The 57,671-nt window shown below is 63.6% G+C and carries 29 protein-coding genes (2 of these 29 cut by a window edge); 21 read left to right on the plus strand and 8 right to left on the minus strand.

Translation table 11 applies throughout. The features are described 5' to 3' along the window. From LB571_RS24605 to glcF, 3 genes are all read left to right on the plus strand, one after another. Positions 1–539: the final stretch of an FAD-linked oxidase C-terminal domain-containing protein gene (locus tag LB571_RS24605; protein ID WP_224598720.1), read on the plus strand. 958 nt of this gene lie to the left of the window's left edge; 539 of the gene's 1,497 nt are visible here — the last part of the coding sequence; the start codon falls outside the window, past its left edge; it ends in the stop codon at positions 537–539. Between the two features lie 238 nt (positions 540–777). Further along, complete coding sequence (locus LB571_RS24610; RefSeq protein WP_224598723.1) at positions 778–1,983, plus strand: FAD-binding protein; 1,206 nt, start codon at positions 778–780, stop codon at positions 1,981–1,983. Positions 1,984–1,993: 10 nt separating this feature from the next. Continuing rightward, the gene (gene glcF / locus LB571_RS24615; RefSeq protein WP_140821115.1) at positions 1,994–3,319 is read left to right on the plus strand and encodes a glycolate oxidase subunit GlcF; all 1,326 of its coding nucleotides are present in this window, start codon (positions 1,994–1,996) and stop codon (positions 3,317–3,319) included. An 8-nt stretch (positions 3,320–3,327) separates the two neighbouring features. Here glcF and LB571_RS24620 read toward each other — a convergent pair whose 3' ends face one another. Further along, on the minus strand, positions 3,328–4,248 hold the full coding sequence (locus LB571_RS24620) for a bifunctional 5,10-methylenetetrahydrofolate dehydrogenase/5,10-methenyltetrahydrofolate cyclohydrolase (RefSeq protein WP_224598727.1): 921 nt from the start codon (positions 4,246–4,248) through the stop codon (positions 3,328–3,330). 289 nt (positions 4,249–4,537) lie between these two features. Continuing rightward, the gene (locus LB571_RS24625) at positions 4,538–5,284 is read right to left on the minus strand and encodes a L,D-transpeptidase (protein ID WP_140660870.1); all 747 of its coding nucleotides are present in this window, start codon (positions 5,282–5,284) and stop codon (positions 4,538–4,540) included. Between the two features lie 212 nt (positions 5,285–5,496). On the opposite strand from LB571_RS24625, the gene LB571_RS24630 reads away from it, so the two are divergent. Further along, positions 5,497–6,135 carry a DNA-3-methyladenine glycosylase I gene (locus LB571_RS24630; protein WP_140725614.1) on the plus strand — a complete coding sequence of 213 codons (639 nt, stop codon included), beginning with the start codon at positions 5,497–5,499 and terminating at the stop codon, positions 6,133–6,135. 11 nt (positions 6,136–6,146) lie between these two features. Here the strand turns inward: LB571_RS24630 and LB571_RS24635 are convergent, their stop codons facing one another. Further along, positions 6,147–6,398, minus strand: coding sequence for a hypothetical protein (locus tag LB571_RS24635; RefSeq protein ID WP_015316507.1), 252 nt, complete (start codon positions 6,396–6,398; stop codon positions 6,147–6,149). Positions 6,399–6,647: 249 nt separating this feature from the next. Between LB571_RS24635 and hisS the strand changes: the two genes are divergently transcribed. The 4 genes from hisS (at position 6,648) to LB571_RS24655 (ending at position 12,010) form a co-directional block, all read left to right on the plus strand. Next, positions 6,648–8,153: a histidine--tRNA ligase gene (hisS, locus tag LB571_RS24640; RefSeq protein ID WP_140660873.1), complete on the plus strand. Its 1,506-nt coding sequence runs from the start codon at positions 6,648–6,650 to the stop codon at positions 8,151–8,153. A gap of 178 nt (positions 8,154–8,331) precedes the next feature. Further along, complete coding sequence (locus LB571_RS24645; RefSeq protein WP_224598729.1) at positions 8,332–9,450, plus strand: ATP phosphoribosyltransferase regulatory subunit; 1,119 nt, start codon at positions 8,332–8,334, stop codon at positions 9,448–9,450. Then, the gene (gene hisG / locus LB571_RS24650) at positions 9,447–10,145 is read left to right on the plus strand and encodes an ATP phosphoribosyltransferase (protein ID WP_015316510.1); all 699 of its coding nucleotides are present in this window, start codon (positions 9,447–9,449) and stop codon (positions 10,143–10,145) included. The genes LB571_RS24645 and hisG overlap by 4 nt, the downstream gene beginning before the upstream one ends. A 92-nt stretch (positions 10,146–10,237) precedes the next feature. Then, a complete protein-coding gene (locus tag LB571_RS24655; protein ID WP_140876658.1) occupies positions 10,238–12,010 on the plus strand; it encodes an AMP-binding protein in 1,773 nt (590 codons plus the stop codon). Between the two features lie 7 nt (positions 12,011–12,017). On the opposite strand, the gene LB571_RS24660 is transcribed toward LB571_RS24655, so the two are convergent. Next, on the minus strand, positions 12,018–13,562 hold the full coding sequence (locus tag LB571_RS24660) for an alpha/beta hydrolase (RefSeq protein WP_224598732.1): 1,545 nt from the start codon (positions 13,560–13,562) through the stop codon (positions 12,018–12,020). A 174-nt stretch (positions 13,563–13,736) separates the two neighbouring features. Here LB571_RS24660 and LB571_RS24665 point away from each other — a divergent pair, with 174 nt between their 5' ends. Then, entirely contained in the window at positions 13,737–14,378 is a 642-nt protein-coding gene (locus tag LB571_RS24665; RefSeq protein ID WP_224598734.1) for a class I SAM-dependent methyltransferase, read from the plus strand. Between the two features lie 16 nt (positions 14,379–14,394). Here the strand turns inward: LB571_RS24665 and LB571_RS24670 are convergent, their stop codons facing one another. Both LB571_RS24670 and LB571_RS24675 read right to left on the minus strand, forming a co-directional pair. Further along, on the minus strand, positions 14,395–15,069 hold the full coding sequence (locus LB571_RS24670) for a TetR/AcrR family transcriptional regulator (RefSeq protein ID WP_224598737.1): 675 nt from the start codon (positions 15,067–15,069) through the stop codon (positions 14,395–14,397). 103 nt (positions 15,070–15,172) lie between these two features. Beyond that, positions 15,173–16,117 (minus strand): nucleoside hydrolase, encoded by a 945-nt coding sequence (locus tag LB571_RS24675; RefSeq protein ID WP_015316515.1) that lies wholly within the window; start codon positions 16,115–16,117, stop codon positions 15,173–15,175. Between the two features lie 102 nt (positions 16,118–16,219). Here LB571_RS24675 and LB571_RS24680 point away from each other — a divergent pair, with 102 nt between their 5' ends. From LB571_RS24680 to LB571_RS24695, 4 genes are all read left to right on the plus strand, one after another. Next, the gene (locus LB571_RS24680) at positions 16,220–17,233 is read left to right on the plus strand and encodes an isopenicillin N synthase family dioxygenase (protein ID WP_015316516.1); all 1,014 of its coding nucleotides are present in this window, start codon (positions 16,220–16,222) and stop codon (positions 17,231–17,233) included. Between the two features lie 80 nt (positions 17,234–17,313). Then, positions 17,314–18,171 carry an ABC transporter substrate-binding protein gene (locus LB571_RS24685; RefSeq protein WP_140660879.1) on the plus strand — a complete coding sequence of 286 codons (858 nt, stop codon included), beginning with the start codon at positions 17,314–17,316 and terminating at the stop codon, positions 18,169–18,171. A 56-nt stretch (positions 18,172–18,227) separates the two neighbouring features. Continuing rightward, positions 18,228–19,169: an amino acid ABC transporter permease gene (locus tag LB571_RS24690; protein WP_224598740.1), complete on the plus strand. Its 942-nt coding sequence runs from the start codon at positions 18,228–18,230 to the stop codon at positions 19,167–19,169. Between the two features lie 50 nt (positions 19,170–19,219). Continuing rightward, entirely contained in the window at positions 19,220–19,972 is a 753-nt protein-coding gene (locus LB571_RS24695) for an amino acid ABC transporter ATP-binding protein (protein WP_224598798.1), read from the plus strand. Positions 19,973–19,991: 19 nt separating this feature from the next. Here LB571_RS24695 and LB571_RS24700 read toward each other — a convergent pair whose 3' ends face one another. Next, on the minus strand, positions 19,992–20,900 hold the full coding sequence (locus LB571_RS24700; protein ID WP_015316520.1) for a hydrogen peroxide-inducible genes activator: 909 nt from the start codon (positions 20,898–20,900) through the stop codon (positions 19,992–19,994). 177 nt (positions 20,901–21,077) lie between these two features. Here LB571_RS24700 and katG point away from each other — a divergent pair, with 177 nt between their 5' ends. Then, positions 21,078–23,288: a catalase/peroxidase HPI gene (katG, locus tag LB571_RS24705; protein WP_224598743.1), complete on the plus strand. Its 2,211-nt coding sequence runs from the start codon at positions 21,078–21,080 to the stop codon at positions 23,286–23,288. A 69-nt stretch (positions 23,289–23,357) separates the two neighbouring features. Here the strand turns inward: katG and LB571_RS24710 are convergent, their stop codons facing one another. Further along, complete coding sequence (locus LB571_RS24710; protein ID WP_224598746.1) at positions 23,358–24,035, minus strand: MIP family channel protein; 678 nt, start codon at positions 24,033–24,035, stop codon at positions 23,358–23,360. Positions 24,036–24,351: 316 nt separating this feature from the next. Between LB571_RS24710 and LB571_RS24715 the strand changes: the two genes are divergently transcribed. The 7 genes from LB571_RS24715 to LB571_RS24745 form a co-directional block, all read left to right on the plus strand. Then, on the plus strand, positions 24,352–25,641 hold the full coding sequence (locus LB571_RS24715) for an RsmB/NOP family class I SAM-dependent RNA methyltransferase (RefSeq protein ID WP_224598749.1): 1,290 nt from the start codon (positions 24,352–24,354) through the stop codon (positions 25,639–25,641). Positions 25,642–25,713: 72 nt separating this feature from the next. Continuing rightward, positions 25,714–26,166 carry a TspO/MBR family protein gene (locus LB571_RS24720; protein ID WP_224598752.1) on the plus strand — a complete coding sequence of 151 codons (453 nt, stop codon included), beginning with the start codon at positions 25,714–25,716 and terminating at the stop codon, positions 26,164–26,166. A 98-nt stretch (positions 26,167–26,264) separates the two neighbouring features. After that, the gene (locus LB571_RS24725; protein ID WP_023771340.1) at positions 26,265–26,723 is read left to right on the plus strand and encodes a PaaI family thioesterase; all 459 of its coding nucleotides are present in this window, start codon (positions 26,265–26,267) and stop codon (positions 26,721–26,723) included. A 105-nt stretch (positions 26,724–26,828) separates the two neighbouring features. After that, positions 26,829–27,497, plus strand: a complete 669-nt coding sequence (locus tag LB571_RS24730) for a 5'-methylthioadenosine/S-adenosylhomocysteine nucleosidase (RefSeq protein ID WP_224598775.1) — start codon at positions 26,829–26,831, stop codon at positions 27,495–27,497. Positions 27,498–27,552: 55 nt separating this feature from the next. After that, the gene (guaA, locus tag LB571_RS24735) at positions 27,553–29,115 is read left to right on the plus strand and encodes a glutamine-hydrolyzing GMP synthase (protein WP_224598776.1); all 1,563 of its coding nucleotides are present in this window, start codon (positions 27,553–27,555) and stop codon (positions 29,113–29,115) included. Positions 29,116–30,107: 992 nt separating this feature from the next. Next, positions 30,108–55,931, plus strand: a complete 25,824-nt coding sequence (locus LB571_RS24740) for an LEPR-XLL domain-containing protein (RefSeq protein WP_224598778.1) — start codon at positions 30,108–30,110, stop codon at positions 55,929–55,931. Positions 55,932–55,996: 65 nt separating this feature from the next. Next, positions 55,997–57,671, plus strand: partial view of an HlyD family efflux transporter periplasmic adaptor subunit gene (locus tag LB571_RS24745; protein WP_224598780.1) — the 5' portion only. It continues 197 nt past the right edge of the window; 1,675 of the gene's 1,872 nt are visible here — the first part of the coding sequence; its start codon is at positions 55,997–55,999; its stop codon lies beyond the right edge, outside the window.

Raw genomic sequence — 57,671 nt, forward strand, 5'->3', positions numbered from 1 at the left:
GCCGCATCTCGCAATCCGAGCAGGAGCGGCTGAGTTTTTGGGCCGGCCGCAAGGCGGCCTTCCCCGCCGTTGGCCGCATCTCGCCCGATTACTACTGCATGGACGGCACGATCCCACGCAAGGAGCTGCCTGGCGTGCTGGCCGGCATGCGCGAGCTCTCCCAAAAATACGGTCTCGGAGTCGCCAATGTCTTTCACGCCGGCGACGGCAATCTGCATCCCCTGATCCTTTATGACGCCAACGTGCCTGGTGAACTCGACAAGGCCGAAAGCTTTGGCGCTGACATTCTGAGGCTTTGCGTCAAGGTCGGTGGCGTGCTCACCGGCGAACATGGCGTCGGGGTCGAGAAGCGCGACCTGATGCCGGAGATGTTCAACCAGGTCGACCTCGACCAGCAAATGCGCGTCAAGTGCGCCTTCGATCCCAACCATCTGCTCAATCCCGGAAAGGTGTTCCCGCAACTGCGCCGCTGCGCCGAACTGGGGCGCATGCATGTGCATCGCGGGCAGGTGGCGTTTCCCGATATTCCGAGGTTTTGAGGGACATGTTGGCGCTTGAACACCCCCCTCTGTCCTGCCGGACATCTCCCCCGCAAGGGGGGAGATTAGCAGTTCCGGCGTCTCGCCGTTCAACAGACATTGGATGTTGGCGAAATCCGATGCGGCATCTGATCTCCCCCCTTGCGGGGGAGATGTCCGGCAGGACAGAGGGGGGTGTGAAGAAACGCGACCTATCACTTCTCGCCCGCTTTGCGGGGCAGAGGAAGGGCACGCGTGCATGACCGCCTTCACCCCCACCACTTCAGCCGAAGTCCTCTCCACGGTTGCCTGGGCGACGGCAGAAGAAGCATCGCTCGAAATTCTCGGCCATGGCTCCAAGCGCGGCATCGGCCGTCCGTTGCAGACCGAGCATACGCTCGACCTGTCGAAACTCTCAGGCGTGACCCTCTATGAACCCGCAGAACTGGTGCTGTCGGCCAAGTCAGGCACGCCGCTGGCCGAGATCGACAGGCTGCTGGCTGAAAACGGCCAGCAACTCGCCTTCGAGCCGATGGACTACGGCCCGCTGCACGGCGGCGAGCCGGGCAAAGGCACCATCGGCGGCGTGCTTGGCGCCAACCTGTCCGGTCCGCGCCGGCTGAAGGCGGGTGCCGCGCGCGATCATATCCTGGGCATCAACGTCGTCTCCGGCCGGGGGGAAGCTTTCAAGTCGGGCGGCCGCGTGGTCAAGAACGTCACCGGCTACGATATGTCGAAGCTGATGGCCAACAGCTGGGGCACGCTGGCCGTCTTTACCGACGTCACCTTCAAGGTGCTGCCTGCGGCCGAGACCGAAGTCACGCTCGCTGTGCGTGGCCTGCTCGATGATGCAGCCTGCGCCGCCATGGCCTTGGCCCTTGGTTCCAGCGCGGAAGTATCGAGCGCTGCCCATCTGCCGGAGCGCATCGCTGCCCGCGTGGCCGGCGGGACGCTCGGCAGTGAAGCCGCCACGCTGCTGCGCGTCGAGGGCTTTGGCCCGTCGGTTGCCTATCGCATCACCGCGCTGAACACCCTGCTCGGCAAGGCCGGGCCGCTGGAGGAGATTTCCGGTGAGACCTCCAAGGCAATCTGGCGCGACGTGCGCGATATCAGGCCCTTCGTTGACGGCAGCGAAAAGCCTGTCTGGCGGGTCTCGATGACGCCCGCACAGGGGCACCAGATGGTTCTGACCCTACGCATGCAGGCCGCCGTCAGTGCCTTCTACGACTGGCAGGGCGGGCTGGTGTGGCTGCGCATGGAGGAGGGCGATCCCGAAGCCACCCTGCTTCGTGGGCTGTTGCGGAAACATGGCGGCGGCCACGCGACGCTGGTGCGCGCTGCCCCCGCCCATCGTGTCGCGCTGCCAGTGTTCGAGCCGCAGGCGCCGGCATTGGCGGCGCTCAGCCAGCGCCTGAAACAGGAATTCGACCCGAAGAACATCCTCAATCCCGGCCGCATGGCCTAGGACATCAGAGATGCAGACCAATTTTTCGCCCGCCCAGCTTGCCGACCCTGATGTCGCCGAGTCCGAAAAGATCCTGCGCAAATGCGTGCATTGCGGTTTCTGCACCGCCACCTGCCCGACTTATGTAACGCTTGGCAACGAGCTCGATTCGCCGCGCGGGCGCATCTACCTGATCAAGGACATGCTGGAAAACGGCCGTCCCGCCGACAAGGAAATCGTCACCCATATCGACCGCTGCCTCTCCTGCCTGGCCTGCATGACCACCTGTCCGTCGGGCGTCAATTACATGCATCTGGTCGACCATGCTCGTGCTCATATCGAGGAAACCTACAAGCGGCCGCTGCTCGACCGACTGACTCGTGCCATGCTGGCTTTCGTGCTGCCCTATCCCCAACGCTTCCGCACCGCGCTCAAGCTTGCGAGGCTGGGCAAGCCTTTCATTGGCCTGTTCGAGAAGATTCCTGCACTGAAGCCGCTCGCCGCGATGCTCAAGCTCGCGCCTGCATCGATCCCGGCGGCCTCGCCGATGGCTTTACCGGGTATCCATGCCGGGCAGGGGGCGAAAAAGGGCCGTGTCGCCATCCTGACCGGCTGCGCGCAATCGGTGCTTGACCCCGCCATCAACGACACCACCATCTCGCTGCTGACGCGGCTCGGTGTCGAGGTCGTGGTGCCACCGGGCGAGGGCTGCTGCGGCGCCCTGGTTCATCACATGGGGCGGGAAGAAGCCGCCCTTGCCTCGGCCAGGCAAAATGTCGATGCCTGGACACGCTCCATCGAGCAGGGCGGGCTCGACGCCATTGTCATCACCGCATCGGGTTGCGGCACGACGATCAAGGATTACGGTTTCATGCTGCGGCTCGATCCGGCCTATGCCGACAAGGCCGCGCGCGTGTCGGCGCTGGCCAAGGACATCACCGAATATCTGGCAAGTCTCGAGCTCCCTGAACCGGTGCGCAAGCCGGGCACGGTCGTTGCGTATCACTCGGCCTGCTCGATGCAGCACGGCCAGAAGATCACCCGGCAGCCGACGGAGCTGCTCGCCAAGGCCGGTTTCATTGTGCGCGAGCCGCGCGAGGGCCATCTCTGCTGCGGCTCGGCCGGCACCTACAACATCCTGCAGCCCGAGATTTCGGCCAGGCTGCGCGATCGTAAGGTGAAAAACATCGAGGCGACGGGCGCCTCGATCGTCGCCACCGGCAATATCGGTTGCATCACGCAGATCGCATCCGCCGCCAGCATGCCGGTGGTGCACACGATCAAACTGCTCGACTGGGCCTATGGCGGGCCGAGGCCGGATGGCATCCTGGATGAGAGCCTCGTCGCGGCGGAGTAGGCCGGGCGCTATTCCGCCGCAAGCCTGTCGGCCGTGCCGTAGGTCGCCTCGTAGAGCGCGCGCTGGCGGCTGAGCGCGACCATGGTATTGCGCAGCAGGATCGCCACCGTCAGCGGACCGACGCCTCCCGGCACCGGCGTGATCCACGAGGCCACTTCCTTGACGCTGTCGGTGTCGACGTCGCCGACGATGCGGCTCGTGCCGTCCGGTCCGACCTCCGAATTGATGCCGATGTCGATGACGGCGGCACCCGGCTTGACCATGTCGGCCTTGATCAGCCGCGGCTTGCCAACAGCGACGAACAGCGCATCGGCGCGCCGCGCATGGGCAGCGACCGACCGTGTCATATGATGGCAGACCGTCACCGTCGCGCCTTCGCTCATCAGCAAGAAGGCGATCGGCTTGCCGACGATTTCCGAATGGCCGACGATGACCACTTCCAGCCCCTTGAGGTCGAGGTCGGTTTCCTTGAGCAGTTCGACCGAGGCGGCCGCCGTGCAAGGTGCGAGATCGAGCTGGTTGTACACGATGTTGCCGATCGAGGCCGGATGCATGCCCTCGACGTCCTTCAGCGGATGCACGGCCGCCTGCAGCATCTTGATCGGGATATGCGCCGGCACCGGCCGCTGGATGATGATGCCGGTGACACGCGGATCGGCATTCAGCCCATGGATGGCTGCTTCGAGTTCACCTGAGGTGATCGTCGCGGGAAAGCGCCGTTCCTCGAAATCGATGCCGGCGAGTTGAGCCTTGGCACGCTGGTTGCGCACATAGACGTCGACGGCCTCGGTATCGCCGACGGTGATCGAGATCAGCTTGGGCGGAAAGCCCTCGGCCTTGGCAATGGTCGCGTCCTCGCGCACGGCGGCGATGATGCGCTGGGCAACCGGGCCACCCCTGAGATAGCGGCTGTCGTCGGACAGGGACATGGTTCGAACCTTTGGTGGGGAAATTGTGCACTGCAATAGCAGAGCATGGCCCGGAAATCAGCCCTGAAAACGAAACACCGTGCCTCCGGGGCGACCTGTCGCACCGTGAAACGAAAAGGGCAGCCCGGTTACCCGTGCTGCCCTCTCGTGACTGGCCGTATCCCCACACGGCCCGTCCCCCGTTAACTCGTTGCCAGTCTAAGCACGTCTTCCAAAAGCGCGCTATGGCTTAAGGGCAACAGCGCGCCAAAACCTGCTCAGCACTGCTTAACCGGCTGATTCGCTGCCACTATATCACCTCGACGGTGGTTCCGACATTGACCCGCTCATAAAGGTCGACCACGTCCTCGTTGCGCATCCGGATGCAGCCCGATGATACCGCGCCGCCGATCGTCCAGGGCTGGTTGGTGCCATGGATGCGGTACTCGGTCGTGCCGAGATAGAGAGCGCGCGCGCCGAGCGGGTTTTCCATGCCGCCGGCCAGATAGGTCGGCAGGTATCGGCCCTTGGCCGCTTCGCGCTTGATCATCTCGGCCGGTGGACGCCAGTCCGGCCAGACGCGCTTGTTGGTGATCTTGTGGGTGCCCGACCATTCGAAGCCGGGTTTGCCGGTGCCGACGCCGTAGCGCCGCGCCTTGCCGTTCTTCTCGACCAGATAGAGGAAATTCTGCGTGGTATCGATGACGATGGTGCCCGGCTTCTGGGCGCCGTCATAGGCGACTTCCTGCGGCAGGTAGACGGGGTTGATCTGCCGGCGCATGACCATGCGTTTTGCAGGCGCCTGCACGGCGGCCGTCTGTACGCTGTCGGGCTGTGCCGGCTGCGCGGTGCGCTGGCGCGGCTGCTGCTGCACGGCCTGTCGGTTCTGCCGCACGATTCCGGGCGCATGGCCGAGCTGCAGCACCCAGGGCGCGGAAAGGTCGGGGCTCACCATCACCGGCGGCCTGTCGGCATAGCGGTCGTTGGCGGTTGAGGGTGTGACGCCGGCGGCAAACACAGCCACGGCGCCGAGCAAGGGAAACAGAACTCTTTTCATCGGGAACGCACCTTGATCGTCTAATACGCCGGGCAAGAACGCTCCCGGCTTGCGCGATCATTGGCGGCGAGCAGCAACCGAAAGATGAATCGGAATGCGTAAAATGCGGTTCTGTCAGTAAACTCTTTGGTGTGGTTACCGCCCGGTTCAGGAATCTGGTAAAGCCACGGTAAAGACAGCGCGCAAGCGCGTTAACGGATGGATTTCTTGGGATGAGCAATGAAAACACCGGCCTGCTTGCCGGTCCTGACGGTGTCGTGCGCTGCTTCTGGCACGGCAATCTGCCCGATTATCTGGATTACCATGACCATGAATGGGGCCGGCCGGTGGCCGATGACCGCAGGCTGTTCGAGAAGATCTGCTTGGAAGGGTTTCAGTCGGGCCTGTCCTGGCTGACCATTTTGCGCAAGCGGGAGAATTTTCGCGAGGCCTTCGCTGGCTTCGACTTCGATAAGGTCGCCGCCTTCAACGAACGGGATGTCGAGCGCCTGCTCGGCAACGCCGGCATCATCCGCCATCGCGGCAAGATAGTCTCGACCATCAACAACGCCAAACGCGCCCGCGCGATGGTGGATGAGTTCGGCTCGCTGGCCGCCTGGTTCTGGAAGTTCGAACCCGGCAAGGAGGAGCGGCCGGAGATCGTCGACCTCGCCCATCTGCGCGCCAACCCGACCAGCGCGGTTTCCGTTCGGATTTCGAAGGACCTGAAAAAGCGCGGCTGGACTTTCGTCGGCCCGACCACCGTGTACGCCTTCATGCAGGCCATGGGCCTGGTCAACGACCATCTCGAAGGCTGCGTGTGCCGTAAGGAGGTCGAGAAGCAGCGGAAGGCTTTCCAGCGGCCGAAATAGCCGCGGGCAGCTCAGGTGCCGTTGGCGCTGGCCAGGAACAGCCCGGCGACGATTGCGGCCACCGTGGCGACCGTCGGATAGATCACCAGCAGACCGGTCACCAACGCGTCGCGCAGGGAAGGATCCTTGCTGGTGCCTGCCGGCACATCGAACGGCCCGGCAGCCTGACCAACCATTTGCGGTGCATGGGTGCCCGCCGGGCGCAGGCGCGTCGGCACTTCGCCGGCCTCGCTGTTGGCCTCAAATTCCGTTGCGCTGGTCATGTCCCGAACCCCTTCGTTTCGGTGCGCTATATCGGCCGCGATTGTGTCGGCACGATGCCGCGCCCGTGGCGGCATTGTTTCATTTCTGGTGTGTTTTTGTTTCAGGGGGTTTCGATTCTTCCTGATCTTGTCGGGTGCGCTCCGGGGCGCCAACCCTTGCCGCTCCCGGCTTCATCGGTTAGGAAACGCGCGCTGTGAACGCGCTAGATTTGCCGCGTCACGAAGTCATGAACATCGGGTGCCCAGATTATGGCCGACAAATCGGAAAAGACGAAAGCGCGGCTGCCGCGCGGGTTTGCCGACCGCGGCGCCGAGGATATCCGCGCCGTCGAGAAGATGATGGCGACGATCCGCTCGGTTTATGAGCTCTATGGCTTCGAACCGGCCGACCAGCCGCTGATCGAATATACCGATGCGTTGGGCAAATTCCTGCCCGACCAGGACCGGCCGAACGAGGGCGTGTTCTCTTTCCAGGACGACGACGACCAGTGGCTGTCGCTGCGCTACGACCTGACCGCGCCGACCGCGCGCTTCGTCGCCGAGAATTTCGAACGCCTGCCAAAACCCTACCGCAGCTACCGTTCCGGCTGGGTGTTCCGCAACGAAAAGCCCGGGCCCGGCCGCTTCCGCCAGTTTATGCAGTTCGACGCCGACACGATCGGCACGCCGGGCGTCGCGGCGGACGCCGAGATGGCGATGATGATGGCCGACGTCATGGAAGCGCTCGGTATCAAGCGCGGCGACTACGTCATCCGCGTCAACAACCGCAAGGTGCTGGACGGTGTGCTGGAAGCGATCGGCCTTGGCGGCGAGGAAAATGCCGGCCGCCGGCTGACGGTGCTGCGCGCCATCGACAAGCTCGACAAGCTCGGTCCGGACGGTGTCCGGCTTCTGCTTGGCCCGGGGCGCTGGGACGGCGGCAAGGAAGGCGAGGGTGACTTCGCCAAGGGCGCCGGGCTGAATGAAACGCAAGCCGAGGCTGTTCTTATGGCGACAGCGCGAAATGTGCAGGCGGGTTTGGATGCCAGCGTCAGCGGGAACGCGGTCTACCAGGAGGGCGTTGGCGAACTTGCGACCATCGAATCGTTGGTCCGGGCTGCCGGATATGCCGAGGACCGTATCGCCATGGATCGTTCCGTCGTGCGCGGCCTCGAATACTACACCGGCCCCGTCTTCGAGGCCGAACTCCTGGCCGAAATCCCCAATGAAGACGGCCAGATCGTGCGCTTCGGCTCGGTCGGCGGCGGCGGCCGCTATGACGGTCTGGTCTCGCGCTTTCGCGGCGAGCCGGTGCCGGCGACCGGCTTTTCCATCGGCGTCTCGCGACTGATGACGGCGCTGAAGAACCTCGGCAAGCTGGACGTATCGGAAGTGATCGCGCCGGTCGTCGTGCTGGTCATGGACAAGGACACTGAAAGCCTCGGCCGCTATCAGAAGATGGTCTCGGAATTGCGCGCCGCCGGCATTCGCTCCGAAATGTATCTCGGCGGCGCCGGCATGAAGGCGCAGCTCAAATATGCCGACCGGCGCGGTTGCCCCATTGCCGTCATCCAGGGCGGCGACGAGCGGGCCAAGGGCGAATTGCAGATCAAGGACCTGATCGAAGGCGCGCGTATGTCGGCGGAGATCACCGACAACGCCGAATGGCGTGCGGCGCGGCCGGCCCAGGTGACCGTGGCGGAAAGCGAACTGGTCGCCGAGGTGAAGAAGATTTTGGCGGCGCAGGCCGCTGATCGCGCCAAGGGTGGCGCTTGAGCACCCCCCTCTGGCCTGCCGGCCATCTCCCCCGAAAAGGGGGAGATGGGATGTCGCGTAGGTTTTCGCCAATCTCCGATGTTGGGAAAAACGCGCCGAGCCCGAAGTTGCCGATCTCCCCCCTTGCGGGGGAGATGGCCGGCAGGCCGGAGGGGGGTGCCTCGCGCCCAACCTGTCTATGACCTCCCGCCCCGCGATCGCCACCGACATCACCACCCTCTTCGCCGCGCGCAACACACATGCCGTCGAAGTCGCGGTGCTGCAGCCGGCCGATCCCTTCCTCGACATGGCCGGCGAGGATCTGCGCCGCCGCATTTTCCTGACCGAAAGCGAAACCGGGCAGACGCTCTGTCTGCGGCCCGAATTCACCATTCCCGTCTGCCTCGACCACATAGCCAGCCAGGCCGGCACGCCACGCCGCTATTCCTATCTGGGCGAAGTGTTTCGCCAGCGCCGCGAGGGCGGCAATGAGTTCTTCCAGGCCGGCATCGAGGATCTCGGCGACCGCGACACGGCCGAAGCCGATGCCCGCTCGGTCGCCGACGCGCATGCGCTGCTGTCGCTGGTGCTGCCCGGCCAGCCGCTGGCGGTCACGCTTGGCGACCAGGCGATTTTCGAGGCGGTGCTGGCGGCGCTCGGCTTGCCGCGCGGCTGGCGCATGCGGCTGGCCCGCGCCTTCGGCTCGGCGCCTATGCTGGAGACAGCACTCGCCGATCTCGCCAACCCGCCGCGCAACAGCCAGCTCTCCGGGCCGGTCGCGGCGCTTGTCCTCGATGGCGATCTGGACCGTCTTTCCCAGCATATTGCCGGCGGCATGGAGGAAGCCGGCTTGTCGGCATCGGCCGGGCGCGCGCCGTCGGATATCGCGCGACGGCTGATCGAGAAAGCCGAGTTGCGCAGCGTGCGGCTGTCGAACGAGGCTTTCGCGGCGCTGAAAGATTTTCTGGCGATCGACGTGCCGCTCGATGGCGCGGCCCAGGCATTGGAAACCTTCGCGGCCGGCGCCGGACTTTCGCTGGGTGCGGCGCTGGAAAAATTCTCGGCCCGCGCCAAGGCGATCGAGGCGCATGGCTTGCCCTCCGAAAAAATCCGCTACGACGCCGCTTTCGGCCGTCCGCTCGACTACTACACCGGTGTCGTCTTCGAAATCGCGGCCGCCGACGGCGAGCGCGCCTTGGCCGGTGGCGGGCGCTACGACCGGTTGCTGACGCTGCTCGGTGCCAAGACCGCGATCCCCGGCGTCGGCTTTTCGGTGTGGCTCGACCGCATCGAGGCGCTGCGGGGGGCGGCATCATGATCACGCTCGCCGTTCCCTCGAAGGGTAGGCTCAAGGAGCAGGCGCTGGAGGTGTTGGCCAAGGCCGGCCTCGCCGTCAGCCTGCCCGGCGACGAGCGTAAGTATCATGCCCGCGTCGAGGGCCTGGACAATGTCGAAGTGCTCTTCCTGTCGGCTTCCGAAATATCGGGCGAAATAGGCCAAGGCGCGGTCGATCTCGGCATCACCGGCGAGGACCTGGTGCGGGAAAATCTCGCTGACTGGGAAGCGCGGGCCGAGATCGTCGCCCGCCTCGGCTTCGGCCATGCCGATGTGGTGGTCGCGGTGCCCGAGATCTGGCTCGATGTCGACACCATGGCCGATCTCGACGATGTCGCCGCCGATTTCCGCCAGCGCCATGGCCGCAGGCTGCGGATTGCCACCAAATATTGGCGGCTGACGCAGCAGTTCTTCTCCCAAAAGCACGGCATTCAGGTCTATCGCATCGTCGAGAGCCTCGGCGCCACCGAGGGCGCGCCGGCGGCCGGCCTCGCCGACGTCATCGTCGACATCACCAGCACGGGCTCGACGCTGCGCGCCAACCATCTCAAGGTGCTGGCCGACGGCGTCGTGCTGAAGTCGCAGGCCTGTCTGGTCGCGTCGAGGAAGACACGTGCAGCGGCCGACGACGCCGTTTTGCGCGACATCGTCGCGAAAATGGCGGCAGCGGTCGCATAGCGACCTCCAGGGAAGGGGCTCCAGTACCATCGACGGGATTTCCAGCGTCCCGGCAGGCTGATAGGTTCGGCCAGTCTTGGGAGGAGACAGCGATGCCGGTCAATCTCGACGAGCTGAAGAATGCCACCAATCTGCGCGGACGCGGCGCGCGCGCCGGCAGCGTCTTTATTGCACCGGTCGATGGCAGGGCGCATGTCTCGGGCGACCGCAAAGTGCCGCTGCTCGACAAGACCATTCCCGCGCTGTTCTCCGACACCGTCGGCAAATACGGCACGCTCGATGCCGCCGTGTTCGTCGGCCAGGACAAGCGCTTCACGTGGAGCGAACTGTCGGACACGGTGGATGCACTGGCCGCCGGCTTTCTGGCGCTCGGCCTCCGGAAGGGCGACCGGGTCGGCATCTGGTCGCCCAACCGCTGGGAATGGCTGGTGACGCAATTCGCCACCGCCCGCATCGGCCTGATCCTAGTCAACATCAATCCGGCCTACCGGCTGACCGAGCTGGAATATGCCCTGAACAAGGTTGGCTGCAAGGCACTGGTGACGGCGGCGAGCTTCAAGACATCGGACTATCTCGGCATGATCGAGACTCTCGCGCCGGAGATCGCGACGGCGACACCCGGCAAGCTGAAGGCTGCGAAATTGCCGGCGCTCAGGATCGTCATCCGTATGGGCGAGGAGAACTCGCCAGGCATGTTCAATTTCGGCGACGTGCTGGCCATGGCCGGTCGCGACGAGCATGATAGCCTCGACCGCATCTCGGAAGGGCTGAAGCCTGGCGATGCGATCAACATCCAGTTCACCTCAGGCACGACGGGCGCACCCAAGGGCGCGACGCTCACCCATCTCAACATCGTCAACAACGGCAATTTCGTCACCTCGGCTATCAAGCTCACCGTCGACGATCGGCTCTGCATCCCGGTGCCGCTCTATCACTGCTTCGGCATGTCGATGGGCACCATGGGTTGTGTGTCGAAGGGCGCGACCATGGTTTTCCCGTGCGAGGGGTTCGATCCGGGCCTGACGCTGAAGGCGATCGCGCGGGAGCGCTGCACCGGCCTCTACGGCGTGCCGACCATGTTCGTCGGCATGCTCGATCATCCGGATTTCCCGACCTTCGATCTCTCCAGCCTGCGCACCGGCATCATGGCCGGTTCGCCCTGCCCGATCGAGGTGATGAAGAAGGTGGTCTCGCTCATGCACATGGCTGAAGTGACCATCGCCTACGGCATGACCGAGACCAGTCCGGTCTCGTTCCAGAGCAGCACCGACGATCCGTTGGAAAAGCGTGTCTCGACTGTCGGGCGCATCCACCCGCATGTCGAGGTCAAGGCGATCGCCGTCGACGGCGCCACCGTTGCGGTCGGCGCGCCGGGCGAGCTTTGTACGCGCGGCTATTCGGTGATGAAGGGCTATTGGGACGACGACGAAAAGACTCGCGAGGCGATCGATAGCGATGGCTGGATGCACACCGGCGACCTCGCCACCATCGACGCGGAGGGCTATTGCAACATTGTCGGCCGCGTCAAGGACATGGTCATTCGCGGCGGTGAGAACGTCTATCCCAGAGAGGTCGAGGAATTCCTCTACCGCCATCCCAAGGTGCGGGAAGTGCAGGTCTTCGGCATCCCGGACGCCAAATATGGCGAGGAGCTGTGCGCCTGGATCGTGCTCAAACCCGGCCAGGTCGCCACCGAGCAGGAGATCAAGGCGTTCTGCGCGGGCCAGATCGCCCACTACAAGGTGCCGCGCCATATTCGCTTCCGCACGGAATTGCCGATGACGGTGACCGGCAAACCGCAGAAATTCCTGATGCGTCAGGCGATGGCCGAGGAACTCGGGCTGGTGGCGCAGAAGACGGCGTGAGTCCGGATCAGCCGTGTCGCACAAGCGCGCCGATACCGTCGAGCAGCGCCTGCTGGTCGCCGACCCAGAACCAGTGGTCGTCGCCATCGACCTCGATGAACCGCGCGCCTGGAATCTTGGTCGCTAGGAACCGCCCCGCCTCGATGCGCACGGCGCGGTCGCCGGAACGGTGTAGGATCATCGTCGGGGCGGAGACGTTTGCCAGGAGGTGACGGACATCGGTGTCCCGCAACGCGTCGAGCAGCCCGGCGACCGCACCCGGGCTGGAGGCTGCCCTGAGCAATCCGGCCCACCAGGTTCTCGCCTGGCGGTCGCCAGCGAGGCTCGGTGCGAAGGTGTCGATTTCCGCCGGCCCACCCCAGCCCGCCAGCAGCCGTTGCTTCCACAGATCATACTGCGCGACGGTCAAGGCGTGGGGATAGTCAGGTGCACGGCTGCCTTTGGCGAGCGAGCCCCACAAGACAAGGCCCGTCAGCCGATCGGGATGCTGGACCGCAAAACGGATACAGCCCGGCCCACCCTCGGATGCGCCGACCAGCAAGGCCCGGCGGCTGTTGGCCGCGTTCATGACCGCCAGAATATCCTGCGCCGTCGCCTCGACCGTGGGGCGGGCACCGACGCGGTCGGAAAGCCCCATGCCGCGCCGGTCGAAGAGGATCAGGCGACCCAGGCGCGAAACCGCGGTCAGCCAGGCGCGGCAACACGGGTCTTCCCAGATACGCTCGACATGCGAAATAAAGCCGGGAACAAGCACGATGTCCGTCGGGCCGCTGCCGACGATCTGGTACGCGATGTGGATGCCGCCCACTGCGACATAGCGCGTCCTGGGCACGTCCAGGGCGGCGTCCTGAGTTGGTTGGCTCAGCATGGCAAGCGTGGCGGGGTCCGGCGCTACACCGAGTTCGTCCCGCAAGAGCCGGATGCACGTGTCGATCTGCCGCTCGGCCGCCGCCCTGTCCCCGGCCGCCAGATGGGCACGGATCAGATGTCGGTGCGCGCTTTCGCTCAAGGGGTCGAGTGCCGCCAGCCGTCTCGCGTGAACGACCGCGCCACGAGGCTGGCTGTCGGCGATCTTGGCGTCGATGAGCCGCTCCAGCGCCTGCACCAGCCGGCCACGCAACGTCTCTCGCCGAAAGAAGACCCATTCCTCGAATTGCGGACAGTCCGGCAGCAAGAAGCCGGCGAGATAGTCGTCTTTGTAGATCTCGGCTGCCTTGTCGAGAGCGCCGGAATTGCAGGCCTGCTCGAAAATCCTGGTGTCGATCTCGGCGGACAACGCCGGGTGCAGGCTTAGCGAGACGCCTGTGGCGGCGATGATCTCGTTGCCGAACGCGATGCGGATTTTGTACAGCGTGCGCCGAAGGCGGGCGCGTGCGGCCTGCTCGTCGGCTTCCGGCCACAACAGCGCGGCGGCGACCTCGCGCGCCACCGGCCCGCTGGCCTCGGCGAGATAGATGAGGAGGGCTGCCGCCTTGCGCAGGGCGAGTTCCACCCGCCGGCCGTTCAACCGGAACTCCGGAAAACCCAGAAATCGGAATTCCAATCGCTCCATCGATCCGACCACGGCCATGCAGGGACGTTGAGGGGACGCCGGCCTTCTATCCATTCCCACGACATCGGGCCGATCGGGTCCGATCATGAGACTCCCTTGGAGCGAGAAATGTCACTGGTCAATACTCTCACCCGCCCTGTCGGTGCCGCCAACACACGGCAAGGAGGCTGAGACATGTGCCAATCCTGTCTCTCCTGGTACGCGCGCTGCATTGCTCCCTACCTCGTCCACGCCGGCTGTTCGGCCAACGCTTTCACGGACATGCGAAGGCGTCTGATCCCGCAGGCAGGGGGCGTCGTCGTCGAAGTCGGCTTCGGCTCCGGCCTGAACCTTCCCCATTACGACGCCGCCAGGGTGAAGCGGCTGGTCGGCGTCGATCCCGACGGCACGATGCTGGGCCTTGCCGAACCGAAGAGCCGTTCCCTGCCATTCGATGTCGACTGCATCAGGGCCAGCGGTGAAAGGCTGCCCATGGCCGACAGCTTCGCCGACACGGTGGTCGTCACCTATGCCTTCTGCACCATTCCGGACCCCGAGGCGGCGTTGACCGAAATCCGGCGCATCCTCAAGCCCAAGGGCCGGCTGATCTTCATCGAGCACGGCCAGGCCGAAGGGCCGCGTTGCCGCCGGTGGCAAGAGCGTCTGAACCTGATATGGGGCCGGCTCGCCGGCGGCTGCCACCTCAATCGCGATCCATTGCACCTGATCCGGACGGCGGGCTTTCATATCGTCGAAGCGCAGCGCGAGCGGTTCCAGCTACCCTTCTGGCAGTTGGGAAGTCACCATGCCGGCATCGCGATACCCCTAACGGGTTGACGGGATGCCTCGTCCGCTAACGCCGCCCGCGCCGTATTTCCGCCGGCCGTGGCGCCGAACCCGGCTCCTGCACCAGCGGCCCCAGCAGCACCTCGCCGAACAGTGGCTGGTAGCTGCGGCGCACCGCCGGGTCCTCCTTGAAGGACAGCGCATATTGCCCGATCTGGTGGAAATAGGTGATGCGGGCCCTGACCAGGCTTTCGTCCTCGGGATAACCCATGGCGCGGAAGGAGCGGGTCAGGAGTTCGATGCGCAGGTCATCGATATCCTTGACCTCCTGCGCCAGCTTTTTCGACGTTCGTGACCAGTCGCGCACGGCGAGGTCGAGCAGGGGACTAAACGGCGCCTCGTCGACCCAAACATGCACGATGTCGGTGAAGAACTGCAGGCCGTCTATATCCTGCATCTCGCGCATAGCCCAGAAGGGCTCGCAATTGATATCTCGCCATTCTTGCAGCAGGCCGTCGCGAAGATCGGCCAGGCTGGTGAAATGGAAATAGAAGCTGCCGCGCGTCACCTTGAATTGCTTGGCGAGGCGGTCGATCTTGACCTCGCCAATGCCGTGCTTCTCCAGCACCTTGCGCGCCGCTGCGATCCAGGCCTCGCGACTCAGCGTCTGCCGCGCCGTCTTCCCAGGTCCCGCGGCTTTGGCTGGTCTCTTGCCTTTGGCCGGGGCGCTGTCCGATTTCATCCGATCAAGACCTTCATCGCACACGCAACGCCCACAAAACCGTTCGCCGGCTCCGATGCGCTTCGCGACTCATCAAGTGTCCATCTATCGCGGAAGGCGCAACTCAGGGCAATGCGCTGATCCGCTCCAGCATGAGTTCGAAGAACGGCGCGGGATCGATGCGCCGCAGGACGTTGCAGTTCTTGCGCCGGCCGGTGACGTGCCACCAGTCGACGACGGTCATGCCGATTGTCTCAGGCGAGACAATGTCGACCGTCACCGCGCACTGGCGCTGTTCATAGATTTGCGGTGCCAGGAGATAACCGGTGACGCAGGCGTCGTGGATGGGGCGTGCCGGCGTCTCGAATTTGTGGGTGCCATACTGGCGGTAGAAGTCGGCCAGGTTCGCGGCCTCGATCGCCGCGCGGCTGCCGCTTGCGCGCAGGCGGTCGAGCCACTCAGGCGTCATCAGCGCCGTGTAGGTGCAATCGATGCCCGCCATGGTCACCGGCGCGCCGCTGTCGAACACCTTGTGCGCGGCATGCGGGTCGACGAAGATGTTGAACTCAGCCGCCGGCGTCGCGTTGCCACCCTGGAAGAAGCCGCCGCCCATCAGCACCACTTCGCGCAGACGGGGCACGATCCTCGGCTCCATGGTCATGGCCATGGCCAGATTCGTCATTGGCCCGAGCGTGCAAACGGTCAATTCGCCTTCCGGCGCGTCCATGATGGTGCGCACCATGTAGTTCACCGCGTGTTCGCCCCGCAGCGGCGTCACCGGTTCGGCAAGGTCGGCGCCGTCGAGGCCGGTTTCCCCATGGACATATTCGGCGGTGATCAGCTTGCGCACCATCGGCGCCGGGCAGCCGGCATAAACGGGCACATCGGGCCGCCCGGCGAGTTCGACGACTTTCAGCGCATTCTTCGAGGTCAGGGCAAGCGGCACGTTGCCGCCGACCGTGGTGATGCCGACCACGTCGAGTTCATCAGGCGACCCCAGTGCGAAGAGGATGGCGAAGGCGTCGTCCTGGCCCGGATCGGTATCGATGATGATCTTGCGTGGTGCCATGATGCCGCGTCCTTCCTTTTGCGATCGAAAGCCTATTGATGAGGCCGTTCGGATGTGTAGAAATACAGTACTGTATCTTATGTTCAAGACAGGGTGTTCGAAATGGATGCACAAGAGCGCGGCGATTTTTCCGAAATTCCGATCCTCGACGTTTCGCCGCTCTATGGCGACGACGAAGGCGCGATCAGGGAAACGGCAGCGACACTGCGCCGCTATCTCGAGACGATCGGCTTCCTCTATGTCACCGGCCACCCCATTCCGCGCACCGATGTCGAAGCGGTCCGCGAGGCCTCCAAGCGTTTCTTCGCCTTGCCCGAGGAGGAGAAGGCGAAGCTGAAGATCGACAAGAATTTCCGCGGCTACTTGCCCTTTGCCGGCTCGACCATCGTGACCTCGTCCGTGGCGGCCGTCAGCAAGCCGAACCAGAGCGAATCGATCTTCTTCATGCACGAGGTCGGCGCCGACGACCCCCGGGCCTTGGCAGGCAAGCCGCTGCAAGGCCCCAACCAGTGGCCTGACGAGGCCGCCCTTGCCGGCTTCAGGGAGACCATCGAGCGCTATGTCCAGGAGATGGGCACGCTCGCCCGCAAGATGGTGCGCGCCATCGCGCTTTCGCTCGGGCTGCCCTCCGACAGTCTCGACCGCTATTTCGAGCAGCCGACGACTTTCCTGCGGCTGCTGCACTATCCGACGCAGCCCCAGGAAGAGGGGCTTTTCGGTTCGGCGCCGCACACCGACTACGGCTTCATCACGCTGCTCGCCCAGGACAATGTCGGCGGCCTCGAGGTTAAGAACAAGGCGGGCGACTGGGTTCCCGCGCCGCCGGTTCCGGATTCCTTCGTCATGAATGTCGGCGACATCCTGGCGCGTTGGTCGAATGACCAGTTCGTCTCGACGCCGCACCGCGTCATCAACCGCTCCGGACGCGAGCGCTATTCGCAGCCCTTCTTCTTCGATCCCTCAATGGACGAGACGATCGCCGCACTTTCGGTCTGTGTGCCGGCCGGCACACAGCCGAAATACGAGCCAGTGCTCTATGGCGATTACCTGATGGAGCGCATCGACAAGAATTATCATTATCGAAAGAAGAAGGCGGCCGAAGCAGCCGCTTCCTAAGGGACACCGAGCCCGTGCCGGCCACTGGCCCGGGCTCTGCCGGAAAGACTGCAAACAAGGACAAGAAAAGGGGAACAGCAATGAACAGATATCTGCGAATGACCAGCCTTGCATTGGCGCTCTCCACCACCGTCGGGGGCGGGGTTTCCAAAGCCGCCGACGTGCCGAAATCGGCTGAGGTGAAAGAGAGCGGAACGCTCGCCGTCGCCAACACTCTGGACTTCGCGCCGTTCGAATATCTCGACGCCGACGGCAAGCAGACCGGCATCATCGTCGAACTCGCCGGCGAGGTGGCCAAGCTCGTCGACGCCAAGCTCGATATCCAGCGCACGCCGTTCCCGTCGATGATCCCGGGTCTTGCGGCGGGCCGCTTCAAGATCGCCTGGGAGACCTTCTCGGCCACGCCGGAGCGCCTGAAGCAGGTCGATTTCATCATGTTCCTGAAGGCAGGGCTCGCCGTCTCGACATCGCCCGACAAGAAGGCGAGCTTCAGCGGCGACATGCCGCTCTGTGGCAAGCGCATCGGCGTCTCGGCCGGCAGCGCCTCGGATTTCCTGGTCGACAAGCTCGGTAAGGAATGCACCGACAAGGGCCAAAAGGCTATCGAGAAATCGGTGTTCAACTCCTCCACCGATATCGTCCAGGCCGTGCTTTCGGACCGCGTCGACGCGCGTATGGACGATGCCACCGCATCGAGCTATTTCGAGGTGACGAGCAAGGGCCAGTTGGTGGTCCTGCCGACGCTTTACGAGGTCGCGCCGCTCGGCATGGCGATCGCCAAGGACGACAAGCAGACCGCCGACATGATGGTGGCGGCACTTGCCGAACTGTTCAAGAACGGCACGTACAAAGCTATCCTGGAGAAATACGGCATGGGCGCCTATGCGATCAAGGAACCCTATTTCGTCGGCACCATGGACGCGCTTCGCGCCGAATAGAGACCATCCGGCGCCTGATGAACGTCAGGCGCCGGCCCGCAAGCTGGAGACATCCGATGGGCGTTGCCCTCCCGACCGACATCGGCGTCGAGCCAAGCGTTTCCGCCGCCGTGTCACGACTGACCGTCGTGCCGCAGCGCCGCTATGGCATTTGGGTCGGTACGGCGTTCGCCCTGCTGCTGGCCTTCCTCATCATTCGTGCTTTCGCCAGCAACCCGGCCTTTGCCTGGGGCACGGCAGCCGGATACCTGTTCCATCCCTCGATCATGCGAGGCCTCGGCAACACGCTGATGCTCACCGTCATCATCATGGTGCTGGCGATCGTCGTCGGCACCGTCATCGCCATCATGCGGGTGTCGCCGAGCCCGGTGCTGCGCGCCTTTTCCGGCGTCTATGTCTGGTTCTTCAGGGGTGTCCCAGCCCTGATCCAGCTGATCTTCTGGTTCAACCTGTCGCTGCTGGTGCGCGAAATCTCGCTGACTTTGCCGTTCATAGGCACGCTGTTTTCCGTGCGCACCAATGATTTCATGACGCCGTTCTTCTCCGCCGTGGTGGCGCTTTCGCTGTGCGAGGCCGGCTACATGGCCGAGATCATCCGGGCCGGCATCAAGTCGGTGCCGTCTGGCCAGTCAGAGGCGGCGAGCGCGCTCGGCATGCCCTACCGCATGATCCTGAAGCGCATCACCTTGCCGCAGGCCATGCGCTTCGTGCTGCCGCCGACCGGCAATGAGGCGATCAACCTCCTGAAGATGACGTCGCTGGTGACGTTCATCGCCGTCGACGACCTGTTCTATACCGCGCAGAGCATCTATGCGCGCACCTTCGAGACCATTCCGCTGCTGATCGTGGTCGCCTTCTGGTATCTCGCGGTGGTCAGCATCATGTCGGTGGGGCAGCATTTCCTGGAGCGCCATTTCGGCCGCAGCGATGTCAGACGCGACCCCCTGACGATGCGCACCTTGCGCAACGTGATCAGCCTGCGCGGCGTTGCTCGATGAGTGATGTGAAGTCCGAAAATCGTGCCCGCTTCGGGGTGCCCGCCAACTCCATGGTGTTCGCGCGCGGCGTGCGCAAAACCTATGGCCAGCTTGAAGTTCTCAAAGGTGTCGACGTCGATGTACCGGAGGGATCGGTCGCCTGCATCATCGGCCCGTCGGGATCGGGCAAGAGCACGTTCCTGCGCTGCATCAACCATTTGGAAAAACTCAGCGGCGGCATCCTGCTCGTCGACAGCCAGTTCGTCGGCTACGACCTCCAGGGCGACAAGCTCTATGAGGTGAAGGACGATCTTCTGTGCCGGCGCCGCGCCGAGATCGGCATGCTGTTCCAGTCGTTCAACCTATTCTCGCACATGACGGTGATGGAGAACCTGATCGAGGCGCCGACGCAGGTGCGGCGCATTCCAGTCGACCAGGCAAAGACCGAGGCGGAGGTGCTGCTGCGGCGTGTCGGCCTGGCCGATAAGGTAGACCGCTATCCCCGCGAACTGTCCGGGGGCCAGCAGCAGCGTGTCGCGATCGCGCGCGCCCTGGCGATGAAGCCCAAGGTGCTGCTCTTCGACGAGCCGACCTCGGCGCTGGATCCGGAACTGGTCGGCGAAGTCCTGCAGGTCATGCGCGACCTTGCCGAGAGCGGCATGACGATGGTCGTCGTCACCCACGAGGTCGGCTTTGCCCGTGAGATCGGCGACCAGCTCGTGTTCATGGACGGCGGCGTGATCGTCGAACGCGGCGCGCCGCGCGAGATGATCGCCAACCCGGTGTCGCCGCGCACCCGCGAGTTCCTGTCGCGGGTGCTGTAACGAGCGTTAGGGCCACCTCTCAGGCCGCCAACAGCGCCGGGCCTAGCCCCCGTATAATCTTGGCTAGCTCGACGCATTCCCCGTGCCGCGCATTGTTGCGTCGCCAGGCCAGGCAGATCATGCGCTGCGGCATCGGTTCCTGGAACGGCACGATCTTGAGGTCGGGGATGGTGCCGGCGGGGCCGGTCGCCATTTCGGGGATGAGCGTGACGCCGAGCCCGTGCGCCACCATCTGCAGGAGCGTGGTCAGGCTGGTCGCGCCATAGCTTGCCATCGCCACCGGCCGCACATTGCCGCAGACGGCCAGCGCCTGTTCGCGCAGGCAATGGCCTTCTTCCAGCAGCATCAGTCTTTCCAGCGCCGGGCTCTCGGGTGGAACCGGCGGCGAGGCAAAGGCCGGATCGTCCGACGGCACGGCCAGGAAGAACCGGTCGGGAAAGAGCGCCTCGGTGATCAGTCCTGGATGGTCGAGCGGAAGTGCCGCGATGAAGGCGTCGAGTTTTCGCGATGCGGTGTCTTCGACCAGGGAGGTGGTGACCGCCTCGCGCAATTCGAGCAGCAAGGCCGGGAAATGCTTCTTCAGTTCGGGCAAGGCGCGTGGCAGAAGATAGGGCGCGACAGTCGGGATGATGCCCAGCCGGAAGCGTCCCTCCATGGCCGTGCGGCCGCGCCGGGCCGTCGTTTCCACGTCACGTATGTCAGCCAGGATGCGCTCGATACGCGGCAACAGGGCGATCGCCTCGTCCGTCATGCGCACCGACTTGCCGCCGCGTTCGAACAGCCGGCAGTTCAGCCGTTGCTCCATTTCGGCGATCTGCGAGGACAGCGCCGGCTGGCTGACACCGGCAAGTTTCGCCGCACGCCCGAAATGCAGCGTCTGCGCCAGCGCGTCGAAATAATGCATCTGGCGAACTGTCAATCCGATCATGCGGTCAAGGCCATCATAAGAAAGTCCTATCGAAATAAACAGGAAAGACAATTTGTTTTTATCGACGGTCTGGCCTAGGCTGGAATGGTTCCAGATTGGCGCGGGCCGCTGGCCGCCCCCAAAATCTCGGCAAAAATCAACCTCGGCAAATCAAACCTCGGCAAATTGGAGTGAGAGATGGACGCGAAAACCGACGACAGCAGCGCGGGCAAATGCCCTGTCGCGCATGGGTCCGCCGGCCGGACCAACCGTGACTGGTGGCCGAACCAGCTTGACCTTGGCGTTCTCCATCAGCAGTCGAACCTGTCGGACCCGATGGGCGAGGACTTCGACTATGCCAAGGAATTCGCCAGCCTCGATCTCGATGCGGTCATCAAGGACCTGCACCAAGTGATGACGGATTCGCAGGATTGGTGGCCCGCCGACTTCGGCCATTACGGGCCGCTGTTCATCCGCATGGCCTGGCACAGCGCCGGCACCTACCGCATCGGTGATGGCCGCGGCGGTGCCGGAGCCGGCCAGCAGCGTTTCGCGCCGCTCAACAGCTGGCCTGACAACGCCAATCTCGACAAGGCGCGCCGCCTGCTCTGGCCGGTCAAGCAGAAATATGGCCGCAAGATTTCCTGGGCCGACCTGTTGATCCTCACCGGCAACGTCGCGCTGGAATCGATGGGCTTCAAGACCTTCGGCTTCGCCGGCGGCCGCGCCGACGTCTGGGAGCCCGAGCAGGACGTGGACTGGGGTTCGGAAACCAAGTGGCTGGGCGACGAGCGCTACTCGGGCGACCGCGAGCTTCGCGGCCATCTCGGTGCCGTGCAGATGGGACTGATCTACGTCAATCCGGAAGGGCCGAACGGCAAGCCCGATCCGCTCGCCTCGGCCCGTGATATTCGGGAAACCTTCGCGCGCATGGCGATGACCGACGAAGAAACCGTGGCGCTGATCGCCGGCGGCCACACTTTCGGCAAGACCCACGGCGCCGGCGATGCCTCGCTGGTGGGCGCGGAGCCGGAAGGTGCCGGCATCGAGGCGCAGGGCCTCGGCTGGTCGAGCAAACATGCGTCAGGTATTGCCGGCGACGCCATCACCTCGGGTCTCGAAGTCACCTGGACCACGACGCCGACCAAGTGGAGCAACAACTTCTTCGACAATCTGTTCAATTTCGAATGGGAGCTGACGAAGAGCCCGGCGGGCGCCCATCAGTGGACGCCGAAGGGTGGCGCCGGTGCCGGCACGGTGCCGGATGCGCACAACCCCTCGAAGCATCACGCGCCGGCCATGCTGACCACCGACCTCGCGCTGCGGGCCGACCCCGCCTATGAGAAGGTCTCGCGGCGTTTCCACGAACATCCGGATCAGTTCGCCGATGCCTTCGGCCGCGCCTGGTTCAAGCTGACCCATCGCGACATGGGTCCGGCGGTGCGCTATCTCGGCCCGTTGGTGCCCAAGGAAGAGCTGATCTGGCAGGACCCGATCCCGGCGCTCGACCATGAACTGGTCAACGAGCAGGACATCGCATCGCTGAAGGCCAAGATCCTGGCCTCCGGCCTGTCGGTTTCCGAACTGGTCTCGACGGCCTGGGCCGCGGCTTCGACCTTCCGCAACTCCGACAAGCGCGGCGGCGCCAATGGCGCACGCATCCGGTTGGCGCCGCAGAAGGACTGGGAAGTCAACCAGCCGGCCGAACTGTCGAAGGTGCTTGCCAGGCTCGAAGGCATCCAGACGGAGTTCAACACCGCGCAGACCGGCGACAAGAAGGTCTCGCTGGCCGACCTGATCGTGCTCGGCGGTGTCGCCGCGGTCGAGAAGGCCGCCAAGGATGGCGGCAACGACGTGAAGGTGCCGTTCACGCCCGGCCGCATGGATGCATCGCAGGAGCAGACGGACGTCCACTCCTTTGCCGCGCTCGAGCCGAAAGTCGACGGCTTCCGCAACTATGTCAGGGGCAGGCAGCCCATGTCGGTTGAAGCCATGCTGGTCGACCGCGCGCAGTTGCTGGGCCTGACGGCGCCGGAACTGACGGTGCTTGTTGGGGGCTTGCGGGTGCTCGGCGCCAACACCGGGCACTCAAAGCACGGCGTGTTCACCGACAGGCCGGGTAGGCTGACCAACGACTTTTTCGTCAACCTGCTCAGCATGAGCACGGTCTGGGATCCGGCTGCCGGTTCTGTTCCGGGTTCGGAAGAAGTGTACGAAGCGCGCGACCGCAAAACCAAGGTAGTCAGGTGGACCGGCACCCGTGCCGACCTGATCTTCGGTTCGCATGCGCAGCTGCGGGCATTGGCCGAGGTCTACGGATCGGCGGACGCCGGGCGGAAATTCGCCCGAGATTTCGTTGCGGCATGGACCAAGGTGATGAACGCCGACCGCTTTGACATCGCGGCCTGACCCGAGCTTGAGGACCTACGAAAAGAGGCGCGGGCCACGGCCCGCGCCTCTTGCATTCAGGCTCTGGAATCAATCCTTCTCGAAGACACGCACCTTGGCGACGACGCCGGCAATGGCGCCGCCGATCAGCGGTGCGACGATGAACAACCAGAGTTGGCTAAGTGCGGCACCGCCGGTAAACAACGCCGGGCCGATCGAGCGCGCTGGATTGACCGAGGTACCGGTGACCGGGATCATGGCGAAGTGAATGGCCGCCAGCGTCAGGCCGATGACCAGGCCGGCAAACGCCGTCGAGTGCTTTTCAGCGGTAACGCCAAGGATCACAGTGACGAAGGTGAAGGTGCCGATCAGCTCCCACAGGAACGCCGAGCTCATGCCCCATTTCGTCTCGTCCCAGCCATTGGCGCCGAAGCCGCCGGTATGGCCGCCGGTCTGGCCGGAAACGATGATCCACAACGCCAGCGAGGCGATGATGGCGCCGATGATCTGCGCGATCCAATAGGGAATGACGTCCTTGGCCGGCAGCCGGCCAGCCAGGAACACGCCGAGCGTCACCGCCGGATTGAGATGCGCGCCCGAAATCGGGCCGATCGCATAGGCCGCCGCGATGAGGCCGATGCCGAATGCCAGACCGATGCCTTCCTGGCCAAGCGGCAGCGCGCCGCCGAAGCCCCCCGTCACCACGGACGCCGTACCGATGAACACCAACAGAAATGTGCCTAGAACTTCCGCCAGATAAATCTTCATTGCCCTCTCCTCGTGACGATCCGCCGGTCCACGTTTTCCGCGCCGCGAATCATGACGGCAAGAGTATTCCCAACCGAAAAACTTGGAAAGCAGAGCTGTAGCGCCACACGCCGTCCTTCCGGCCGCCAGTTAAGAACATTAGAGATCTTGTATCTACTAGTCCGCCTGCTTCTAACCGCCGCGAAGATTTACCGGTCGGACAGGTTTCGCCGACCACCGCCAGATCGCGCTCGCGGCGAAGCCGGGCGGGGTTCAATCCGGACGTGAAAGGCTCTAAGAGCAGACCGGATAATGTGCTCGATTGATGGAATGACGAATGCGACTGGGCGGACGGCTGGCTGCGGCCATTGAAGTGCTGGAGGACATTGGTCGGCGTCACCGGCCGGTGGCCGACGCGCTGAAGGATTGGGGCCTGTCCCATCGCTTCGCCGGCGGTGGGGATCGCGCCGCGATCGGCAACATCGTCTACGACGCGCTGCGCCGTAAGCGCTCCGCCGGCTGGTTGCTGGGCGAAGACACACCGCGTGCCATCGGCTTCGGGGCGCTGCTGCTCGAATGGAGCCAGACGGCGCAGTCGCTCAACGCAGCGCTCGAAGGTGACAAATTCGCGCCGCCGCTGCTGAGCGCCACGGAACTCCAGGCAATCGCGGAACGCCGGCTTGCCGACGCGCCGCCTGCTGTTCGCGCCGACATTCCCGATTGGTGCGAACCGCTTTTCCAGCGGGCCTTCGGCGAGACATGGGTCGAGGAGGGCGCGGCGCTCGCCACACGTCCGCCGCTCGACATCCGGGTCAACACGCTGCAGGCCGATCGCGCCAAGGTGTTGGCCGAACTCGCGCAGACCGGTGCCAGTGCCGCACGGATCGCACCCTACGGCATCCGCATCCCGCCGATCGACGGTGACGGCCGGCATCCGAACGTGCAAGCCGAGCCGGCCTTTCAGAAAGGCTGGTTCGAGGTCCAGGACGAGGGGTCGCAAATTGCGGCGGCGCTTGCCGGCGCGACGGCTGGCATGCAGGTGCTCGATTTCTGCGCCGGCGCAGGCGGCAAGACGCTGGCTTTGTCGGCGGCGATGGACAACCACGGTCAAATCTTCGCTCACGATGCCGAAAAGGCGCGGCTGGCGCCAATCTTCGACCGCATTCGCCGCTCGGAAAACCGCAATGTGCAGGTCGCCACCAAGCCGGCCGAGCTTGCCCCGCTGACCGGCCACATGGACATCGTGCTGGTCGACGCGCCCTGCACCGGCAGCGGCACCTGGCGGCGGCGTCCCGACGCCAAATGGCGGCTGACGCAGAGACAGCTTGATGCCCGCAAGGGCGAGCAGGCGACGATCCTCGATGCCGCCAGAACCTACGTCAAACTCGGTGGCCTGCTGGTCTACGTAACCTGCTCCGTGTTCGACGAGGAGAACGGTGAACAAATCGCCGCGTTTCGCGAGCGGCACAGCGGCTTTGCCCCGGTCGATCATCGCCAGCTCTGGGACAGCCGTTTTCCCGGCCATACCGCCGCGATGCGGATCGGTGCCCTGGGTGGCATTTCGCTCTCGCCGGCGCTGAGCGGCACAGACGGATTTTATTTTTGCGCCATGCGCCGGGCGAACTGACGCTGTCGTTGACAGCTGCCCGCAGCGCCCCAATTGCAGATGCGCGGCGTTGCGCCGCCACAGGGTGAATGCTTGCAAAGATATCTGTCGCTTCTGCTGTTCCTCTTCCTGGTGCTGGGCGGAGGCCTGCTGATCGGTTTCGCCACCTTGCCAGGTGCCTGGTATGCATCGCTGGCCAAGCCTTCCTTCAATCCGCCCAACTGGGTTTTCGCGCCTGCCTGGACACTGCTCTATGTGCTGATCGCCGTGGCCGGCTGGCGGACATGGTTGCGGGACCCGGCCGGCACCGCGATGAAGATCTGGGGCGCTCAGCTCGTCCTGAATTTCCTGTGGTCGCCAACCTTCTTCGGCGCAAAAATGATGGGGCCTGCTCTGGTCATCATCGTGCTTCTTCTGACCGTCATCGTGCTGTTTATCGCAAGCGTCTGGACCCGCGATCGGCTCGCCGGCTGGCTTTTCGTGCCCTACGCGGCGTGGGTGGCGTTCGCCACCTTGCTCAACGCCTCGCTTCTTTGGCTGAACTAGGTCGCGTTCGATGCGGTTTGCTGCAGTGCAGCAAAAGCATTTGCCTGCCGCTCATGCCTCTGCGATAAGCTTTCCCGGCAAACGTGAAGGCAACGGCGATGGCAGCAAAGATCGTACCGGCTCCGGACTATGAGGATCGCGTCAGGGCGTCCTTCGCCCGCCAGCAGGCGATGGCGACGATCGGCGCCGAACTGACATTGGTGACCCCCGGCATCATCGAGATCGAGATGCCTTATTCGGCGGCGCTGACCCAGCAGCATGGATTCCTGCATGCCGGCGTCATTTCGACGGCGCTGGACTCGGCTTGCGGCTATGCGGCGTTCTCGCTCATGCCGGAGAATTCTGGCGTGCTGACCATCGAATTCAAGGTCAACCTTCTGGCGCCGGGCCGGGGTGAGCGTTTTCTGTTCCGCGGTTCGGTGACCAAACCCGGCCGTACCATCATCGTTGCCGACGGCCAGGCCTATGCCTTCGCCACCGACGGCGAGGCCAAGCTGATCGCCACCATGACCGGGACGATGATGACGGTGCTAGGCCGTGATGGTATCGCTGGGTGAGTGGCCGGTTCGCCGCAGGCGAATTTAATCGTGCCGGCGGCACGGAGCTGCCGCTGGCAGCGGCCACGCCGTTGGTCATAATGTAGCGCAAGCAGGAGGATCGCCATGACTGGCAACGTCGTGCGCATTGGCGGCAAGGATGTCCTCTTCGTCATGGCGGCGCGGGCCGAATATGGCCAGCATCTGCAGCGACTGTTCACGCCGCTGATGACGGGCGTGGGCCCGGTCGAGGCCGGCGTCAGGCTGGGCGCCGAACTGTCCTGGTTGAAGTCGGACAAGGCATTGCCCGATCTGGTGGTATCGCTCGGCTCCGCCGGTAGCCGGACCCTGGAGCAGACCGAAATCTACCAGGCCGTCTCCGTCAGCTATCGCGACATCGATGCCTCGCCGCTGGGCTTCGAAAAAGGCGCGACGCCGTTTCTCGACCTGCCGGTGATCGTACCGTTGCCGTTGCGTATTTCCGAAATCAAGGAGGCGACACTGTCGACCGGCGGCGCCGTCATTACCGGCGCGGCGTACGAAGCGATCGTCGCCGACATGGTCGACATGGAGACCTTCGCCTGCTTGCGCGCCTGTCAGCTTTTCGACATCCCGCTCATCGGGCTGCGCGGCATTTCCGACGGCGCGGCTGATCTCAGGCACGTCGGCGACTGGACCGAATATCTGCACGTCATCGATGAAAAGCTGGCCGACGCCGTCATGCGGCTCGAACAGGCGATCGGTTCGGGCTTGCTCCGGCCGGATTCACCTCGTGACGAGGCGATACCGCTCTGAAAGTCAGGCGACGCAACCCATTGCGCAGACTCGTTTCTTTCTCTAAAGGCTCGCCATGACGACAGCCAATCACACCGACACCGTCCTGATTGTCGATTTCGGCAGCCAGTTTACGCAGCTCATCGCCCGCCGCATCCGCGAGGCCGGCGTGTTTTCCGAGATCGTGCCGTTCCAGTCGGCCGAGGCGGCATTCAAGCGCATCAACCCGAAAGCGGTCATCCTGTCCGGCGGCCCGGCTTCGACGTCCGATATCGGCAGCCCGCGCGCGCCGCAGATCGTCTTCGATGCCGGCGTGCCTGTGCTTGGCATCTGCTATGGCCAGATGGCCATGTGCGTGCAGATGGGTGGCGTCGCCGAAAGCTCCAACCATCGCGAATTCGGCCGCGCCTTTGTCGAGATCGAGAAGGACAGCCCGCTGTTCGAGGGCCTGTGGGCCACAGGCCAGCGCCATCAGGTGTGGATGAGTCATGGCGATCGCGTCATCGCCCTGCCGCCTGGCTTCGAGGTGTTCGGCAAATCGGAAAGCTCGCCCTTCGCCATCTTCGGCAATGTCGAACGCAGGATGTACGGCATCATGTTCCACCCCGAGGTGGTGCATACGCCGGATGGTGCGAGGCTGCTCAGGAACTTCGTCCACAACATCGCCGGCATCGAAGGCGACTGGACGATGCGCGCCTATCGCGAGCGCGCGGTCGAGGCGATCCGCAAGCAGGTCGGCAAGGGCAAGGTCATCTGCGCGCTGTCGGGCGGCGTGGATTCCTCGGTGGCGGCGCTGCTCATCCACGAGGCGGTCGGCGACCAGCTCACCTGCATTCTTGTCGACCATGGCCTGATGCGCAAGGACGAGGCCGCTGGTGTGGTGGCGATGTTCCGCCAGCACTACAATCTGCCTTTGATCCTGGTCGACGCCTCGGAAAAATTCATCTCTGCGCTGGAAGGCGAGTCCGACCCGGAAAAGAAGCGCAAGACCATTGGCCGGTTGTTCATCGAAGTGTTCGAGGACGAGGCCAAGAAGCTCGGCGGCGCCGATTTCCTGGCGCAAGGCACGCTCTATCCCGACGTCATCGAGAGCGTCTCCTTCACCGGCGGCCCCTCGGTCACCATCAAGTCCCACCACAATGTCGGCGGCCTGCCCGAGCGCATGAACATGCAACTGGTCGAGCCGTTGCGCGAACTGTTCAAGGACGAGGTGAGGGCGCTGGGCAAGGAACTCGGCCTGCCCGAAAGCTTCATCGGACGCCATCCGTTCCCTGGCCCCGGCCTCGCCATCCGCTGCCCGGGCGGCATCACGCGGGAAAAGCTGGAGATCCTGCGCGAGGCCGACGCCATCTATCTCGACGAAATCCGCAAGGCCGGCCTCTATGACGCGATCTGGCAGGCCTTCGCCGTGCTGCTGCCGGTGCAGACTGTCGGCGTCATGGGCGACGGCCGCACCTACGAATTCGTCTGTGCGCTACGCGCCGTGACCTCCGTCGACGGCATGACGGCCGACTTCTATCACTACGACATGGCCTTCCTGGGCGCCGCCGCCACCCGCATCATCAATGAAGTCCGCGGCATCAACCGCGTGGTGTATGACGTGACGTCGAAGCCGCCTGGCACAATCGAGTGGGAGTGAGGGGCAGACGGCAATAGCATAGGTTCGGCACGTAGCGTCGCCTTTCCAAAACAGTCTGACGGCACTGAAATGTGGCTGTGCGCGGATGCAAAGCGTCCTCTGATCTGTGTAGAGCCTTGGCGTACAATGGCGTGCAGATAGGCGGGTTTGGACAGATTGCCAGCTCTGAACTCGACCTGGGCCTGTCCAAACGTTGCGTCGGTGTAAGCAGGCGCTATGGACAGCGCCTGCGAAAAGGCGCTCCGCGCGGCCGGCGGTCATTGAGACCCAGTTCGGTGAAACCCAGCTGAACCAGCGCGTCGGTATTGCGGGCTGAAGAGCAAGGACACGCTTCAGCGACCCGGCGGCTTCTTCGAAATACTGTTCCTGCCGGGCCTTGACGCCTTGCGCATAAAGACTATCGGCCCGTTTGTCCATGTGCCGCAGTCGCGCAACCGAGATACAGAACCGCGTATCCGGCAAGTGCGACAAGTCGCTTCTGGTGCATCAGACCTTCCCGCCGCGGCTATGATGGCTTGGTGCGACATTCGTGCCCCGCCCCTTCTCCAGGTTTCTTGCCTTCCGTCGCGGAAACCATGTGCTGAAATTTCAAGGCCATGGCCTAGAATGCTTCAAGTGGGAGAATTGTGTCTTCTACAATATCACCTTAAAATATGTTTAAAAAAAATATTATGAGATATACATGTTAGATGACTGAGAGCTATGCTAATGGCGACGGAAATATATACATAGATAATCACGTGTCTTGTCGAGATATATGCGTATGGTTCATATTGTCGCAAATTTTACATAAACATAGACTCGTCGCGGTTTCGTGATCGCCTTGCACTCAAGAATTTTCGGATGTACGTTTGATTTCGGTAAATTAGCCTAAACTGATATATCAGGGGGACAAAATGAACATTTTGTCGAGGTCGGCTTTTTTTGAGGCATTTCAGAAGAGATTAGCCAGCAAAGCAGAGACGCCAATCCCTGGCGTATTTGGTCGGTGGTTGGCGAGTTCGCTGCTGCGGCGCTCGCCGGGGCGAGCCCGACGGCCCAGCAAGACATCAGATCTGCCGAACCTGGCGCTTGAAGCGCTTGAGCCGCGTTATCTGCTGTCGGCCGACATCTTGCCTTTCGCGGTCGACATGAACGACTTGGCCGGCGCCGACTATTCGCTGCGCTATGACAATCTGATCCAGGCGATCCAGATCTATGACAACAAGACGGGTACGCTGGTCGACCAGCGCAACGCGCAACAGATCGACTATATCGTGGTGCACGGCACCGCTGCCGACGACAAGCTCACCATAGACTTCGGCGAAGACTTCCTGGCGGCGCTCGACGTGCGTTTCGACGGTGGTGCCGGCAACGACACGCTTGCCATGACCGGCGGCAGCTTCGACGCCGTGCGGCTGGCGACCGACACCGGCCTGTCAGGCAGCATTGCCGCGCAAGCCGGGGCGTTGACCCATAGCATTGGCCTGGCAAACGTCGGCGCGGTCGAGGACAATACGACGGCCAGCCAGCGCATTTATGCCGACACTTCCGGGCAAGCGCGGGTGATCCGCATCGGCAGTTCAGATGATTCCAGTGACGGTCTGTCGGTGCTTGACGCTGGAGCATTTAACAATCTGATCACCTACAAATTCACAACTCCGACGGTCTCGTTGACCGTTGACGCGGGCGCGGGCGACGACAGCTTTGTGCTGCGCGAGATCGACCCCGCTCTGGCTGGCAGGGTTGTGTTGAGTGGCGGCGCCGGCAGCGACGCTGTGGTCGGGCCTCCGCAGGACACCGACTGGCATCTCACCGGCGACGGTTCGGGTGATGTTGCTGGGGTGTCCTTCGTTACGGTCGAGAACCTGATCGGTTCCGCTGGCAACGAGGACACCTTTTTTGTTGGTGCTGCTGGAAAATTGAGTGGCGTCATGGCCGGCGGCGATGCCGGCTTCGACAGCATGGTTCTCGACGGCGGCACCTTCGCCTCGGTGAAGTATGTAGCCACTGGGCCGACGTCGGGCACGATCACGCGTGACGGTGTCGTGCTCCGCTATGACGGGCTCGAACCGATCACCGACAACAGTGTCGTTGCGGACCGTGTCATCACGACCAGCAATGCCGACGATGGAGCGACTCTGATCGACAATGGCGCGACACTGACGCTGTCGTCAGGCCTCCTAGGTTCATTCGAGTCGATCACTTTCAACAAGCCCAGCTCCAGCCTGACCATCAATCTCGGCGATGATTCTGGCTTTCCTATTTTTTCAAAGGATACCCTGACCATCAACAATGCGGTGAACCTCGGTTCAACCGCACTCATCATTAACGGCCAGGACGGCAAGGACGAGGTGACGATCTCCGGGACGCTGACTGCCGGCGCAGTTACCGTCAATGCCGAGAAGATCAGCGTTTCCAGCACCATAAATGCCAGTTCGGTGACCCTGATAGCAGCGGCGGCGGACGATGGAAAAATCACGGGTGGCGCGTATCTCGCGACCCCGGAGGCAATCATCGACCTGAGCGGCGCCACGATCATCGTGACGGGCGCGGCTCAATTCACCGCAACCGCGACCGCCAATGTCGAGGCTGAGACTTTCGAAGGTGGGCCGCTCGCGGGTGTCATCGCAACGATCATGCCCGAAGCGCGGGTCAAGTTCAGCAGCACCAATGTGACCGCAGCCAGCCTGTCGGCGTCGAGCACCGTAACCGTCACGCTGACCGCGAAGGACGAGTCCGATGCCGGTTCCGACAACGATGAAAAGAAGGATGCGGCGGTTTCCGTCACCGTTCTGATCAGCGACGCGATCACCGAAGTGCTCGCGGGCAGCGTGCTCAGCGTCTCGGGCGCGGTGTCGCTGACTGCGACCAGCAATTTGACGATGACCACCGAGGCCGATGGCGGTAGCGGCGGCAAGGGCGCAAGCGTTGCGGTTTCAGAAGTCAATGCGACGACCCGCGCCAATGTCTCGGGCGGTTCGACGATTGGCGCGAATGCCGGCGATACGCCCAATTCGATCGCGCTCGGCGCAACGCTGACCAGCAATATCACGACGATCGCCAAGTCGACGGCAGGCGGATCGGACCAAAGTGCAAGCGGTGACAACGAATCCGAGCAGCGCCTGAAGGACCCCAATAAGGACGGCATCACGTCTGACAAGGCGACGACCAGCAGCGGCGATATCACCTTTGCTGGCGCGGTGACGGTGTCGGATTATCGGCCGACCACCGAAGCCTTCGTTCAGGCCTCCACCCTCACATCCGGTGGCACGATCACGCTGACCGCGCAATCGACGGACAAGGTGACGGCGACGGCGGACGGCACCAACACGAATTCCTCCTCCAATGGCGCAACCGGCATCGGCGTTGCAGTGGCGCTGAGCATTGCCGACGTCACGACGCGCAGCTATCTCGGCGGCGCCTCGTCGCTGTCGGCGAGTGCGGTGTCATTGAGCGCCACGATTGCGGCCGGCGACAGCTTCATCGCCCAGGCGACCTCCGGCGCCGGCGAAGGCTCCAAGACGCAGGTCGCGGGTTCGCTGGCCATCAATATCGTCATCACCGAGGCTTCCGCCGACGTCGCGGCAAACGCCTCGATCAATCTGAATGGCGCGGATCTGTCGCTCACCGCCCATTCCACCACCAACGTCGTGACCGATGCGGTTCCCGACGACGCGAGCGGCGCCGCAGGCGAACTCGGCATCGGTGGTTCGGTCGCCCTGACCATCGTCGACAATTCCACCTCGGCATCGATCCGCGACAACGCGACCATCGTTGCCGCCGACGCTGTCACCATGACTGCGACCGGCGACCATACAGCTTCGACCACGGCGGAAGCGGGCGCGGAAGGTGGCGATGTTGGCATCGGCGGTGCGGTGGCGATCGACGTCATCGACAACAATACGGAATCGTCCATCGGTTCCGGCAGCGAACTCGACATCACCGGCAATTTGTCGGCCAGCGCCAGCAATCATGGCGTGAGCACGACGCTGGCCGATGGCGATGCCATCGGCTCGACGGCGATCGGCGCGGCGATCGCGCTTGCCTTCGTGGACAACCGTGCGTTCTCGACATCGAACCGCAATCTTCGTTCGAACGGATCGATCAGTCTGTCGGCCGCCAATGACGGTTCCAGCAAGGCGGAGTCGATTGCGAGTGCCGCTGGCGCCGAGAAAGACGAGGACGGCAACACCAAGGCCGACGAGCAACGGGACAAGGAAGTCGGTCTGGCCAACAGCAAGTCGAATGATGGCGACAGCGTAAGCAAGTCGGCCAACAGTTCAGGTGGGAGCGGCGGCGGCGATGTCAGCGTCGCGGCAGCGCTTGCCCTCAATGTCTCGTCGTCACTGGCGGTGGCGTCGATCAATGACGGGCGCACGGTTGTTGCCGGTGAGGGCGCTGGCGTCGGCGAACTCAATTTGCAGTCGTCCAACAATATGGATGCGACGGCGAAAGCCGATGGCACCGCAAAGACGAGCGACAGCGGCACCGCTGTCGGTGTCGCAGTGGCGATCAATATCGCGACGATGCGCAACGAAGCGTCGATTGGGGCTGGCAGCATCATTACGGCCGACGGGGTGAAAGCCGAAGCCAAGATGAAGAACGTCGGCGGTGACGTGACGCATCGTTTCGGCGCCGAGTCGACCTCCGGTGCCAGCGGCGGCGATATTGGCGTGGCCGGTTCGTTCGCGCTGAGCTTCGCCGAAACCGACACGCTTGGCGTGATTGGTCTCGACCATGCCGATCAGCCAGCAAGCGGCGCCGCGACGGTTACATTGACCGGCGGCAATGTTCTGCTCACGGCGATCAACACGACCGTAACCACAACGACGGCGACCTCCTCCGGGGCCGGAAGCGGCTCGGGCAGCATCGGCGTCGGCGCGTCGATCGCGCTCGGCATCGGCTTGAACACCACGTTTGCCGGCATCGAGAACGGCGAGATGGTTGGCGGGACGACAGGCAATTTCACCGTCACCGCGACATCCAATGATACGCTGACGACGACGGCCAAGGCTGGCGCCGAAGGCGCTACCGGCATCGGCGGCGCGATCGCTGTCGCCTATGTCGATAACGATACGGATGCGCACATCGGCACCGGCGGCGGCGCAACGATCACGCTGACGGGCAATTTGGCCGCGCAAGCCTCGCACACCGGTACGGTTCACACGCTTGCCGATGGCGAAGCCGCCGGCAGCAGCGTTGGCGTTGGCGCGTCGATTGCACTGAATATCGGCGAAGTCACCAACGACGCTTTCCTCGGCCGCAATTTCCAGAACGTTGGCACGGTGACGATCACCGCGACCTCGACACTCGACACCAAGGCAGAGTCCAAGGCGAGCTCGAAGGGCCAATCCACCAAGAAGTCCGATGGCACAACGGACAGTGCCAGCTCCGATCAGGAGACGACCAACCAGACCGAGATGGCCAAGAACCAGAGCGGCGGCACCAAGACGCCCTCGCAAAGCGGCGGCAGCAGCCTTGGCCAGGCCGATGGCAACAGCAGTGGGCAGACCGGCAAGGGTACGCAGGGCGGCAACGGCTCCGGTGGCACCAATGTGGCCGCGACGATCGCCGTCAACTTCCTCGACGCGGACAACCAGGCGCAGATCGCCAGCAATGTGACGATCGCCGGTACAGGCGCGATGAAGGTCGAGGCGATCAGCACGACCGACGCGCGGGCATTGGCCACCGCGACGTCCACGAACACCAGTTCCAACACCGGCGTTGCCGCCGCGATCGGCCTCAACATCGTGCTGCTGGACAACAACGCGATGATCGGTTCAAACGCCGATCTGACCGCCGGATCGATCGAGGTCCGCGCCGCGACCGGCAATGGAGAGAAAAACACGTTCCAGGCGCGCGCCCTCTCCGGCGCGGTGTCGAAGAACACTGCGATCGGCGGCTCGGTTGGCGTCAACTATCTCGATGTCAACACGCTGGCATCGGTCGGCGACAATGTCGATCTCGACGCCAACACCGGCAATATCGAGATCGGCGCCGTCAGTCTCAATGAAATGCAGAACCTGGCCGGCGGTGCGGCTTTGAGCACCGGCAGCGGCGGCGGCGGCGTGGGCATCGCGGTCACCGTCAACATCGTCAACGATCTCAACACCAAGGCTCAGACCGGCATCAATCTCGACGCCGAAGCGCAGGGCGCGATCAACGTCACCTCGCATGCCGAACTGCTGCCGATCTCGGAAGACCTGCCGGTCATCGGCTCGTTGGCCGTCACCAGCTTCGCCGCCGGCATCGCCGGTGCGTCCGGCGGCTTTGCCGTCGGCGGTTCGTCCAGCGTCAACGTGATCTTCATGGAGACGCACGCCTCGGTGAACGACAACTCCGACCTCGAGGCCGGAACCGGCATCAAGATCGAGGCAACGGACCTGCTGACCGTGGTCAGCGGGGCGGGTGGCATCGGCCTCACGCTGAACGGCAATGCCGGCGTCGGCATCGGCCTGGACGTGCAGGTGATCACGCGCAACACGAGCGCCTGGATGGGTGGTGGGGCGGATCTGGATACGACTGCCGGCAACATCGTCATCAATGCCGACTCCTTCGACGACATCACTTCGATCGCGGCGACGTTCGGCGGCAGCGCCGGCGGCTCAGCCGGCGTCGCTGCGTCTGTCGGCGTGCTTTACCTCGACACATCGACCCAAGCCTTCGTCGAGGCCGGCAGCACGCTGAACAAATCGCATCTGGGCGCCGGCGGAGATGTCTCCGTGACGGCGACCGGCGACGCGGACGTGTTCCTGCTTGCTGGCGCGGCGGCGTTCGGCCAAAGCGCCGGCATCGGCATTTCCGGAACGGTGTTTGTCCATCTCGACGATGTGAAGGCGGAGCTCTATGGCGACGCCGACGTGGTCACCGGTGGCGCAAACGGCCTCTCCGTATCGGCGAATTCGACCGATGGGGTGCTGATCATCGCCGCCGCCGGCGCGGCTTCCGCGCAGGCGGCGGTCGCCGGTTCGGTCGCCGTGACAGTGCTGACCGAGACAACGACGGCTCGCATCGGCGCAAACAGCAAGGTTTCCGGCCAGACGCTCGCCAACGATCCCGGCGTCTCGGTCTTTGCAAATGACGAAACCGATATCCTGACAATCGCGGGTTCGCTCGCGGTTTCCGCCGGCAGTGCTGGCGTTGGCGCCGGCGTCAATGTGTCGACGCTTACAAAGACGACGACTGCATCGATCGAAGCGGGCGCCGACATCGACGTCGACGGCAATGTGACGGTCGAGGCAACCGGCAACGAGGACATAGGTTCGTTCTCCGTGGCCGCGGGCGCGTCCAGCGGCGCGGGCGTCACACTGACGGCCGATGTCTTCGTGCTGAACCTGAAGACCCGCGCCTTCATCGGATCGGATCCGCTGGCGCCGATCGTCGGCCTGACGGATGTGCGGGCACGCGGCAGCGTACTCGTCCAGGCAATCGACGAGACCGAGATGGACCTGATCGTTGGCGGCGTGGCGATCGGCGGCAGCGCCGGTGTCGGCGTCGCGGCCGGCGTTGCTGTTGTCGACAAGGTGACTGATGCCTTCATCGGCGCAGGCGCACGCGTCACCGGCGAGGGCCACGGCACTGTCGCGGCGAGAACCGGCCGCTACACCGTCGACTATGCGGGCAGCCAGGCTATGTCGAGCTTCGACCCGCAGGGCGGCAACAAGCCGACCGCCAGCAGCCTGGAGGCTGGTACGCCGTCGGGCCTCACCCAGTTCAAGAACCTCGACCAGGAGGGTGGCGACGACGTCCAGCAGGATCCGGGCTTGACCCAGAACCGGGTTGCGACCGCGTCGGTCGACACCGGTTTCCGTGGCGTGGCTGTCTCGGCCTCGGCGAAGGATGATGTCGAGACTTTTGCAATTTCCGTCGGCGGCGGCGGTTCGGTCGGCGTGGCTGTCGGTGCGGCGGTCAACGTCGTCGATACCAAGACGAAGGCGTTTATCGGGGCCGATGCCCAGATCAACCAGGACATGGCCGGCCCCGGAAATGCAGGACAATCCGTCCTGGTTGCGGCGGCGAGCGACTTCAGCCATGTCGGTGTCGGGGCCGGTGCGGCCTTCGGCGGCGCGGGCGCGGGCGCGCCCGGCGTCGACGTGTCGGTGATCAAGGTTGACACGTTCGCGACGATCAATGACGGCGCGGACGTGAAGGCGAACAATGACGTTGCGGTGATCGCCACGTCCAAGGAAAAAGTCATCGTCGTCTCCGCCGGCCTTGCCTTCAGCGGCACGGTCAGCCTGGCGGGCGGTGTCTCGGTGCTGTCGTTCGACACCGAAACCTATGCCCGCGTCGGCGCCAACGCGACGATTGTCGCCGGCGGCGACGTCGCCGTCATGGCCAAGGACGATTCCGAGGTGGTGGTGGTCGCCGGTGCGGTCGCTATCGGCCTGTCGGGCGGCGGTGCCGCCGGATCGGTCGCGGTCGTCAATGTCGACAAGCTCACCGAAGCGACGATCGGCGACAATGCCAGTATCGACGCGTCCGGCAACGGCACCGGCATCGGCGGCGTGCTGACCGGCACGATCGTCGGCGGCAGCAATCCGAGCGGCTTCGGCACGGCCGAGGCGCATGGAGTCATCGTTCAGGCGGAATCCTCGGAAGAGGTCACCAACGTTACAGTCGCCGGTGCCGCCGGCCTTTACGTCGGTCTGGCCGGCTCCGTCACCGTGACGCTGCTCAATTCCGACACCAAGGCGCTGATCGGCGTCGGCGCCGACATCAATCAGGGCGCTGCAGATTACCTCGCCCACCCAGGCACGGTGTCGGGTGCACAAGGCGTCTATGTCAACGCGGCCAACGAGGTTCGGGTCACGTCCTTCGTGGGCGCTCTCGGCGCCGGTTTCGTCGGTCTGGCCGGCGGCATCGACTTCGGCAGCATCAAGAACGATACGGTTGCCGCGATCAACGCCAACGCCATGGTGCGGGCGCGCGGTGACGTCTCGGTCAATGCGGTCGCAATCAAGGTTCTGCGTGGGTTCGCCTTCAGCGGCGGCGTCGGCGTCGCCGGGCTCGGCGCGTCCATATCGGTCTGGTCGATCGGCGAGGCGTTCACCGACTCCTACGAGGACAACCAGGGTGGCAGCGGCAACGCGACGAAGGACGACGGAAGCTCCAAGACCGCCAATGACGAGGCCGGCGAACAGGCCGACGGTGGCGTCGCAGGCATCACTGGGGAATTGGGCCGCTTCGGCAGCGGCGCCAACAGCAACACGGCCGACTCACGGGTCAAGGCCGGTGTTGAAGGCGCCCGCGACAAGGTCGGCGCCAACGCACTGACCTCAGGCGCCCTGACCAACAAGCTGACCGCCGCCGTCACCGACGAGCGCGGCACCACCGCCTCCGTCGAAGGCGGTGCGACGGTCGAGGCTGGTCACGACATCGTCGTGAACGCGCGTGAACAGATGAAAGCCAACATCCTGGTCGGCAGCCTGGGCGCCGGTCTTGTCGGCCTGGGCGCATCGATTTCCGTCGTCAATGTCTCGGGCCAGGTGAGAGCGAAGGCCGGCGGAAACCTCAAGGCTGGCAATGCCATCCGCGTTGAAAGCCATTTCGGCCAGAATATCGATGTCACGACCGTCGCCTTGCAGGCCGGTTTCGTCGGCCTCGGTGCATCGGTCGCGGTAGTCAACGATACCAGCCGCGTTCAGGCCGGCTTGCTCGACAACGCAGTGGTCAACGGCGCGGCCAGCCTTACGGTCTCGGCGAGCAGCAACCAGACGTTTGACGTGCTGACGACCGGCATACAAGCCGGCGCGGTGGCCGTCGGTGCGTCCTACAGCGACGTCACCATCGGCGATGACGACGACAACACCAAGGAAGTCCTGGCTACGATCGGCGCGGGCAGTCAGATTGGGCAGATCGACGCTGTCGGGGCCATCACGGTCCATGCGGACTCGACGATCAACGTGGATTCCGACACCTTTGCGCTGGCTGCCGGGCTCGGCGCGCTGACCTTCAATTTCGCTTTCGTCGATGTTCAGCCGAACGTAGAGGCATCGGTTGGCGGCGGCGCCAACATCAAGGCAACGGGCCTCCTCACGGTCGAGGCGTGGACGCTGCACGATGCGACCGGCGACATATTCGCACTTTCGGTCGGCGCACTGGCGGCCGGCACCAGCCTGGCGACAGTCAATGTCGTCCCGACGGTGGCCGCATTGATCGGGGGCAATTCGACGATTCACGCTGGCGGCATCGTCATGCTGTCGTCGCACAATTACGATGGCGAGACGGCGACCGACCGCGGGGCGAAGGCCTTTGCGGAAGCCTCCGGCGGTGGCTTGTTCAGCGGCCAGGGCTCGGTGCCGACCGCAAGGTCCAATGCGGTTGCCAACACCACGATCGGCGCCGGCGGCGCATTCACCATCACCGGTGACATCAACATCAAGTCGCGCATTCGCAACTATGCCGTCGCCAATGCCGAGGCCAATTCATTCGGGGCGGCTGCGGTCGGTGCTTCGTTGGCTGAAGCCGAGGCCAATGGCCAGAGCAACGCCGCGATGAACGCCAACATCGTCTCGGTTACCGACATCATGATCGAAGCGCTTGCCGTAAATGGTGCGCTTGCCGTAGCCGAAACAGCCGGCGGAGGCCTTCTGGCAGGGATCACCGTCAATCGCGCGACCGCGACCGCGAGCCCGTCTTCGGTAAGCGCCTCGATCGGCAACAACACGTCGATCCAATCGGCACGCAATGTGCGGCTCAAGGCCCAGGCCCAGACGGAAGGCGACTCGAAAGTAGTCGGGTCCACAATAGGCGGCATAGCCGCGGTTGGGGACGCCGATTCGGGAACCCATGTTAACCCGACGGTCGCGAGTTCAATCGGCGCCGGCGTGGTGATCAACGCGACCGGCGATATCCTGGTCGAAGCCTCCGCCTCGCCGATCCCCGGCGAGCAACCGACCTACGAAATCGTCGATGTCGACGGCACCGCCAACACGATCACCGTGAACGGGCATGGACTGGTGACCGGCGATACGGTCGAATATGATGCCGGAAGCGGCGGTGCCGTTATTCCCGGCCTCAAGTGGCCGGATCCGGCCGATCCGGCGGTGAACCGTCAGTACAGCGTGATCAATGTCGTCAATGCAGGCGTGACAGATCCCAACACGCTCTATTTCGGCTCCGTCTTTAACGCCGCCGACATCGATCCAAACACCGAGATCATCGAGTTCGCGGGTGGCCATAATTTCCTGAGCGGCGATGCCGTCCGCTACTATCCGGGACCGGACGAGACAGTCGACAGCTTTGGGCTGACCGAGGGCAACCTCTATTATGTGCTGGTTATCGACGGGTCACACATCAAGCTGGTGAACAGCTTCGACAAGGCGGTCAACCCGCAGAATTACCTCAAGAATTTCCAGCCGGACGATGTCTCGGGCAACAGCATAACCATCGCCGGGCATGGCTTCGTCAACGGCACGGCGGTGACCTACGAGGCACCGGACGCGCGCACCTTCGTCAGTCGTCAGGTCGACGTCAATTCGAGCAGCCTCAATCCCGACGGATCGCCGATCGCCGATGCCAACGCCGACAACATCCGTTTCTTCGACGATAACGGAAATGCGCTGGCGCACGGTTTCGCCGAGGGCGAGCACGTTGTCTACGACGTCAAGAATGCGAGCGGAGGAACCGGTCTGGCGATCGGCGGCCTGGTCGACGGCCAGACCTATCGCGTGCATGTCGTCAACTCCTCGACGATCCAGCTCAAGCGTAACGACGCTATCACCGAACAGGTGCAGTTCATTCGCAATGCCGCTGGCGACCAGATCAAGCGAACTGACGGCCTCAACTGGGCCGACAACGGCTTTGGAAACGGCACGTTGTTCATCAGCGGCGGCCTCGTCAATTCCGGCACGTACACGATCGTCGGCGTATCCGGTGATACGCTGACCCTTCTTGAGAAGAACATCGTCACAGCAGGTACGCTGACGAGGGACTTCGATCAGCCGATCATCGCGCTGAACCCGAACAAGGGTCTCAGCGCCAATCCGGCGCTCAATGTCGGCTCCAGCGATACGCATTCGCTGGTCAATGCCAAGAATCTGCCGATCGGCGGGCTCGAAGACGGCAAGACCTACTATGTGCGCGGCGTCAGCGGCGTCGGCGACAACACGTTCGAACTGTGGAATGCGCCGAGCGGCGGCAGTCAGATCATTCTGACGCCGACGGCAATTGCTGGCCCCTACGGCAATCACAGCCTTACTGCGCTTGCGGTCGACATCTCGGCAGCCGGCGACAGCGAGCAGCAACTGCGCATCGACATCAATGACAGCGCCACATCGGCGGCGCCGGGCCAGTTCCTGTTCGGTCCGGGCGAAGTTCCGCTCAGCGAAATCGCACCGCAATCGGGCGACGGCGTATCGTCAGCTTACTCGAAGGGGTCCGGCGGCGGGTTCGTTGGAGTCAACGGCAATGATGCCGACGTTTTCAGCAGTCCGAATGTCTCGGCGACGATCTCCGCGACGCAGATCACGACGGTGGGCGACGTGACTGTCAGCGCGTCGGCGACGACCAATACGTCCAGCTACGCGGTCAACGGCACGGGCGGCTTCGTCGCCGTCGGTGATGCCGACGCGAGTAGCTTCCAGGAGATCACGAGCACGGCGACGATCAGTGATGGCACGCGCATCGTGGCGGGCAAGAACTTCACGCTTGCCTCGGCAAGCAATGCCATTGCCAGCGCCTCCTCGCAGGCGAGCGCTGGCGGTGCGGTCGGCCTGGCCGACCCGAGCACCGAGGTCCGCATCGAATACAATACGGTTTCGACAATCGGCTCGAACGCCATCGTTCTTGCCGGTCAGTTGGCCAAGGCCACGGCGAATGCATCCGTCGATGTGACGGCGAAATCGACCGCCTCCGGCGTCGGCTTCGGCGGTGACGGCGACGCCGTCACGCATGTCAACATTGGCTCCCCGGACGCCGATCCGGACGCCGATCAGGCCGACGCGATCGTCTCGCTGGCGGCCAATGCGGTGCTCAGCGCGCGGCGGACCTCGCTCGCGGCGCGGGTCGACAACTTCCATGTCTTCTCCGGCAGCGACGGGCGCGGCGCCGGATTCTATGGCGAAGGCGAGGCCGAAAGCACGATCACGGCACGGCCTAATGCGCAGGTGCGAGTCAATGCAGGCGCCGACCTGACGGGTTGGGAAGGCGTTGACCTCATCACCCGCTACGACAATGTCGACACGGATGCGAAATCCTATGCCCGATCGACGGGCCTGTTCGGCTTCGTCGATTCCGACGCGCATAACGATACCGACGTCTCGTCCGAAATTTTCGGTGCGGCAGGCGCGTTGGTGACAGCCGGTCCGCGCGACAACGGCGATGCCGTGCTTGGACATCCGGATTATCCGCAGGAGCCTGGAAGCTCGGCCGAGCATCTGGCCTTGTTTGCCTCGACCGTGAACGGCTCGATCTCGCAGACGGATCACGCCGATGACAGCAAGCGCTCGCTCGCCGCCGGCGGGTCGAGCGGCAGCAGCCCGGATGACAGGCCGCAATCGATCAATTTCAATTCCGACGTGCTGATCCTTTCCGGCCGTTCACCCGAACTGGTCATCAAGCAACTGGTCATCGGCGCCGACGGCGAGATCGATGTCGCGGTCGAAGTGTCGGTCAACGACACCGCGGGCGGCGGCAGTGCGACCGAAGGCCAAGGCAACACGATCCAGAGCGACGACATTGTCGTCAACAACATCGTCAATCCGGGTCCCGGCGACGTCGTGTTCGACTCGAACTCGATGATCGGCGCCGGCGGTACCTGGACGTTCCGTGATACGTTGCAGCGCGTGTCGATCCGCAACGAGTCCGACAAGGACATCATTATCAACAATATCGATGTCGTCACCGACGAGCAGCCACTGGCATGGCTCAATCCGTCGCAGGGTGTGACACTGACCTTCAACGTGGTGCGCGAAGTCGCGCCGACGCTGATTGAAATCACCGACACCGGTGGCCATTCAGACATCTACATCAACGGCACGATCGACAACCCGATCGGCACGACGTCGATCGTCAATACTGACGGATCGGTGTTCGCCACCAACGATCGCGGCGTCCCGGGCAGTGATGGCCGCCAGTCGCTGATCCGTACCCACATCCTGAACATTCGCGCCGACGAAAACATCGGCGCGACCGGTGCACGGGTGAATATCGACATCGTCGACAGCTCCGGCCTGCCGCTCGGCATAGGCTTCGACACCGGCCGTGTCGCTGGCTTGACTAACCAGATATTCCTTGGAGTCGAGAACCGTTTCTACACCGGCCAGCTGGTGCGCTACGATGCCGTGACCACGACCATCGGCGGGCTCGTCGACGGCGGCTACTACTACGTCATCGCTTCGCCCGATGGGCAGAGCGTCAAGTTGGCGACCACGCTGGCAAACGCGATGGCCGGTACGGCCATCGATCTGGCGCCGGCAGGCGCGCTGACCGATCTGCACAGCCTGATTTCGGCTGAAACCTTCACCGCCGACGCGCTCGGCAACATCAGCCTCGACCTCAAGGCGCTGTTGCGCGAGGCGCCGGCCGGCGGCTTCTACATCGTCGAGATCGACCGGATCAACGCCGGCAATACGGCGGATGTGCTGCTGCAAGCTAGCCTTGAACAGTTCGGCGACGGTCTGTCAGGCGGCCTGCTGGTCAAGGCGCCGGCGTTGCCCGCCGGCGGACAGACCTACTACAATTTCTTCCGGCCGGATGCAGGCGCAATTCCGTCGCTGAGCCGCGGCGTCTTCGCCACCGGCAACACGGAGATTGCGTCGACCTATGATTTCCGAGGCCTCGACCCGGTAACCGGCCTGCGCACGCTGGCCGGGGTGCAGGCGGGCTCGGTCGTTGCGGGCGGTGACATCATCGTCGCGGCAGCCAATCCGGCGCCCACGGCGACCACCGTCAACGTACTTGGCATCACCGAGATCGCCGGCAATGGCGACATCGACGTGCTGACCAATGGCTATATCGCGCTGACGGAAAAGACCGGTGACATGCGCATCGAGCGCATTCGCTCCAATGCCTCGGATGTGCTTTTGTATTCGCCGCGGCGCATCCTCGATGCGCGCGATGACAACGGCAACCCGGCCTTGGTCGAGGCCGATGTCTCCGGTCGCAACATCACCATGGCCTCTGGCGTGGGGCTGTTTAATCCGACCCATTTCCAAGTGGCCGCCCAGGTGCTCAGCCCCACACTGCTTGACATCAATTCCCCCTTGGGCGGCATTGGTGAACCGAGCAATTTCCTCGAGATCAACGTTGACAACCGCAATGGCGTCGGCGGACTTGGTGTGCTGCGCGCCTTCGATACCAGCGCGGATTCGACGTTAGGCATCTTCCTCGACGAAGTCGTCGGTGACATGCATGTTCACACCGTGCACACGATCCGCGATGTGTCGCTAAGGACCGTCGCAGGCTCGATCCTGGATTCACGCAACAACGGCGCGGGCGACGACTTTGCCAACGTGATGGGTCAGACCATCGACCTGGACGCCAATGGCAATGGCTCCATCGGCGCTTTTGCCAACGACCTCGAGATCGATTCATCACGCGGTTCCAGCGATGACGACGTCGCACTTGAAGCCGGCACCCACATTTACCTAACCGAAGCGCCGGAGGCTCCCGGCGGCACCGCCGGCAATCTGCGGCTGGTGTTGGCTCACGCCTACGATGGCGATATCCGCATCACTGTGCGCGAGACCTCGGTTCAGGGCGAGAACCTCGACCTGCTGCACAGTGGCAGCGCCCGCTTTGCCGAAGACGGCGCGACCTTCCCGACCTTCCAGCCCGATGCGCCGCGTGCGATCGCACACGGCCAGATCTTCGCCGAAAAGGGTTCCGTGCTGCTGCGCGTCGGCGATAACGTGACGCTCGATTCCAACAGCGAGACGCTGGCGGCCAAGAGCATCGACATCTATGGCGACGTGTCGGCGACCAACGACGTCATCCATGCGCTCGTCAATCTGGATGTCGCCTTCGGCACCGTGATGGTGCTGCGTGGCCGCATCATCGCCAACGCAACCGTGGTGCCTGGCAACAAGACGATCGGCGCGCCGGTTGGCTCGGCAACGCCGACATTGACGGCGAACTCGGTCACCGGACCGACCGTGCTGACCCGAATCTTCGGCAACACGGATGTCGACATGATCAACTTCGGCGACACCTCGGGTGCCGGCGGCACCAACACGCAGGGCAGCGCCGGCTATGTCTTCCTCGGCTCGAAGACGCGCGCCTATGGCAGTCAGAACCTCAATGTGAACAACGTCGATGGCGAAGACCGTTTCCGCGTCTACTACCTCCAGGATACCGCGACGCAAACCTCTCCGAACATGCAGACGGCGGCCGAGCATACGCTCACGCTTGACGGCGTGTCGGGCTCCGATCTCTATGAGATCTACACGCTTGGCTCCAACAATCCGGGGCAGGGCACCGCAGGCACCGACTTCCAGCGCAATTACGTCATCAACATCCTGGACAGCGGGCGCTCCATCGACGGTGTCGATGAACTGACCATCTTCGGCTACGATTCGTCGCAGAACGGTCTGGTCGGCGGCAACAAGCCGATCGACGACATCTTCCTGCTGCGCGGCGCCAACTATCTGCCGCACGAAGCCGCCGACCGTCCGGCCTACGTCGCCATGGTCTACGGACAGCCAAAGACCTATGCCGACACGATCGAGGACAACGAGCCCTCGAACGAGGTCGCGCGCATCAATTACGACACCGCGCTGAATGGCCGGATCACCATCGAGGGGCAGGGCGGCAACGACAATTTCTACTCCGACGACACCACGGCGATTGTTTCGCTGCAGGGCGGCGCCGGCGACGATTCCTTCAACATCGGCCAGATATTCGGCACCAAGCGCACCGGCGATGCGGAAAACGGCGTCACGCCGTTCTTCGGCGGCGGCTTGCTCGACCAGGACGTGTTCCCCGACATGGTGGCCACCACACGCGGCTGGCTGAGCCCCGGCATCAGTGCGCCGATGGTGGCGCAGGGCGGCACGGGCAACGACGAATTCCGGGTCTATGCCAACCAGGCCGAGCTGCGGCTCGAAGGCGACGACAACAACGACCTGTTCATCGTCCGCGCGTTCGCCATCGCGGCGGTCGCCAATCAGGACTGGAACGGTGACGGCACGATCGACCAGGACGACCTGCCGGCGGTTACGCTCGACACCAACGGCGATGGCGTGATCAACTTCGCCGACGCTGACTCGACGCCTCACGACTATACCGACGACGTCATCGTGCTCGACGATTTTGGCGTTGCCAAGCCGATCATCGGGCTCGGCTTCTCTGTCGCGCGCGCCCCGGACATCCGCGCCGGCGGCGGCGAGGACGAAGTGCAATACAACGTCAACGCGCCGGTCTCGGTCGACGGCGGCACCGGCTTCGACAAGCTGGTTATCCTCGGCACGGAATTCGCCGACGATTTCGCCATCACCGAAAAGGGCATCTTCGGCGCCGGCGTCAATGTTCGCTACACCACGATCGAAGTGGTCGAGGTCGACGGACTTGAAGGCGATGACGAATTCTTCGTTCAATCGACGGCTTTCGGCGTAGCCTATCGCGTTGTCGGCGGTCTGGGTTCCGATACGATCAATGTCACGGGCGATGTCACGGAAGACATCATCACGCGCGAACTCGAAGGCGCCTCCGGCGCTGTTGACCACCTCGTCACCTCGGGCGATCCACTATACGATGGCGTGCTGGTCGACGGCTTCGACTATCACGTGGCGGGTCCGCAGGAGGGCATCGTCCGCATCGACGAAACGGATGGCTTCACCGCTGTTCGGGAAGGCGGACCGCGCAATGTCGACAGCTACACCGTCAGGCTGGCGGTGGCGCCGCTGGCCGGCCAGATCGTCTATGTGACGATCTCGGCGGCACGTTCGCCGCAACAGGAAGAAGACGGCACGCTGATCAATCCGGCACCGTTGCCGAATGGCATCGGTGACACGATCTGGCTTTCGAAGCTGGATCCCGGCCTCGTCGGAACCGACGGCGAATTCCAGCATGTCATCACCATCAACGGCGTTGCGACGATCATCAACGATCGCTCGATCGTGCTGGCCTTCGACAGCACCAACTGGAACACGGCCCAGAACGTGTACCTTTATGCGCCCGACGATTTGCGCGCCGAGGGCGACCGGGTGGTCGTCGTACAGCACAGCGTCATCTCCGACACCAGCGGTGTCGCGCCGGCACTGCTGGCCGCGGCCTATCCGAACGGCGATCCCTTCGACGCGGCGGACGTACGCAACGTCGAGGTTGACCTGCGTGACAACGACACGCCCGGAATCTATGTCACCGAAGTGACGCCCGGCACGAACACCGAGGATGGCCGCTCGCTGGTCATCGAAGGCAATGCCACGACCAAACTGAATGACGAACTCCTGGTGCAACTCGCCAAGGCGCCCGACGCGGGCGACACGATCGTCGTCAAGCTGTACGTCAACGAGTTCAGCGACGAAAACATCATGATCTACGATGTCGACGATCCGAACGGTCTCGACAATCGCATGTTCAAGGGTGCCGACGGCTACTGGCGCATCACTTTCGACAGCGGCAACTGGGACGATGCGATGCGCGTCGGCATCGAAGCGCGCGACGACATCCCGCGTGAGGACCCGCACACAGCGGCGATCTTCTTCCAGCTCGACCAGGCGCTGACAGTCGACGCCAACCACAACTACGTGTTCCCGAACCTGCGCTCAGGCCCGGGCTATGTCGACATCGACGTGATCGACAATGACAGCGCCGGCGCGGTTGTGCTGGAGAGTGAAGGCAATACGCTGCTCAACGGCGATGGATCGGACACCGACGACTATACGATCCGGCTGACCAAGGCGCCGTCGACCAACGTCAGCGTCGCGGTCCTGACGGACGGTCTGGCGGATGTCGTTAGTGTCAATGGCGTCGCGGTCACGCCCGGCTCCGGATACGGCATCATTGGCGGCCTCAGGCCTACGCAGATATTCGACGGCAATCTTGTCTTCTCCAACGAAGGTGGCTTGGGCAAGATCACGCGTGGCACCGGGGCCGATCTCGGCAGCTTCGTCGATGAAGGCTTCTTCGTCGGCCAGCAGATACGGATCGGCAATGCCGGCGCCGGCAGCGGCGACTATTTCATCACCTCGATCGATGCGGATGGAAAGTTCTTCAAGGTCGACAGGCTGTTGGCAGCGACAGGCGCGAAGGACGACGTCATCCTGTCCGATCTGGCGCGGGACGGTGAGTACACCGGCAACATCCGCTTTGAGATGGTCATGGAGGAAGGTCTCCCGACCTACCGGATCACCATCGCCGGACTAGGCGAAAAGGATGATGGCTGGCTGTCATTCGGTTTCCTCGAAGGGCAGTGGATCCGCCTGTTCGATACGGCCGACAATTTGATCGGCGACTTCAAGATCGCGATCATCCGCGGTGACAACGACACCAAGGACACCACGATCCAGATCACCGGCACCAATGTCGCGCAGATCCTGCCGCATCTCGGCAACACGCTGAACGATGTGCGCGTGGTTCGCACTGCGGCCGTGGCCGTGTTCACGCCGGCCAACTATTACCAGCAGCAGACGGTCGAGCTGCGCGCCGACACCGAATATGAAGTGCCGATCACCCGCGAAGGCGTCAAGGTCTTCCCGGTTTCCGGCCATTACCTGTCCAAGCTGCGCGGACCCTTGGCTGTCGAGGGCGGCGTCACCGGCGCCGACCGTTCACTCGAGAACGGCCTCAAGCTGCCTGGCGAAGCCGACGACTTCCTGATCGCGATCGGCCAGCAGCCGCCGGAATCGCAACAGATCGACGTGCTGAACATCTTCAACGACACCAGCAAGGAAGATGTCGGCGGCGTGATGACGGCGACGACGCTCACCGGCTTCAACATGGCCGACAACCTAAGCCTGGGGCTCGGTGTGACCGGCGATCCGACTTTCGGTGAATCCGGCTTCTTCCCGGGTGGCATCAGCTTCGGACGCATCAGCGTCGACCAGAACGGCGATTTCGGCACCGACAGCACCAAGAGCACCATCGAGGTGGTCAACCTGATGCTCGGGGAAGGCAACGACAAGCTCGTCATCTCGGGCACGCTCAATCCCGCACCGCCGGTGCAGGTGACGAGCACGTTCGACATAACGCCATCCGGCGTCAATGGCGGCACCATCGTGCGCACCGGGTTCGATTGGAAAGCGATGGGCTTCCTCGTCGGCCAGACGGTGAAGATCGATAACCTGCCGGGCATCTGGACGATCGTCGCTATCAATGACGCGCTGATCAATCCGGCCAATCCGGCCGAAGGCGCGGATCCCAACGATAACTCGATCCTGGTTCTGAGCGGACCGAGCCTCGCCAGCGTGGCGGATGGGGCGCACACCGTCACGGCCCTCGACAAGGATGTGATCACGCTTAACAAGCCGGTGGATGTGGCCACGACGACAGCGGGCGGGATTATCACGCGGACCGACGGCGGCAACTGGGCCGGCTTTGCGGTCGGAGACTTCATCTCGATCAACCAGGACTTCGCGAAGGGCGAGTATCAGATCGTGGCGATCGCGGGCGCTGTCATGCGCGTCATAGGCGGACAACTCGCGCCGGTCTCGGAAGCACCGCGCGCCATCAATCGCATCAACCCGGTGACCAATGCGGTGCTGCAGACCGTGGTGGCCGAAGTCGATGTCGAGCCGACCTATACCGGCGGCATCGTCACGCGCCACGACAACGTCAAATGGGCCGCTGAAGGCTACCTCGCCGGACATCTGGTGACGATGGTCGATGCCAACGGCAAGCGTGACTTCCGCATCATCGAGATATCGGAAGACGGCTTCTCGCTTACGCTCGAAGGCGCGCCGCTCGCGACGCAAAACGGCGCGGTGAAGAGCTTCTACGTGCAAGGCCAGCATGGCGGGCTGACGCTCGTTCATGGCGGCGGCAACATGTATCTGGAAAGCACCGGCCCGATGAACATCGCCGCCGGAACCGGTGGACAGATCATCGTCACCCGTCAGGACGGCCGCGACTGGTCGGAGGACCGCTATCAGGTTGGCCAGGTGATCCAGCTTGCGGGCGAAACCTATACGCGCACCATTCTGGCGATCTCCGATGCAACGCTACCGGCGCCGAGCAACTCCGCGCTGACATGGGGTGACGGCAGCAGGCTGGTGCTCAGCGCACCGAACACACGCACCGGCCAGCCAGCCGGCACGGTGCTCGCGCCCAACGCGTTCAACAGCTATGCCGAGCGTTCACTGCACGTCGCGGAGCCGCGCGCCATCACCGGCACGGCGACGGTCAACATCGCCACCAACAGCCTGACACGCAGTGCCGGCAGCTGGCTGGCGGATGGCTTCTATGTGGGCCAGAAAGTGCGACTGAGCGGATTTGCCGGCACGTTCACCATCCAGGCGCTCACTGCGAGCGTGATAACGCTGCAGAGTGTTGCGCTGACGCCGAAAGCCGGTGTTGCGATGACCGTCTCCGGTGTCGACATAACGCTGGACGGTGGCACGCGTGTCGGTGGCGACCATATTATCGTCACCGGCGGCGCCGGGCCGAACTCGCCACTGGTCATCTATGGCGACACCAGCCAGGACGGAATCTGGTATTCCGGCCAGGCGCACAATGTCTTGGGTATGGAATTCGGCGAGAAGCCGTTCGATCCGTTCCCGCAACTGCAGGACGGCGAGAACGAGGATGACGAGTGGGTGTTCCCGCTCGCCAATCCCTACAAGCTCGCCGGCAACGACATCATCGACGCCAGCGCCTTGTTCGCCGGCACGCCGTCGGCAAACCTGCCGAGCGTCGGCCTGACGATCTATGGCGGTGCGGGCAACGATACGATCTACGGCAGCCAGGCTGGCGATCACCTCGCCGGCGGTTCCGGCGATGACCTGATCATCGGCAATCGCGGCGTGGATCACATCTATGGCGATAGCGGCGTCAACGTGAACATCTTCACGCGCCAGCTGTTCATCGACACGGTCGACAACAGTCCGTTGCCTTCGGCCAATCCGAATGCCGACACCAACGGCACGACGATCAAGCCGGTCAAGTCGTCGGTTCGTGACCTGATGAATGCAGGCGACGACGTGATCTTCGGCGATGGCGCCTCACATCTCGGCTATGGGCCGAGTTCGGTCGCGGCTGCCGGCGTGCTCGGCGACTTCGACGACATCATCTTCGCCGATCATGGTGTGATAGAAATGTTCGTCGACGATCCGAATCTGCCGTCGACCTTGAAGCAGCGCATCCAGACGACCGAGCTGGTGTTGGTCACCGGCATCAAATCGGCCGAACTGCAGAATGGCGGCGACGACGTTGTGTTCGGCGGCCTCGACCGCGACGTCATCGTCGGCGGCGCCGGGCATGATCTGCTCGATGGCGACCAGCAGGACGACCGCGTCTTTGGCGACAACGTCTACCTGTCGCGCCAGGGCGGCGCTGACGGCAATCTGCTTGATGACACGTTCAGCCTGCGCTTCCAGACGCTGGCCGGAACGTTGATGTACAGCCGTACAGACCGGCCGATGCCGGCCGGCCTCGGCATGGTCAATGCCGACAACAGCGGCCTGCTGCTGGTCGACGGCATCGCGCGGCGGTATCGCGATCCGGACGGTGCTCCGTGGTGGAGCGAGTACTCGGTCGATTACGCGGCGCTGCACACTTTCGCCTTCGACGAGGGTACGGCCGGCGTCGGCAGCTTCGGCAACGACTACATCGCCGGCAGCGAAGGCCATGACGAACTGTTCGGTCAGCTCGGCCATGACGTCGTGCAGGGCGATGGCGGCATCGAGCTTGCCTTTGCCGGCACCTCGCATGTCGGCGCATCGCGCACATCCGGCGGCGTCACCGATCCGATCGGTCCGCTCACGGTGATCGCCTCCTTCGCGGCGGCGACAGACGGCCAAGATTATATCGAAGGCGGTGGCGGCGACGACCAGATATTCGGCGGCCTCGGCCAGGATGATCTGATCGGCGGTTCCTCGTCCTTCTTCAGCCTCACGGATCCGAATACGCGGCCTGACGGAGACGATTACATTTTCGGCGGCGCCGGCATCGAGATCGACCGCAATGACGACAATTTGCCAAATGACGGCACGCTCGCCAATTCGCGCTTTGCTCGCGATGCCGACTCCATGATCGGTGACAACGGCAACATCGTGCGGATCGTCGGCGTCAATCACACCGACATCAATCCGAACGGCACGGTTGGGCAGCAGCTTTATGTCCAGTACAATTACGACGTGAACGACCCGGCGCGTGCCGGTGGCGAACGCCTCGTCGTGCGTGGCATCCATCTGCTCGACTACACGCCGGGCGGCCCGGACTTCCGTCCAGACCTGTTCTCCAAAACCAACCCGAACAATCCTGCCTATCGCAACGAGTTCGGCCTATGGGCCAAGCAGGACATCGGTGGCCATGACGAGTTCCATGGCGAGACCGGGGACGACACCGCCTATGGCGGCGGCGGCCATGACCGGATCTTCGGCGATGCCGAGAACGACGATCTGATCGGCGGCTGGGGCAATGACTGGATCTCAGGTGGTACCGGTGAGGACGGCATCCTGGGTGACGACGGCCGCATCTTCACCAGCCGCAACAGCGCGACCTACGGCGAAAGCCTGTTCGGCGTGCTGCCATTGCTGGCGACCGATCCGGATACGCGCACCAGCCAGGGCGATGTGCTCAACGAGTTCATCTACATGCCCGGACAGGTGCAGACGGAGACGATCAATGTCGGCGGCAAGATGAAGAAGGCGGTCGACCTGACCCCTTACAATCTGACGCCGAACGCGCAGGGCGGCGACAATCCGCTGTTCGACGCCAATGTCGTCGACGACATCATTTTCGGCGGCCTGGGTGACGACTTCATCCATGGCGGTTCCGGCGACGATGCGGTCGGCGGCGGCGAAGCTCTGCCAGATTCCTACACGCAGCGCTTCGATGCGGCGGGCAATGTCGTCGGCATCGTGCGCACCGACTTCTCGCGGCCATGGAACCCTGGCGACGTGCTGCGGTTCGGTCCCGACAGCGATCCGTGGAACGCACCGAAGCCTGTGCAGAGCCGGCTCGGCGAGTTCTTCCTCTATGACGAGTACGATCCGCGCCGGACAATCATGTTCAACGACGATGGTTCGGTATGGAAGGCCGGCCCGGCACCTACCACGCGCCAGTATTTCCTCAACCTCGTCGACAATGAAGGACCGCTGGTCAACGGTGCGATCGCTTTTGCGCCGAACGGCACACCGACGGCGTTTGCGCAACGCAATACCGATGGCAACGATGCGGTCTTCGGTGACCTGGGCAATGACTGGATCGTTGGTGGCACCGGCCGCGACCATATCTATGGCGGCTGGGGCAACGACCTCATGAACGCCGACGATGTACTCTCGACCAACAACTGGCTGAACGACCAGCCGGAGACGCACCCAATGTATGAGGACCGCGTTTTCGGTGGGGCCGGGCTCGACATCCTGATCGGCAACACCGGTGGCGATCGCCTGATCGATTGGGTCGGGGAGTACAACAGCTACCTGGTGCCGTTCGCACCGTTCGGTATCGCGACGGTAAGCCGCCAGGTGCCGCCGCAACTGTTCGACTTCCTCTATGCGCAGGCATTCAGCGACGGCGTCGACATCACCCGCACCGCTGACACTGGCAGCATCAACGGAGACGACAAGTACAGCCACGTCCATATGTTCATGGGCGGCGTGGAAGGTGAAATCGGCCTGATCACCCAGAAGGATCATGGCTTCTGGCAGGATCAGACCGGCGGTCCGACGGATCCCCAGGCCGGCAACATCCCGGGCGGCAAGCGAGACGTGCTGCGCACGGCTGACTTCAATGATGGCAATGCTAAGGTCGTGGCAGTCGACGAGGGCAATTTCGCCATCACCAGCGGCAAGCTCACCGTTCAGTCGGCAAGCACCTGGGATCAGGCAGCCGCGGTTCTCTATCTCGACGCCTATACGCCGATCTACTACGAGATCGCGGCGACCTTGACGGCCGACAAGCCGACCGGCGGCTGGAAGGCCAACTCCTACATCATCTTCGACTATTATTCGCCGACGGATTTCAAATATGCCGGCATCAACATCTCGAACGATCAGATCGAGATGGGTTACCGCGACGCCAGCGGCTGGCATCAGTTGGTCAAGTCCAACAAGCCGGTGCAACTCAAAGCGAACCAGGCTTACGATGTCCTGCTCGCAGTCAACGGCACGAACGTGAGTTTGACCGTGGCCGGCGTGAATTGGTTCAGCTACACCTTCGCGCCGCGCATCGTCGATGGCCAGCCGGTGGCGCTGAACAAGGGCCTCGTCGGTGTCGGCAACAGCGGCTCGAAGGGTACGGTGGACAACTTCCGTGTCCAGGTCTTGCCGCCGCAGATCACGCTCGATTACGCAGCCGAGTTCAACGGGCCGCCGACCTATCCGATGTCGAAGACCGCGGCTCAAGGCTGGACGCTCTCGGGCGGCAGGCTCAATGCGGCAGCCGGCGCCGGCACCAATCTGCTGGATGTCGGCCCGGCGATCGGGGCGGACGCCTATCTGGAACTGACGGCGAGGTTGAAGACCGCCGGAACCGGTGGCATCGTCTTCGACTACTACGGCGCCAACAACTACAAGTTCGTCACCCTGGATGTGGTCGGCCAGAAGGTTTTGGTCGGACACGTGACGTCGAAGGGCGGCACGGTGATCGATCAGAGCTTCGCGCGCACGCTGAGTTCAACGACGGAATATGACGTCCAGTTGACCATACGGGGTGCTGCCCTTTCGATCGCCGTCAACGGCGCATTCGTCGGCAGTTATGGCTTCAATGCAGCCGTTGCCGATGGCGAGTTCGGTCTGGTGACAGGCAATGCAGGGGCGTCTTTCGACCGGCTGCAGATTCGCACCAACGCGTCGGCGTTCAGCACCAGCTCCAATCAGCTGGCGCTCGCTTCGCTCGGCCAGGCCGCGGACACGGCAACGGCGGTCGGCATCGATCAGGCCAAGACGATGCTGGCGCAGGCGGTGGCGATCTGGTCGGGCAGCGGCCAACTCGACGCGGCACAACTTGCCAAGCTGTCGAACCTGGATGTCCAGATCACCGATCTGCCTGGCTCGGCGCTGGCACAATCGGTGTTCGGCGCGGTGCTGATCGACCGCAACGCGGCCGGACAGGGCTGGTTCGTCGACCTGTCGCCTCTCGACAGCAGCGAATTCCAGCTCGATGCCTCCGGGCACCTGACGGCGTTGCCGGGCGGCGCCGCCGATGGACGGATGGACCTTCTGTCGGTGCTGATCCACGAAATCGGTCATCAGGCGGGCTTGGATCACGATGAGGGCGAGGCGGGCGTGATGTCGGCTGAGTTGGCCGCCGGCGAGCGCCGACTGCCGGAGGCCGGATCTGCCGGTCAGCTGACTGACACGCAGCTCTTCCATGATGGCCTGGGCGTCTTTGTCGGCGCGCGGGAGCATGGATTACTCCAGAGCGCTGGTATCGCGCCGGCCGAAGCGGTTGGTGAGGTCTCGACGATACCGAGCGCAAGACCTTCCCGCAGTGCGGCGGCGGCGCATTCCAGGTCTGACGCCGATGCAAGTGCCAAGACCGACGATATCGTGCTGACCGGGGCTCCTTCTGGCCTGCAGCCAAGCGGTCCGCTCAACTGGGTGTTTGACGAGGCCAGCGGAACCTTTGTTGCCGCACAAGGTCGGCAGCAGGACCGTCCGCACGATGCAGCGCCCGACGCGGATCAGGACGATGGCGACGCAACTTCGGACGACCTCAATGGTCTCGCCGAATGGAGCAACCGCAAGGGTTTGCTGTCGCGCCTGTCCAGTCTGTTTGGAGTGCGATGAGACAATGATGGCGGCGCAGTTCACACATTTCGCGAACTGCGCGCGCCGCTTCGAAACGGGTGTCCATGGCCGATAGCATCCTTGAAGGTGATACCCACAGGATGCTGGATGATGCCGGCATCGTCAGCTACAGTGTTCTGGACCAGGCGCTGTGGACACGCTTCCGTGCGGCCGGAACGTCGGATGAGTTCATCGGTGCATGGCTGGGCCTTCTGTGCCGCCAGATTGCCGATGCCTCGGCAGCAGCCCTGGTGCTCGGGGAAGCCGATACCGGGCCTTATGTGCTGGCCGCTGCATGGCCGAACTCACAGTCGCCGGTCAGTGGACTTCTCGCCGCCGCCGAGATGGCCACGAGAAAGCGTCAGGGCGTCAGTGTATCGGGTCCGGCGGACAACACACAGATCATCGCGTCACCCATCCTCATCGACGGGCATCTGTTCGGAGCCTGTGCCGTTGCCGTGAAGCGAAACGACGCTGCCTTCACCGACATCATGCGCAAGATCCAGTGGGCTTGCGGCTGGGTGGAGGTGCATCTGCGCCGTGGCATGAGCGATCAGAGCGAACAGGCCGCGCAGCGCAGCCGCTTTGCGTTCGATATGTTGGCGGCGGTGATCGAGAAGAAGCGGTACAAGGGCGCTTGCACCGCCCTCGTCACCGAACTTGCCATGCGGCTGAACTGCGACCCGGTCGCCGTCGGCGTGATGCGCCGGCGCTGGACGCGCGTTGCGGCGGTGTCGCATTCGGCGGCATTCGACGGCAAGGTCAGCTTCATGCGCGACATCGCGGCGGCGATGGACGAGGCAATCGACCAGCGCGCCGTGGTCGTCGCGCCACCGCGCCAGGGTCAGGAATATCGGGTCAGCATCGCGCACGAAGCCTTGACACGCCAGTACAAGAACGGCGCTGCCCTGACCGTGCCGCTGCAGAGCAACGGCACGATGACGGGCGCGCTCACCTTCCTGCGGCCCGCCGACGCGAGCTTTGACCAGGAGACGATCTATCTTTGCGATGCAGTCGCGGCCGTGGTCGGACCGGTGCTCGAGGAAAAACGCCGTAACGACCGGACGATCTTCACCAAGGCGATCGAAGCGGGCTGGATCCAGATCAAGAGGCTGCTTGGCCCGCGCTTTATCGGGCGCAAGATTGCGACGCTGGCCGCGGTGGCGATAGCGGCCTATCTGAGCGTCGCCACTTCGCCCTATGCGGTAACTGCGCCTGCTGTCATTCGAGGTTCGGTGCAGCGAACCATCGTTGCCCCATTCAGCGGCTATGTCCTGTCGGAATTCGCCAAGGCAGGCGAAACGGTGCGCAAGGATCAGGTGCTGGCGCAGCTTGACGATCAGGATCTGAATTTCGAGCGGCTGCGGCTGGTCACCACCAAGGCTCAGAAGGAAACGGAATTTGACCGCGCGCTGGCGCGTGGCGAGCGTGCCGAAAGCCAGATCATCGAGGCTCAGATCAAGCAGGCGGACGCGCAGCTGTCGCTGATTGACGAACAGCTGCGGCGCACCCGGCTGGTGGCGCCGTTTGATGGATTCATTGTCTCCGGCGATCTGTCGCAGTCGGTCGGCGCGGCGGTCGAGCGTGGCCAGGAATTGTTTCACATCGCGCCGCTCGATTCTTACCGCGTTGTCCTGGAAGTCGACGAAAGCGACATCGACGACATCAAGATCGGCCAAACCGGCCAGTTGCGGGTCAGCGCGTTGCCGAGGGAACCGCTGCCATACAAGATTGAACAGA

Source organism: Mesorhizobium sp. BR1-1-4, from assembly GCF_020165375.1.
Lineage (GTDB): Bacteria > Pseudomonadota > Alphaproteobacteria > Rhizobiales > Rhizobiaceae > Mesorhizobium > Mesorhizobium australicum.

Coding starts and splice junctions, on each gene's coding strand:
- LB571_RS24695 (WP_224598798.1), top strand. CDS start 19,220: ATGGTGTTCGCGCGCGGCGTGCGCAAAACCTATGGCCAGCTTGAAGTT.
- LB571_RS24730 (WP_224598775.1), top strand. CDS start 26,829: ATGACTGGCAACGTCGTGCGCATTGGCGGCAAGGATGTCCTCTTCGTC.
- LB571_RS24670 (WP_224598737.1), bottom strand. CDS start 15,069: ATGAAATCGGACAGCGCCCCGGCCAAAGGCAAGAGACCAGCCAAAGCC.
- LB571_RS24635 (WP_015316507.1), bottom strand. CDS start 6,398: ATGACCAGCGCAACGGAATTTGAGGCCAACAGCGAGGCCGGCGAAGTG.
- LB571_RS24665 (WP_224598734.1), top strand. CDS start 13,737: ATGTGCCAATCCTGTCTCTCCTGGTACGCGCGCTGCATTGCTCCCTAC.
- LB571_RS24725 (WP_023771340.1), top strand. CDS start 26,265: ATGGCAGCAAAGATCGTACCGGCTCCGGACTATGAGGATCGCGTCAGG.
- LB571_RS24625 (WP_140660870.1), bottom strand. CDS start 5,284: ATGAAAAGAGTTCTGTTTCCCTTGCTCGGCGCCGTGGCTGTGTTTGCC.
- LB571_RS24645 (WP_224598729.1), top strand. CDS start 8,332: ATGACCTCCCGCCCCGCGATCGCCACCGACATCACCACCCTCTTCGCC.
- LB571_RS24630 (WP_140725614.1), top strand. CDS start 5,497: ATGAGCAATGAAAACACCGGCCTGCTTGCCGGTCCTGACGGTGTCGTG.
- glcF (WP_140821115.1), top strand. CDS start 1,994: ATGCAGACCAATTTTTCGCCCGCCCAGCTTGCCGACCCTGATGTCGCC.
- hisG (WP_015316510.1), top strand. CDS start 9,447: ATGATCACGCTCGCCGTTCCCTCGAAGGGTAGGCTCAAGGAGCAGGCG.
- katG (WP_224598743.1), top strand. CDS start 21,078: ATGGACGCGAAAACCGACGACAGCAGCGCGGGCAAATGCCCTGTCGCG.
- LB571_RS24715 (WP_224598749.1), top strand. CDS start 24,352: ATGCGACTGGGCGGACGGCTGGCTGCGGCCATTGAAGTGCTGGAGGAC.
- LB571_RS24660 (WP_224598732.1), bottom strand. CDS start 13,562: ATGGAGCGATTGGAATTCCGATTTCTGGGTTTTCCGGAGTTCCGGTTG.
- LB571_RS24680 (WP_015316516.1), top strand. CDS start 16,220: ATGGATGCACAAGAGCGCGGCGATTTTTCCGAAATTCCGATCCTCGAC.
- LB571_RS24690 (WP_224598740.1), top strand. CDS start 18,228: ATGGGCGTTGCCCTCCCGACCGACATCGGCGTCGAGCCAAGCGTTTCC.
- LB571_RS24685 (WP_140660879.1), top strand. CDS start 17,314: ATGAACAGATATCTGCGAATGACCAGCCTTGCATTGGCGCTCTCCACC.
- LB571_RS24710 (WP_224598746.1), bottom strand. CDS start 24,035: ATGAAGATTTATCTGGCGGAAGTTCTAGGCACATTTCTGTTGGTGTTC.
- LB571_RS24655 (WP_140876658.1), top strand. CDS start 10,238: ATGCCGGTCAATCTCGACGAGCTGAAGAATGCCACCAATCTGCGCGGA.
- LB571_RS24675 (WP_015316515.1), bottom strand. CDS start 16,117: ATGGCACCACGCAAGATCATCATCGATACCGATCCGGGCCAGGACGAC.
- LB571_RS24620 (WP_224598727.1), bottom strand. CDS start 4,248: ATGTCCCTGTCCGACGACAGCCGCTATCTCAGGGGTGGCCCGGTTGCC.
- hisS (WP_140660873.1), top strand. CDS start 6,648: ATGGCCGACAAATCGGAAAAGACGAAAGCGCGGCTGCCGCGCGGGTTT.
- LB571_RS24610 (WP_224598723.1), top strand. CDS start 778: ATGACCGCCTTCACCCCCACCACTTCAGCCGAAGTCCTCTCCACGGTT.
- guaA (WP_224598776.1), top strand. CDS start 27,553: ATGACGACAGCCAATCACACCGACACCGTCCTGATTGTCGATTTCGGC.
- LB571_RS24700 (WP_015316520.1), bottom strand. CDS start 20,900: ATGATCGGATTGACAGTTCGCCAGATGCATTATTTCGACGCGCTGGCG.